Below are 57,671 nucleotides of genomic sequence, written 5' to 3' on the forward strand. Positions count from 1 at the left end.
CGGCGTCCCCGTAGCGACGATTTGATCTGTTATGGCCTGTGGTATGACGCGGCGAGTGCCTGATTGAGGTGCGTGGGTATTGCCGGCAGTTGCGGCAATCTCCGGCTCTCCTTCAGCGTCCAGGACGACGATTGCTCCGTGACGCATCTGCAGAAACGAAGGCAGGATGTTCACGACATTGGCGAGCGTAATCTCCAGCTCGCTGGGGGCGGTCAGCACCTTCGATATCTCGTAGAGTCCCCTGAGCGCGATATCTGCTTGGGGCATGCTTTTGATGGGCGGTTCAGGGCGGGTATCCCGAGGTGCTACCTCGTCGACCCGATCTTGCGGTACGTGAGCCATGGAAACACCTCAGCGGTTGTCGTCCAGAGTGCTCCTCCTTTTGTGTCTGAGTCTGAATTGTGAAAGCACAGTATTCACGAGCTTCTCTTCGTGGCGGGGCAATTCAAGCAAAGATAGACTTGGCATTGGTCGCGACCTCAGGTGTACCAAGATTGACCCTCTTGATACGGTGCGTGCGTCCTCATCCGAATTTGAAGAGGACTCCGAAGCCGCCGCGTGGATAGTTCCACTCGATCTCGCCACTGGTCTCGCACAAAATCCGGCAGGTGCCGCACTCCATGCAGCCGTCGGCAGTGATCTCCACTTGACCTTTGTCGTTCAACTCATAACATTTCGCCGGGCAGACGTGGGTCAGCCCGAGCAAGTTCGCGCTTGGCCTCTCGTGCGGTCGCACTTTGATATGCGGACGGCCGGAATCCACCAAGTAGCGGTTCTGGTAAAGCTTGTCCTCGACACGTGACTTCGTCACTGCGATCGTCATTTCGTCTCCCCTCAGCGCCACGCCAATGCAAGGCGGACCGCGTCGCTGACCAGCCCCCAGCGCGAGCGCGCCTTGATGAAGGCCGCCGTGGTCGCCTTTTCCTTCTCGATCTTCGGCGTGCCGTCGACACGCATGAAGTTCTGCGCGGCTTGCGACATCAACCGCGGATAAGCCGTGAAGTAATTGCAGGAATTGGTGTGGAGCAAGGCCGGCATGTCTTTGTATTTCCTTAGGTCCTTGACCACGAAGGACTTGTCCAGCATGGCTTTGTAAAGGGCGAGATTCCGTTTGGTCATAGGACCGTTGCGGCTCTTGACCTCGATGATTGCCTCAGCCGCGATGCGGCCGGAGGTCATGGCGAGGTTCGAACCCTCGCGGTGAATGGCGTTGTTCAGTTGCGCGGCATCGCCGACCACGACCCAACCGTCGCCAAAGAGCTGCGGAATAGCCTTGTAGCCGCCTTCGGGAATGAGATGCGCGGAATATTCTTTCACTTCCGAGCCGGCGATCAGCGGCCGGATCGAAGGATGGCTTTTTAAGGCGTCGAGGAGGACGTAAGGGCTCTCGGCCATCGCGGCGAAATCGGAGACGAGGCAGCCAATGCCCAGTGAGATCGACTCCTTGTTGGTGTAGAGGAAGCCGAGCCCGGCCATGCTGCGGGAGGTCGTGCCCACCGCCTCGATCACGCAGCCTTCATCGCCTTTGAGGCCGAACCGCTGCTCAATGACCTCTTCGGGCAGGAAATGCATTTCCTTGACGGCGAGCGCCACGGTTTGCGGCTTCGGCATCTCGCGCAGGCCGGCCCGCGTGCCAAGGAGTCCGCAGACACCTTCTGCGAGGACGACCACGTCCGCGTAAATGGCTCCGCCGGCCCGGTCTGTGCGGACGCCGATCACCCTGTCCTTGGCGTCACGGATGAGTTCCGTCACGGTCGTCTCGCACAGAACCGTCGCGCCGGCCTCGCGCACCTTACGCGAAAACCATTTGTCGAACTGGGCACGAATGATCGTGTAGCGGTTGGGCTTCGCCTCATTGAAGTCGTCCGACCGATAGTGAATCCCGGTATGGGATGTGTCGTCCATCACCCAAAGCCGCTGTTCAACCAAATGCCGCTCGAGAGGCGCATCGTCCCGGAAATCCGGGATGATCTTCTCCAGCATGTTCGCGTACATGATGGCACCCTGGACATTCTTGGAGCCCGGATATTCACCCCGCTCCAACTGCAGCACCTTCAGGCCGTGGCTGGCCATGGTGTAAGCAGCTGCGTTTCCGGACATGCCGGCCCCAATAACAATGGCGTCGAATTGTTCCTCAATCATGTCCATCCCTTAGCTCGCAAGCTTATCGCGACTGTGGGGCGACAGCCGCCGGGTGAAGGCTTCCGTCAGTGCGGGCAGGAAGCGGATCGCGTCGGTGACGATCCCGAGGTGAGCGAAATCGAAAATCGGCGCGTTCGGGTCGGTGTTGATGGCCACGATGAGATCCGCCCCCTCGACGCCAACCCGATGCTGGACGGCGCCGGAAATCCCGGCCGCTATGTAAAGCTTCGGCCGGATGGTCTTGCCAGTTTGGCCGATCTGCCGATCAGCTGGCATCCAGCTCTTCTGGACCAACGGGCGCGAACAGCCATGCTCGGCGCCGATTGCCCGCGCGAGATTCTTCACAAGCTGCAGGTTCTCCGCCGCGCCTAGACCGAGGCCTCCCGCAACCACGACGTCGGCATAGGCAAGATTTGCCTTTGCCGACTGACTATCCGGCAGGAAGCCGAGGATTTTGGTAACGATCTCGTCCTCGGCTACCGAGAGCTTGTGCCGGATGACACGCCCGACCGGTTTATCCGCCCGCTGCGGCATGGGCATGACCCTCGGTCGCACTGTCGCCATCTGGGGGCGGAAATTGAGCGTATAGATCGTGCACAACAAGGAACCGCCGAAAGTCGGACGGGTGGCGGCGAGCGAACCGTCGGTATCCACATCGAGTTCGGTGCAGTCGGCCGTGAGCCCTGTCTGCAAGGTCGTCGCCACGGAGCCGGCAAGATCCCTGCCGAGTGTGGTGGCACCGAGAAGAAGGATCTCGGGTTTGTGGGTATCGACCAGATCCGTCATCGCCTTGGTGAAAGGCTCGTTCCTGTAGTCGGCGAGCAGCGGCTCCTCGACGATGTAGACCAGGTCGGCACCATAAGCGAAGGCTTCGGCAACGGCGTTCCCGATGGCCTCTCCCGGCGGTCCAAGCACGACGCCCGCAAGCTGGACCTGAAGCTTGTCTGCTAACTTGCGGCCTTTGCCGAGCAGTTCGAATGATACGGGATGGACCTGACCGCGTTCGAGCTCGATGAAAACCCAAACGTGCCGGTAGTCCTTGAAATGCGCGGGCAGCTCCTTCTTTATGCCGGCACGGCCGGCGGCAGGGCGAGGGGTTTCTCGGTTCGCGTTCGACATCGTCTGATCCTTGCCCTCTCACGCGCCGCCGTTGAAGGCGAGCTCATGTTCCAATGCCGGCTGGCGGGTGAAGATTGCCGTGATGAGTTCGTCAGCGACATCGCGCAAAGCCATCTCGGCGGTGTCGATTTTTGCCGCCTTTTCCGCTCGCGCAGGAGGCGCGAAAACGCGCTTGACGACCGTCGGTGAACCGCGCAGGCCGCATTTGGTGAGATCCTCAATGCCGGCGTCGGCGGCACTCCATTTCAAGACCTGGCTGCGCGCGGCGCACAGGGCGTCCTGGATCGAGCCCCGGCGGATCTCGTTTGTGCCTTCCAGCATAGTGATGAGGCAAGGGAGCCTGCTCTTCAGCATCTGTGTGCCGCCTTCGGAGCGGCGCTCGACCTTGATCTCGCGTGCAGCAAGGTCAATAGAGGCGATCTTCGCGACATAGGTCAGTTGCAGGAGTCCGAGGCGCTTGGCGATGCCGGGCCCGACCTGGGCGGTGTCGCCATCGATCGTCTGCTTGCCGGTGAAGACGAGGTCTGGCGTGCCGAACGTCTCGCCAACTTTTGCGATTGCCTGGGAAAGGGCGAACGAGGTCGCCAGCGTGTCGGAGCCGGCAAAATAGCGGTCGGTCAAGAGCACCGCTCGGTCGGCGCCGTAGCCGAGCGCCTTGCGCAGCGCGTCCTCTGCCATGGGCGGACCCATAGTGAGCACGGTGACTTCGCCACCATAGGCGTCGCGCAGTTTGAGAGCTTCTTCGAGGGCGAACAGGTCGTAAGGGTTGATGATAGTCGGAACACCCTGGCGCATGATCGTGTTCGTCACCGGATGGACCCTTATCTGTGCCGAGTCCGGCACCTGCTTGATGCAGATTACGATGTGCATTGGCGGTTTCTCCAGGCTCCTGTCCGGATGCGGGCTTGGCGGTTTATCTCCTTGGTTTGCATCATTCGTGCCAACTGTTTTGGGCTGCCCCCTATCCCTAGAACTTCGCTTGGTTGCTTCCGAGGGCGCCGTGGTGATGACGGATTTGTCGGCTTCTCGACATTGTCGCGTCGCAACCCGTGTCGCGGTCATTCCTGTCCGAACCGCTTCAGTACGGAGTCGAATGGGACAAAGGTGCGGCCCGGCGTGGCAGGTTTGTTCGGATCGTGGTCTTTGAGCACCTTGAAGACCCGATGCGAGAGCGGCGAGGAAATCGCGAAGTCTTCGTAAGCGCGTTCGAGCGTCGCGCGCACCCGCGCGGCAATCACCTGGTCGGGCAGACCGGAGAAATCTTCTTCGGCAAGGTATTGGCCCACGCGCTTCATGATATGGAGCCGCGAGACATTCAGCACCTTCGGATCATAGGAGACGCCAAGGACTGCGAAGAACTCCTCCGCAGCCGACAGGCGCTTCAGTCGTGCGAGGATGTCGGTGACATCGATAGGGCGGCTGTCAGCGGAACAATTCATTGCATTCTCCCTGGTCGGAAAACTGTGGTGTCGGTGCGCTCGCGCACGGCTGACCTGGACCCGCACAGCTCCGCGAGGGATGCCTCGCTGCACATTCCATCGTAGAGCTCGACCAGTTGAGTTGCAGTGACGGTCGATTTGGTCTCGGTCGCCTCGCGCCGGGCGCGGGCCACCATCGCGGCTGCCAGATCCGGGTCGAGATCGCGGCCGCTTTCGCTCAGCACATGGGCAATCGCAGTGGCGCCGGAATGCTTGCCGATGACGATACGCCGGCAGCGGCCCACGAGAGCCGGATCGAGCCCCTGATAAGTACGCGAGTCCTTCAGCAGCCCTGCGACGTGAATGCCGGATTCGTGCGTGAAAACATCGGCGCCGACGACCGGTTTAATGGCCGCGGTCTGCCGGCGGGCGGCCCAAGCCACCTGGGCGGCGAGGTCGGGCAATGCGGTCAGCTCGATGCCGGTATCCGCGCCGTCGAGGACCGCCATCGCGGCGGCCACCTCTTCCAGCGCGGCATTGCCCGCACGCTCGCCGAGCCCCAGGACGGTGACGGACGCATGGCGCGCGCCTGCGCGGATCGCGGCCAGCGTGTTGGCGGCAGCAAGTCCGAGATCGTTGTGCGCATGAAATTCAAGCTCGATTGGAGACTGCGGCACGAGCTGGGCGACAAGTTCGAAGGTCGAAAACGGGTCGAGAACGCCGACTGTGTCGGCTAGCCTGACGCGGCTTGCGCCGGCGCGTGCAGCCGTCTCGATGACGCGGGCGAGATGATCCCGATTGGCCCGCGAGGCGTCCTCGCAGCCCACCGCGACGAAGAAGCCGGCGGCGGCTGCGCGCCTGACCATACGTTCGATGACCTGGAGCGCTCCCGCCTTATCGAGGCCGAGCTTGGCGGCAAGTTGGATGTCCGACGCAGGCAGCGATAGATTGATGGCGTGGACGCCGCTCTCGATCGCTGCATCGAGATCCAGCGACGTCATCCGGCACCAGGCCATGAGCCGAACCGGGAGACACCGCGCGACCACGGCGCGAATTGTTTCGATCTCGTCGGCGCCCATGACCGGCGTGCCGATCTCGATCTCTGTGACGCCGGCCGCTGCAAGAGACTCGGCGATCTCCAGCTTTTCCGTCGTGGTAAAGGCGACGCCGGGCGCCTGCTCGCCATCGCGCAAGGTCGTATCGTTGAGAAAGACATGACGGGTCATGAACGGTAGCCGGTTCTGCTGCCGCTCAGGCATAGACCGGATTGACCGTCTTCGGAGCTTCGGTTACCCGGCCCAGAACTGGGAAAGCCACGCAGCTTCTCCACGATTGCCGGCATGACCTCGAGCACCCGGTCGACGTCCGCTTCGCCGTTGTCCCGCGCCAAGGAGAAGCGGACTGCCGCGTGTGGCGTTTTCATCGCGCTCAGGACATGGCTCGGTTCCAGAGAGCCGGAGGTGCAGGCAGAGCCGGAGGAACACGCGATGCCCACGCGGCTGAGGAGGAGTGGAATTCCATCACTTTCGACATCTTCGAAGGAGATGTTTGCGGTGTTGGGCAACCGTTCCAGGGGATCACCGGTGACACAGGTGCTTGGGATGCGCTGGAGAATCCCGTCCTCTAAACGGTCGCGGAGCGACTTTACCCGTGTGGTCTCGTCGTCCATGAATTTCAAGGCGAGTTCGGCCGCCATGCCGAGCCCGACTATGCCGGGCGTATTCTCGGTGCCAGCACGCCGGTTGTGTTCTTGGTGGCCCCCCTTGATCAGCGAGTGGAAATTGACGCCACGTTTTACGAAAAGCGCGCCGATCCCTTTCGGCCCGTGCAGCTTGTGGCCGGAGAGCGACAGCATGTCGATTGCGGTCGAGTTCAGGTCCATCGGAAGCTTGCCGACCGTCTGCACAGCATCGGTATGGAAAAGGGCGCCCACTTCCTTGGCCAACTCGGCAAGCCTGGCCACGGGGAAGATCACACCAGTCTCATTGTTCGCCCACATTATCGAGACGATTGCCACCTGTGGGGTGAGGGCGGCCATATAGGCGTCGAGGTCGAGCCGGCCACGGCAATCCACCGGGATCCTGTGCACCTTGACGCGGCGGGTCTTCTCAAGATGCGCGCAGAGCGTCAGCACGGCGGGATGCTCGACCGCGGACGTCACGATTTCGGTTCGGTTGGGCGCCGCCTCGAGCGCCGAAAGAAGCGCTGCATTGTCGCTTTCTGTCCCACCCGAGGTGAAGGTGATCTCATCGTCGAACTCCGCGCCGATCAGAGCTTGCAACTGCCTCCGCGCCTTTCTCACCGCCGCACTGACTGAGGCGCCAAGAGCGTGCGCCGACGAAGGGTTGCCGAATTGATCCCTAAAGAACGGCAACATCGCTTGCACGACCTCAGGATCGACCCGTGTGGTTGCGTTGTTGTCGAGGTAGACAGGTTTCATGTGCGATCCTCAGTTGACCGGAATGACGCGAGCGCGCGACCGCCTCATTGAGCCTCTGGCGTATGCCGTTGATGATGATGGGCCCGAACTGGCAGCCGGCGCGGACGCCCGAGAGTTTGACGTAGACCGGATCGGCGTCGGCATGGCCAAGTCCGCAGTCGCCGCCGTCAGCCCGCAGGTAAGGACGCCCGAACACGACAACGTTATCGATAAGCCGAATTTGGCGCAGCGGCGCGATTTGGCCGCCAGCAGCTTGGGTGCCACCAGGAACCGAACTGTTTCGGGAGGCGACGTTCTTTGCATCCTACCTGAAGCGATTGCCGGTCCCAAGATCGGCTTCGACCTTGCCTTGTTCTTGAGGACAGGGACATCTGTTGTGCCGGCCATATAAGCCTCCTCTGCCGCAAATGAGTCCGTCGGCGGCAATCGCTTCATGGACCCGCACAGGCGCTTCGGGCGATCAACTGAAGGACTTGCCGCAGCCGCACTTCTCGCGCGCGTTGGGGTTATCGAAGACAAAGCCGGAAGATTCGAGCCCGGTGAGGAAGTCGACGGTCATGCCGGCGACATGCGGTTGGGAGCCCGCGTCCACGAACAGCTTGATCCCATCTGTCTCGGTGATCGCGTCGCCCTCGCGCGACACGCTCTCCAGGCCCATTAAGTATTTGAAGCCGGCGCAGCCGCCGGCCTGGACCATGATGCGAAAGCCTTCCGCCGGCTCGCTGGCGCGGGAAAGAGCAGTCTTGATGGCGGCAACAGCGTTGTCGGTGAGCGTAATCATGGCTCCATTCTCCTCAGTCCGGGACCTGCTTGCGCATCACGTTGCATGCACCGTGCCAAAGCGAAAAAATGTTTCAACACAGCGCGGCATCTCTGACCCTGCGGTGGTTCTTGTGAGTCCATTGCTGCGAAGGTGTCGGCCAACCGACACGTACTGTCGGGTTTGTCGGGTCCGCCACGCGGGATGTTGGGCCTGAGTTGTTGGCTGAACTCACATTAAACCAATGACCATTACAGAAGACTCCTTCTGGGCTTGCTTCGGCGCAATTGGCACAGTTTTTGAAGCTCCACTGGCGAGGCGGCAAGAGACTGCCGATCCACAATCGTGTCGTGGGTGCCCTCGCGATCGATGCGGCGAAGCAAGGGAGCAACATGTCAGGACTGGGTCAGACACGCTTTGTTTGGCGAAGCAGCGCCGCCCGTGGCATCCGAATGACCGATTGGCCGATTGCGACAACACCCACAATCGCTCACCACCGCCCGGTGGCCACCGACCGGCTCGATGAGATTCCATCGGCATGTGCCTGCACGTCTCACTCGGGTCTCGCCGCTCCGATAGCACCCCCGGTTTTCGCGCGGGTGCGACGACGTGCGCACGCTGTCCAGCGACACTTTGTTCACGGGCCAGCAGCAGATCAGGGTCGAGCATTTCGGCGCGCCTTATCGGCTGAAGATTCCCGGGCAGTGCAGCTGATCCTCACACGTAGGTGGAAGCAGGGGTAAGACATGGACCAGCGCGAGAAACCATCGCCGGACGAAATCCGGCGGGCGTGCGAAGACAATCCGAAAATCCGGGAGCATGATCTCGCCGCTCGATTGGGCATTTCGGAAGCCGAATTGGTCGCGGCGCATTGTGGTCACGGCGCGGTGCGCATCGAGCCGCGCGTCGATGATCTGCTGACCGGCCTCGAAGCGGTCGGCGAGGTGATGGCGGTCACCCGCAACCAAAGTGCCGTGCACCAAAAGATTGGCGTGTACGACAAAGTGGTCACCGGCAACCCGCATGCCATGGTGCTCGGCGACGAGATCGACCTGCGCATCTTCCCGAAAGCGTGGGCGTATGGCTTCGCCGTCGAGAAGCGCGAGGGAGCCGAGATCCGCCGCAGCCTGCAATTCTTTGATGCCACCGGCGAGGCGATGCACAAAGTACATCTCAGGCCCGCCTCGAACCTGCACGCCTATCAGAATCTGGCGGCAGAGCTCGTATCCTCCGACCAGGAGCCGATCATATCGGTCGAGGCGAGCGGGGCGCGCGATAACGCAGTGAGTCCAGACCAAGCCGCCACGGTCGACGACCTACGCGAGCACTGGAGCCGGCTGAGCGACGTGCATCAGTTCTACCATATGTTGAAAACACTGAAGCTCAGCCGCTGCCAGGCGATGCGTATGGCCGACGAGGATTACGCCTGGCTGCTCGACAATGATGCCGTTGGCGCCCTGTTCCAACAGGCGGCCGAAGACGAGATGCCGATCATGTGCTTTGTCGGCAATCGTGGTTGCATCCAGATCCATTCCGGCCCGATCAAGTCGGTCAAGCAGATCGGGCCGCGGATCAATGTGCTAGACGAGACCTTCCATCTGCATCTTAGGACCCATCACATCCGCGAGGTCTGGGCCGTGCGCAAGCCGACGAGGGACGGTCACGTCACGTCCGTTGAAGCCTATGGCGCCGACGGCAAGATGATCATCCAGTTCTTCGGCACGCGCAAGGAAGGCGAACGCGAGCGCAGCGACTGGCGGTTTCTGGCCGAGAGTCTGCCACGCGTTCCCGGTCCGACCGACAGGGATGTGTAGAGCCGGCAGGCCCGTAGGATTGAACCGGCCGCCATAGGGCTCGGCGCCACGTTCCGACAGCGGCTCGCGAGGAAATATAGGTCCATGTGCGATAGAGCTTGCCGTGTTAGCGCATACGCACGGTCAGGTGTGCACGCCGGAATTGACCGCATCGATACAGTCAAGCTCGTCGTCGGCCGGACCGCTGCACACGAGTGCATCGCCGTCTAACCGGAAATCCTTGCAGCGCCTGCGAGCGATAAAACGCATACGCCATCAGCGCCGAACCGAAGCGCGGCTCGACCTTGTTGATATTTCCGATCATCGCGCGCAAGCGCAGTCGGGTCTTGTCGGACCGCACCCGATCCTTGCGCTGGATCGCGTCGTTGCTCAATCCGGGCCTTGCGAGCGATCTCCTCGCTCGTCGACCGGAAGGCTGTGCAGCAGCAGCCAAGCCGAACAGCCCGATGTCGCGGACTCGACAAAACCGACCACGGATGTCGGTTGTCGGACGTTGTCCTAAGAATAAGGGACAGGTGATCATCAGCGGCGGGCCCAGTGCAGGCTGGCATTGCTTGGTGCAGCGCCATGGGTACGCCTATCCGGCACGCGACTTGCTTCGACAATTTGATCAGCAGGGCATCAGCAGTGCGTCACGGAGCTCAGAGGTGATTGACCAGCCTCTCAACCCTAACGGGGATAAGCGGCGGCTTTGCTTCATGACCGCAGCGCGGCGGAGATGCCCCTTCTGATCGACTTCGCAACCGATCTCATCCGCGCTGGTGCAGGTGGGCTGTATCAGGCGACAGAATCTAGAAGGCGCCCGACAAGAGACGTGCCCATGCTGGAAATCGACTTTATGAACAGCGGTGCAATCTCAATCGAGCCATGAACGCCAATGTAGAGAAAACAAAATGGCGACCAACCCCGTTCCAGATCATGTCCCGCCCGAAATGGTGAGGGACTTCAGCCTGTTTACATCGCCAGGGATGCCACCAACACCCAACGGGGATCCACACGCAGCTGTCGCTTGCGTACATGACGGGCCTCCGATCTTTTACTCCCGCTACAACACGCAAGATGGCCGGGGTACCTGGGTCATCACCCGTGCCGCGGACCAGCGGAAGGTGCTGCAGGACGCAGAGACTTTTTCCAGCCATCGCAGCATCTTCTCCTCCATACTGGGTGAAAACTGGCCGACGATCCCGCTTGAGCTCGATCCACCGGCCCATGGCGTCTTTCGCTCACTGCTCAATCCGCTGCTTTCGCCAAAGCGGGTGTTGGCTTTGGAACCGGCTGTCCGCGAACGGGCGGTCGAGCTGATCGAAAGGATCGCCGCGTCGGGCACAAGCTGCGACGTGATGAAGGATTTTGCCTTTCCTTTCGCGGTGAGCACCTTTCTTCGCTTTCTGGGGTTGCCCGATGACCGACTCGATACATTCGTCGGCTGGGGGAAAGATCTGCTCCACGGCGACGATAAGGAACGACCTGTGGCTGCCCGGACGATCGTGGCATTCATCGACGAACTTGCAGCCATGCGCCGCCAGGAGGCGGTTGACGATTTCATGAGCTTTATCGTGCAGGCACGGGTCGAGGGCCGCCGGCTGACGGACACCCAAGTCCGCGGCATCGGCGTGCTTGTCTTCGTCGCTGGGCTCGACACGGTCGCAGCAGCTATAGGCTTTGACTTGGCGTACCTCGCGCGCAACCTCAAAGATCAGCAATTGCTGCGGAGCGAACCGGACCGCATCCCGCTCGCAACCGAAGAATTGCTGCGGGCCTATCCGCCCATTCAGTTGATCCGCGTGGCTACGAAAGATATCGACTTCGAAGGCGCGCCGATCCGGAAGGGGGACTATGTTTCCTGCGCCACGATGATTGCCAATCGTGACCCGGCGGAATTCGAATGCCCCAACACAATCGATTTGGAGCGGGAGGACAACCGCCACGCAGCGTTTGGCTATGGTCCCCACCGTTGCCTTGGCTCACACCTTGCCCGGCGGGAGATTGTCATTGGCCTGGAGGAGTGGTTGGCGCGCATCCCGGCTTTCAGGATCAAGCAGGGTACGGCACCGATAACTTCTGGCGGCCATGTGTTCGGGATCGAAAATTTGATCCTGGACTGGTCTTAGGCCCGCCCCGACCCGGGGCACAGACAATGGAGGCAGCGCAATGCGCATCATCGTCCAAAAGGCCAAATGCCAGGGTCACGCGCGATGCGCGGCGCAAGCGCCGGACATCTTCAAGCTTGATGACGAGGGCTACATCCTGCCCGGTGACATTGAAGTTGCGGAAGGGGAGGAACTGCCTGCATCGCGGGGCGCGCGATCCTGTCCTGAACGTGCGCTGGAACTCACCCGCTGCGCGCTTTGAGGACTCATTCAACCGAGAGTCTGGCGGGCTTGAACCATGTGGCCGCACTCAGCACGCGACCTCTGTCCCGCACGGTTCACGTCCAACTCTGCAGGGGCATTTCCGGCGCGGAGGTGCTCCCGATGAGGCGCAAACGCGCAAACGGCAGGGCGGGGTTCGCGAAACACCTCTTCCAATCACAGAATTTGCGACAGAGCCGATGGACCAGGCGAAAATTGCCGAACTACTTGACCGTGAGGCGATCCGCGACTGCCTCTATCGGTACTGCCGCGGAATAGACCGCGCGGATGAAGCGGCGCTCCGCAGCGCGTATTGGCCCGATGCGCATGACAATCACCGGGCAAATTGCGGCTCGGCAGAGGGCTTCATCCGGTTTGCGCTCGGCGTCTTCAAGAGCGGACCCCGCAACATCCATAAGATCACAAACGTCCTGATCGAATTCATCGGCGGGGCAGAGGCCGCGGTCGAGAGCTATTTCACCGCGCTGCAACGCGGACCGGGACAACGACGGAGAAGTACGCCAGGCGCTCCTATGCGGCCGATACTGCGATCTGTTTCACAAGAGGGAGGGGGAGTGGCGGATTGCCGAACGGACAGTGGTCTACGATTGGCTCGAGGAGCAGATCCCACCAGCGGTCATTGAAGCAGAACGGTTCGGCCCGCGACAGCTTATTGGAGCACCGCATCCGCACGATCCGGTTTACACGCTTAAGAAGCGTCGCATTCCTTCTCGCCCTGATGCCTTCAGAGGTTTCGAGTGGGAGGCCGCATCGGCAGTGGGGACAACAGAGTATAACAATTTTGCAATGCCACAGCGATCCCGGCGAAAGCCTGCCCGGTGAGGATGCGGCCGATAGGAGTGCCCTTTTCTCCCCGCGACCGCGTCACGGTGACAGCGTTCTTCTCTGTCGCCCCGAGCCCGCCGACGACGCTGGTGTGCATCGATTTGCGGGACCTCCTCAGAGCCGCTCATCGGGGCAAGCGCCTGTCCTCGGCGGATCCCTCACCCGCTTCGGTATCAAATCGAGAGTTGGACCGCTGCCGGAACCCACGAACGCCCATATGGGCCTACAACTGGCCGTTAGCCTAGAACAACGCACTGGGTCGGCTCGGGGCATCAGGTTCTCATCTTTGTTGATACATCTATACAGACGTCACCGGAGTGCAGGCGTCGCGCAGTGCCGCCAGGATAGCAATTGCGTAAAGGCGCCGATGCGGTTTGCCTTCCAAGAAGATCAGTCTCCTGGTCTGTTCCAGCAGTCAACTGGATCCTCGGGTACCCCGCAGCTAGACTATTCTGCGACTTCAGCCAAGGGGTAAGCGCTATCGAGAAGCGGGGCGCATATGTCGTCAGGGACCGAGGATATCCTGGCCGCGGCCGTTCCAGAAGAGGCGCATCAGATCTGATCAAGCAGATCAAGTCCCGCCACTTAAACGCGAGACGATCGGGTCCGTCGTACTCGCGACGCGGCGGAGTGCTTCATTCCGGACGTCCTTGCGAGCGTCGAAGCAGTCGCAGTTCCCCATTGGGACGAGGCCATCTGCAAACGCGATGGTATCGTCCAAAATATTATATTGGCGACCTGAACACCACGTCGCGCATACTTGCAGCTAGCAGGACAAACGCCCATGCGGCCTGTAGAGATATCTTCGAGTGCCTACAATGAGCCAAATACCACACCTTCCTTCGATCTCGATACCACTGGCGTGATCAGGGGGCCTGCTGGTCGGTGGTGAAGAGGACGCGGCGCCTGGACCTTCGGCTGCAGATAGTCCGCTGAGGCACCGGATAAACCTGCTCTGCCTGCCGGGGAAGCCCGTATGAGTGGTTCGAGTGATCTTGCAAATGAACGTCCCGGGGAGGGGCTTTCAAGCTTTCTCATGAAGGAGGTGCCGTGCACCTGGCCAATGCGATGCGGCAACGGTGAAGCATGTATGTCGCCAGTAAATGCGAGCATCGAAGTCGCTGTCGAATGTACAGTTCGTCCAAATGCGCGATACGTTCGATTTGTTCAAGTAACACTTGGAAAAGTGTTGCATAAAAGAAACGCCAAATTATATAAAGCTGGCAAGCTAAACTTTAAACTTGCACAAATGAGCGTCGCGGATAGCGTCCCACTGTGAAGCGTGCACTGCGATGTGCGTCTGTTTCGATCGTGGGGGCAAGGCGGTCGTCCATTGATGTTCTTCCCTTTTTTATTGAGAGACAAAAGTTGAAGCCGCAAGACGGCTGCTAGGTTGCGCGCATACGAAAACGCAACACATCGCCGTCCTCCAAACTTCATGTCTTCAACGCTCTTTCGGAGGCTTGCTGAGGGAATGCTATTGGGAAAGCCAGATATGTCCGCGTCGAGTGATCTTGGGGATGAAAAGCGCCAGACCGAGCTTTCAAGCTTTGTCATGAGGGAGGTGCAGCGCATTCTTGCCCAATGCGATGAGGCGAAGCAGTGTGACAAGGTTGCTGTTGCGCCTTCGGGTTCTCCTTCCAACGAATTGACCGCCGTGGCCGCCGAATTTCTTGGTAGGCTCGAGGCCGAAGCAGCGCGACGGCTCAACGCCCAGGCGGGTGAGATCGCTTCGCGACCCCGGGCAGCCGATCATCCGCTCGGGCATCCGGTTCTGAAAGATTGCCCGAGAGAAGGCGCGCGCATTGCAGAATGGGCCGGTCCAGTTGCGGGGTCGACGCATCTCGAGAGACGTTTTGGAATACCGCGGTCCACTTTGTATTGGTGGCAGCAACACAATGATGTGGTTGCCTTTCGGAGAGGCTCCCGTAAGCATGTATTTCCCCTAGCTCAGTTCATCGACGGCAGGCCTATGCCCGGAATCAGGCAGGTCCTTTCCTCGATCTCCGATCCCAGACTGGCTTGGCTGTGGCTGATCAGCCCCTCGCCTCTTCTCAAGGGTCGCGTCCCTATCGAATTGCTCAGAGAAGGTATGAACACAGAAGTTGTTTCATCGGCCGCCCAGGCTATTTCTCTGATTGGACCTATCTGACGATTGGCCGGATGCCGGTCGCTGCTCGCGCACATTCTATACGTGCGTAAACAGCAACTGTACCAATTGTGCGATTTGTGCAAATGTATAGTTGTCCAATTTGTGCAAGTAATATTGAAGATTTAGTGACATTAATACAACTGATACTTAGATAAGTGGTTGGCAAACGGAATTTGAACTTGCACTTATTCGCCCGGTGAATAGCGTTCGAGCCGGGAAGGATGCATTGCATGCGCATCTTTTTCGATCGTGGGGACAGGGAGCGGTTCGTCCATCGACGTCCTCGCCCCTTTCAAATCATTGAATGGAGATCAAGTATGAACATCAAGAGCCTTCTTCTCGGCTCAGCTGCGGCTCTGATCGCAGCTTCCGGTGCTCGCGCCGCCGACGCGGTGACGGTCGCCGAGCCGGAACCGGCTGAATACGTCAAGATCTGCGACGTATATGGCTCGGGCTACTTCTACATCCCCGGCACCGAAACCTGCCTGCGCATCGGCGGCTATGTCCGTTACGACATCAGCGCTGGCGACGTTGGCTCCTACGACGGGGCGCGGACCCACGACGTCCAAGACGGCAGCGACCAGGGCACCTGGCGCAAGAACGCCCGCTTTGACCTAAGGACTTGGACCGGCCAGGAAACCGAACTCGGTACTTTGAAGACATACACCGAAACCAAATTCAATTTCGGTAACCGCAACGCCTATTCGGGTCCCGACAGTCCCCAGAACTATGCCTTCAACAGGGGCATCACACTGAACTTCGCCTGGATCCAACTCGGTGGCCTTCGCGTCGGCAAGGACGAATCGGCCTTCGATACGTTTATCGGCTATGCCGGCAACGTCCTCAACGATACGCTCGTTCCGTACGGCGATTTCGACACCAACGTCGTGCAGTACTACTTCGACGCCGGCAATGGCTTCTCCGCCGTGGTATCGCTCGAAGAGGGGTCTGGCGTCGTCGGCACGATCGACAGCTACGTTCCGCATCTTGTCGGCGGCGTGAAGTACACGCAGGGCTGGGGCGCCATCACCGGCGTCGTGGCTTACGACAGCAACTACGAAGAGGTAGCCGGCAAGGTCCGCTTGGATGTAAACGCCACCAACGAACTGTCGCTGTTCATTATGGCTGGCTATGGGACCGACGACAACCTAACCGATGGGACCTACGCTATTCCTGCCGGCGGTCGCGGCTTCTACAAGCAGTGGGGTGGCAACTGGGCCGTCTGGGGCGGCGGCACCTACAAGTTCAACGAGAAGACCTCTTTCAACCTTCAGGCGGCGTATGACGAGTGGAAGAACCTCGGCATCGCCGCCAATGTCGCCTACGATATCGTTCCTGGTCTGACGATCACGGCCGAAGTCGACTATCTCCACGCTGGCAAGTTCGGGGATGTGGACTTCTCTAACTGGACCAATGCCGACAAGAAGAACAGCGTCGGCGGTCTCCTCCGCTTCCAGCGCTCGTTCTGAGGATTGAAGAGCCCGTTTGCCGCGTTCGAAGCAGTAACTGTGAGCCTAATTTGCGGCTGAACCATTGTGGTGAGCCTTGTAGAGGTTTTCGGCGAATTGCTTGATCACGGACCTCCAATCCGAGCATTTCGTCGATGAGAAGGGCGCCCTGTTCCCGGGCGCCCTTTTTTAACGGTTATCATCAGACTCTCTCCCGGGGGAACTGTAAGAAACAACGCATCGTCCTGCTGGCAGCTGTTTGGCGTCTGCCTTTGGCTTTTTTTTGCTGATCCTGATCCTGCAGATGGTCAGCTTTTTTGGTTGACTAGGCACGCGCAAGCGGGAGGGATCGCGCAGAGACACGCGGAAGTTTTTTTTGCCAGTGGAACCCAGACGACCTGATGGGGAGTCGCGCCAGCAGGGTGGGCGCCACGTCCAGTGCCACCGACAAGGCCTACGATGCGCAGGACTTCACGAGTTACGCTTGATGAAGGTGACGCCGCACGTGGCGCAGAACACCAACGGGGCGCCGTTCGGCGACCGACAGTCGAACGATGCGGCACAGCGACTATGCGGTCAGCCAGCGCATCCGCAAGCGCATTGAGGAGGCGGTTCGGATGGATCAAGACGTCGCCGGACAGGCGAAGACGAACATTCGATCAGACATGCCTTGCCCCGGTTTCAATCGCTGTTCCTATGGCCTCCGGCCGGAGCGCAGCGTTCACCTTGCTGTCGCACAGTGAGGATGCAGCTTCAGCATGGCGCTGGCATGCGTGCGCTCAGCAGCTGCAATAGCTCGCTTGCGTTGGAGAATTCACGATGACACCCCCTTTCGTCACTTGTGAGGGCTTCAGACTGATGCGCAATATCTGACCGCTATCGATGGCAGGACCTGGATCGGCTGCGCCCGCTCGGTGAAATCCTCAGCGTCTGCGGCGGCGAGGATACGATTTCGACGGCGAGCTCGATCGCATGATCATGGTTCTCGACCATTGCCGACCTTTGCATTGGCTGCGGAGCCTGGCGCCCGCTTCTGCCCGATGCCCGACCCATGTTGCGGCCGCCCGGTCGCTTCATGACTTGATAGGACCAACCAGGAGAACGGCACCATGTTTGCTGAACACTATGCCCGGCTCAGCACTGGCCAATGGCCGCAGATCGAGCTGGAGAGGAGGTTCGACCAGCATGTGCTTGCCTGTGTGCTTTCAAGTGCGCTCGAGGAGATCGAGGCCGGCGAGGCGACGGCGACGGAGGCAACCGGCCTTTCGCGCGCCGAGCTGCGCGATGTCCTGGCCCGCAGTTTCCCTGCTATTCCAATCAACGCGTTTGCCTTGGAAGAGGTGAGCGAGCCCGAGCCGGATCTGGAGGAAGAACTTCTGGGTGGACTGCTGCTGGAGCATGCCCGGCCGGGCGACAAGGCGAGCGCCCGCTTCGCCAAGATCATCGCCCGGCGTGCCATGCGCAATGACCATCTCTGGCAGGACCTCGGCCTTTTTAATCGGACCGAGCTCGGCCGCCTGCTCGCCTCGCATTTTCCGACGCTGGCGGCCGGCAACACCCAAAACATGAAATGGAAGAAGTACTTTTACCGCAAGCTCTGCGAGGCCGAAGGTTTTTCGCTGTGCAGCGCGCCCAGTTGCCGGGAATGCAATGATTTCGAAAGCTGCTTCGGCCCGGAGGAAGGCGAAAGCCGCCTCACACGGATCAAGAACGGCATGGCCTTGGATTAAGAGCCGGTTTCGTCAGTCGTACAAGCGCCAGGGCTCGCGCCGCACCAAATGTCTCTTGTCGAATGTCGAACTTTCGCCTTCGAGGATTTGAATGCTGTGCCTGCTGTCCGGTTGCGCCTATGCTCGCTTCGGCGGTCGCCGTCATCATGGCGGAGCAGGACCCGACCCGCACCATCGCCGCCGAGCAACTGGTGTTCTCCGTGCCGTTGCTGCTCGCCTGCCTGGCCGGGCTCTATTCGGAGCGGACCGGCGTCTTCGAGACCGGGCTCGAGGGCAAGATTGCTGGCCGGCGCCTTTGCGGCGCCTAAGGCGGCTGCGGTTAAAGGCTCGGCCCGGCTCGGCCTGGGCGCCGCCGTAGCCACCGCCGTGGATTTTCGCGCTGGTGCACGGTTTCGCCTGGATCACCCATCGCGGCGGCCAGATTGTGTTCGGCGTGGCCATCAATTTCATTGCTGGCGGCTCCACCATCATTCTCGCCAGGCCTGGTTCCGGGAGGGCGCGCGCCGGCGCTCTCCGAAGACTCGCGCTTCGAGGCGATCATTCTGCCCAGCCCGAAGCGGTGCGCGGCGTGCTGGTGCTCGGGCCCGTCTATTCCGAGCTGATCTCGGGCCATTGGCTGTTGGTCTATGTCGCGACCCTGATGGTGCCATTCACCTGGTTGGTGCTGTTTCGCACCCGCTTCGGCCTAAGGCTTCGCGCCGTCGGCGAAAATCCGGCCGCCGTCGGTACCACCGGCATTTCGGTGACCTGCCTGCGCTACCGCGGGGCATCTTCACCGACGTTCTGGCGGGCATGGCCGGCGCGTACCTGTCGCTCGCCCAGAATGCCGGCTTCGTGAAGGACATGACCGCCAGCAAGGGTTCCGTCGCGCTGGCAGCTCTCATCATCGCCAAATGGATACCGGTGCCGGCGATGTTCGCCTGTCTGGCGGCGAAGGTCGCCATGGCCCGGAGGTGAAGCCGGCGAGGGGCTGGCGCTGGTCCATGCGAGATCGGAGGCCGACACGGAACAGACTGCCGCCGCGGCGATCCAGTCGCGCTCGGCGAAACGAAGCCTGCGACCGCCAAAGTAATCATGCGGAGGATCGCGCCGCGCCGTGCATGCGATTGCATCTCTCGTCCCGCTGCGCTGCTGAGGCCTCTTCTGTCAGTCGGTCTAGGTTTCGCGCTTCGGGCCGAGCAGGAACACTGTCAGGGCGGCGAGGAACGTGGCAACAGCACTGTAGGCAATGGCACTGGTAATCCCGGCATTGTCCACCAATAGTCCGCCGAAAATCGCGCCGGCTGCGATTGCCACTTGGAACGCTACGACCATCAGCACACCGGCGCTTTCGGCCTGCTCGGGAGCGGCGCGCCGCACCATCCACGTCTGCAATCCCACCGGCACCGCGCCGAAAGCAAAGCCCCACGCGGCAACCGCAATCGCCGAGGCCGAGGCCCATGCTCCCGCCGTCAGCAGCGAAACAGCGGCTATCGCTATGAGCAGCGGTGCAAGGGCCGCGACTGCCTTGAGACTGTACTCGGCCAGAAGCCCGCCGGCCAAATTGCCGAAGAATCCGCCGATGCCAAAAGCAAGCAACACAAGCGAGATCGTTTCGACATCCAGCGCGGGAATCTTCTCGAGGAAGGCGCGGATATAGGTGATTCCGGCGAAGTGGCCGGAAGCGACCAGCAGGATGACCAAAAGCGCAATTTTGACCATCGGAATCTTGGCCACATCCAGCAGGCTGCGGAAGCTAGCCACGCCAATCGGAGGCAGTCTCGGAATGGTTATGAGTTGCACGAGCAGTGTAGCGGCGCCGCCGGCTGCGGCGAGCATGAAGGCGCTTCGCCATCCCCAGATATCGCCGACATAAGCGCCGATTGGAGCTGCGCAGACGGTAGCTACGGAAACGCCGGTGAGGATGATCGACATGGCGCGCGGCAGGAGGTGGCTTGGAACGAGCCGCATCGCCAGTGCTGCCGACATCGACCAGAAGCCTCCGAGCGCTATGCCGAGCACGACGCGTGCAGTCAGGAGAGCCGCCAGCGACCACGCGCCGGCCGCCAGAACGTCCGACAGGATCAGCAGCAGCGTCATGGTCCACATGACGGTCCTGCGGTCCAGGCGCTTTGTGATGATGGCCACCGTCGGCGCCGAGATCGCCCCGACGATAGCTGTCGCCGTCATCGCCTGTCCAGCCGCTCCCTCGCTGATACCGAGATCATGCGCGAGGGGCGTGAGCAGGCTGACAGGCAGAAACTCTGCCGTGACCAGCCCGAAGGTGCCCAAGGAAAGCGAAATGACCGCACCCCATGCGGGACCAGACGGTGGGACGGGCTTTTCTGGGTCGTGCAGAACAGCGTCCATGACGCCTGCTGCGGATTGGGTCATGAACGAAGTCTCCACTTTGATGCAATGCAACGTGATGTTGGCTGCCTTGACCCAAATCTAAAAACACAAGCGCATTTCCCGGCGGCGTTGCACGGAGGAGGGGATGTTCATTGCTTCGCGATATTTTGTGACGGTGCGGCGCGCAACATCGATGCCGGTTTCCTTCAGCCGGACAGCGATGTCCTCATCGGAAAGCACGTCGCCGGGAGATTCTGCGGCAATGATCGCTTTGATCCGATGCCGGACAGCTTCGGCGGAGTGCGCATCGCCGCCTTGGCAGGACGCGATCGCGACGGTGAAAAAATACTTCAGTTCAAAGACTCCGCGCGGGGTAAGCATGTACTTGTTCGAGGTCACCCGGCTTACCGTCGACTCGTGCACGCCGATCGCGTCAGCGACGGTTCTGAGATTGAGAGGCCGCAGGTGGGCGACGCCATGTTCCAAAAAGGCATCCTGCTGACGCACGATTTCAGCCGCAACCTTAACAATGGTCTTGGCGCGCTGATCGAGGCTGCGGATCAGCCAGGTCGCGTTTTGCAAGCATTCGTCGAGAAATGCTTTATCTTTCGATTTTTGGGGAGTTTGACGCGAGACTTCGGCATAGTAGCTTTGGTTGATCAGCAGCTTTGGCAGCGTGGCGGGATCAAGTTCGATCTGCCACCCGCCTTGCGGCGAGGGCGTGACCCAGACGTCGGGTATGATTGATTCAGACGCACCGGATTGGAATCGGTTCCCAGGCTTGGGATCGAGCGCCCGAATCTCATGCATCATGTCGAGAAGGTCTTCTTCATCGACGCCGCAATGCTGCTTCAGTGCCTCAAAATCGCGTCGCGCAAGCATTTCAAGATTGGCAACCAAAGCTGCCATTGCCGGGTCGAGCCGATTTCGCTGGCGCAACTGAATCTCGAGGCATTCTCTGAGACTTCGCGCAAAAACTCCCGGTGGATCAAAGTGCTGCAAGGTTCCGAGAACCCGTTCCACATCACCTTCCCGGACATTCAGGCTCTCGGCCAGCTCCAAAAGGTTTGCCCGAAGATAGCCAGTGTCTTCCAGATCGGCGGCAAGCTGGCCAGCGATTAGCCGCTCCTGTGGTGTGAACGCAGTGAGGGCGATCTGACGAGCGACATGGTCGTGCAATGTCTCCGCGAGGCTGGCAAACTCGTCGAGGGAAGGGCCATTACCCGGCGGGTTGTTGGTCGTGTTGCGAAGTGATTTCCATTGCCCGAGCCGTTCAGGCGACCCGGCCCCGGTCGGTCCGTCAACGGCGTTTGCGCGTGGGCCGATAGGCTGATCCGCTCCCGAAATCGAAACATCGCCAAAAGGCCCGCCATCGTTTGACGCAGATTCCAAGAGCGGGTTCTTCTCGACTTCCCGCACCACGAACTGATGCAGTTCAGTATGGGCCAGTTGCAGCAAGCGAATCGACTCAATGAGTTGAGGCGATGCGACCATCGATTGCTTCTGGCGCTGAAGCAGGCTTGCTGAGGATTGCATGGTGAGCGCGATAATCCTGTCGAGGAGCCTCTTGGGGCGGGCAATGGCACCAGTGAGACGTTTTCTAGGTCATGCGGCGGCTTTCAGCGTTTCGAGAACGTTTTGCGGTGATGAGACGCCATAGGGGTCGGCCTCGCAGTTGTCGGAGAAACCTTCCTCCTCGAACCACTGCTCCACCACGCCATTGTTGATCAGGGCGGCGTAGCGCCAGGAGCGCATCCCGAAGCCGAGATTGTCCTTGGCGACCAGCATGCCCATCTTGCGTGTGAACTCGCCTGAGCCATCGGGGATGAGCTCGACCTTCTGCAGGCCCAAGGACTTCCCCCACGCATTCATGACGAAGGCATCGTTGACGGAGACGCAGTAAATCGCGTCAATTCCCTCCTTCTCAAACTCATCATAGAGCTCTTCGAAATTGGGCAGTTGGTAGGTCGAGCAGGTCGGCGTGAAGGCGCCAGGCAGCGAGAACAGGATGACGCGCTTGCCGGCAAAGTAGTCGTCAGATGTCTTTTCTTCCCAGCGATATGGATTTGGGCCCTGGACTGACTCATCGCGAACACGCGTGAGAAAGGTGACGAAGGGAACCTTCTTTTGAACGGTCATCAACTTGCTCCTCAGGAAAAAACTGGCGCGCCGGATTCTGGCAGAGGCTGGCGCAATACCGAGCAAAGGCTCGTATGCCGGGGATGAAATGAGGCCCTCGCGGCTCGCACCCTCCTTTTTCCATCCCGATGTAGGGGAACGTCTTGGCTGCTGGTCTTCGTCACCCGAACGCCATCGATCTGAGCAAGTGGAGGCTGTCGAGCCGCTGGGGCAATCTTTCCACGGCTATGGCGCCGGAAGCGGCATCCATCGCTCGCGCTCGTGCCCGGGACAAAGTGATAGCGGGCCCGAAGTAGCCAATATCGGACGCGTGTGGAGGCCTCAAATGTGACTTCACGCAGGAGACCCGCGTTACTGAGCTGATTCGGCGTATCGTCGATATTTGCCAGTGACCCGCCGACCTTGGCTTCGGTGGCTCTTTGATGGGGCTCTTGGGCACTCACATGCTGATCAGAACCGGTAAACGGCAATTGCGCGAGCGCCATGTGTTGGCGTGCCGGCATCGGACCAGCCATGCGCAAAGCGGCCACCGAGAACGGCCTTCCGGAGGAGACGATGTCCCGATGTTCAGCGGGAACGGGCATCGTCTCCTCAGGCCACTGTCTAGAGCTTCGCGCGTCGGGCATGGTGCAAGTCGCTTTCATCGTGATTTGATGGTGCTCTAACCAGGAGCAGCAAGCGGCGTGCCATTTCAAATAGAGGTGCTGTTGGACCGCCCCCTTCTTCTCGGAGGCCGTGTCTTAGAAGATCGGGCGCGCGCTATACCGCCTCGTCACACAGGCAACAACGATGCTGTATGGTGCGGATATTCGGCGCTTCAGCCCCGGCTGGGCAAAGAAGAACCGGAAGCCGAGCCGATGCACTACCTGAGGCTGGCGGGCACTCCAGTCATTGCGTAGCGTGTGCCGCTAGCGTTCATGGGTGCGCAGGCCCGGCTATCGCGAACACGCGCCTTGTCGCAGCAACATGAGCGCGCGCTCTTGGGCAAGCGCCCTGGCGCCGTGAGGATCGAATTCCCAATCGTGTCTGTTTGCCGCCCTCTTATGTTCGAAACTGGACCAGAATGTCGCAAGCCCGACCTAAAGGTCGCCCGAGGCGTTCTGTCCGACACTGTTCCGTCGCCTTTGTTGGCCCGCGACACCGGCCTATTTCGCCTAGCTCTTCTCTGGCCTCAGGCTAGGCCGCTGAGAAGCTGCCACAATTTTTTTCTGCTGCGGCCAAATTGGCACGAGATTTGAAGCACCTTCGTTGCGGGCCGGGAGCCGCCGACCGACTTTCATTTCGTGGATGACACGAATGGAACGAAGAAAGAAAAGCAAAATGTCAAATCCGCGTCGGATAGCGTCTATGGGCAGGGGGTCCTCGGCGAAACCGCCCTTACCCAACAGCTCGCCGCCCTTGTCGACCCTTGCGCAGGAAATCTTGGCCGGCGGCGGCTCAAAGGCCCACCACACCGACCTTATCCTGAAATCGATGGTCCAGGATAAAGTTCTGCATCTCGCCGCGCGGTGTGCCTAGACAGTTACACGTTGGCCGGTCTTGATAATCAGGCCGGCCGTCGGAGGACGTCATCTGTATGCCGTCTTAGGTCATTCGCTGCCGCAGCGCCCGCCCGTCACCTTCCGCCCTTCCATCGCTATAGAGTGAAGTGCCACCATGCTCGAACAACCTTTGCCGACGCTGCCGATGTGGCGCGTCGATCACATTGAGCCCTCGCCCGAGATGTTGGCACTACGCGCCAACGGTCCGATCCACCACGTGCGCTTCCCGTCCGGGCACGAAGGCTGGTGGGTCACAGGCTATGACGAGGCCAAGGCGGTGTTGTCCGACGCGGCGTTCCGGCCCGCGGGAATGCCGCCGCCGGCATTCACCCCGGATTCGGTGATTCTCGGTTCGCCAGGATGGCTGGTGTCGCACGAGGGGGGCGAGCATACGCGGTTACGCACGATCGTGGCGCCGGCCTTCAGCAACGGCAGGGTGAAGCAGCTCGCGCAGCAGGTCGAGGCGATCGCCGCGCAGTTGTTCGAGACGCTGGCGGCCCAGCCCCAGCCCGCCGATCTGCGGCGCCACCTCTCCTTTCCGCTTCCGGCCATGGTCATTGGCGCGCTGATGGGCGTGCTCTACGAGGATCACGCCTTTTTCGCCGGGCTGTCCGACGAGGTGATGACGCACCAGCATGAAAGCGGCCCGCGAAGCGCGTCGCGCTTGGCCTGGGAAGAACTCCGCGCCTACATTCGCGGCAAGATGCGGGACAAGCGCCAGGATCCGGGCGACAACGTGCTGACGGATCTGCTCGCGGCGGTCGACCAGGGCAAGGCGACCGAGGAAGAGGCGATCGGCCTGGCGGCGGGCATGCTGGTGGCGGGGCACGAGAGCACCGTCGCGCAGATCGAATTCGGCCTGCTGGCCATGTTCCGCCATCCGCAACAGCGCGAACGCCTGGTCGGCGATCCATCCCTGGTGGACAAGGCGGTGGAGGAAATCCTGCGCATGTACCCGCCGGGCGCCGGCTGGGACGGCATCATGCGCTATCCGAGGACCGACGTGACCATCGCGGGCGTGCATGTTCCCGCGGAGAGCAAGGTGCTGGTCGGCCTGCCGGCGACGTCGTTCGATCCGCGCCATTTCGACGACCCGGAAATCTTCGACATCGGACGCGACGAAAACCCGCACCTGGCGTTCTCCTACGGGCCGCACAACTGCATCGGCTTGGCGCTGGCCAGGCTGGAACTCAAGGCGGTGTTCGGTTCGATCTTCCAGCGCTTTCCCGCGCTGCGCCTGGCCGTGGCGCCCGAAGAACTGAAGTTGCGCAACGAGATCATCACTGGCGGGTTCGAGGAGTTCCCGGTGCTCTGGTGATGCGCGGACGCCACCAGGAACGCGATGTTCTCGAATTGCCGGCGCGCCTGCCGCGCGCCGATCAGATCAGCCAGCCAACAGGTGACCAAGATGGACGTGCAAGAAACCACGGCAGCATGCCGGGACGCCTTCGCCGAACTGGCGTCGCCAGCGTGCATTCAGGACCCGTACCCATTCATGCGGTGGTTGCGCGAGCACAATCCGGTACATCGCGCGGCGTCGGGCCTCTTTCTGTTGAGCCGCCACGCTGACATCTACTGGGTGCTCAAGGCCACGGGCGATGCTTTTCGGGGGCCGGCGCCAGGCGAACTGGCGCGCTATTTCCCGCGTGCGGCGACCAGCCTGTCGCTAAGTTTGCTGGCGTCCACTTTAGCGATGAAGGAACCTCCAACGCATACGCGTCTGCGCCGGCTGATCTCGCGCGATTTCACCATCGGCCGGATCGACAACCTGAGGCCGACCATCGCTCGCATTGTCACAGCGCGCCTGGACGGCATGGCGCCCGCACTGGAGCGCGGGGAGGCAGTGGACCTGCATCAGGAATTCGCGCTGGCCTTGCCCATGCTGGTTTTCGGCGAACTGTTCGGCATGCCCCCGGACGACATTCTCGGGCTCGTCACCGGCATCAGCGCCATTCTGGAAGGCCTGAGCCCGCACGCCAGCGATCCCCAACTCGCTGCGGGGGACGCGGCCAGCGCCAGGGTGCAGGCCTACTTCGGCGACCTCATACAGCGCAAGCGCACCGATGCCCGCCACGACATCGTGTCAATGCTGGTTGGCGCACACGACGACGATGCCGACATGCTGTCGGATGCGGAATTGATCAGCATGCTCTGGGGCATGCTGCTGGGCGGCTTCGCCACCACTGCCGCGGCCATCGGCCATGCGGTCCTGGCGATGCTGGCGTATCCCGAACAGCGGCACTGGCTGAAGGGAGATGCCGTGGGGGTGAAGGCATTCGTCGAAGAAGCCTTGCGCTACGACGCGCCCGCCATGTTCAGCTCCATTCCGCGTATCGCCCAGCGCGACATCGAACTGGGCGGCGTGGTGATCCCGAAGAACGCGGACGTGCGCGTGCTGATTGCGGCCGGCAATCGCGACCCGGACGCCTTCGCCGATCCCGACCGCTTCGATCCCGTGCGGTTCTACGGCACCAGTCCTGGCATGTCGATCGACGGGAAGATCATGCTGACCTTCGGCCACGGCATCCACTTCTGCCTGGGTGCGCAACTGGCCCGAGTGCAGTTGGCCGAGAGCCTGCCGCGGATCCAGGCGCGCTTCCCCACGCTGGCATTGGCCGAGCAGCCGACCCGGGAGCCCTCCGCGTTCCTTAGGACGTTCCGCGCGCTGCCGGTGCGGCTGCATGGGCAGGAGGGCTGAGATGCGCGTCCTGGTCGATCAGGATCTGTGCGGAACTACCGGGCAGTGCGTGCTGACGCTGCCGGGCACCTTTCGCCAGCGCGAACCGGACGGCGTGGCCGAAGTGTGCGTGGCGACGGTCCCGCAGGCGCTGCACGCCGCCGTGCGGCTTGCGGCCAACCAGTGCCCGGTCGCCGCCATTCGGGTCATCGAAAGCGACGCTGGCGATGACGAGCGCGCCAGCGCCGACCCTGCGCCTTCTCCGGCGCAGGCCCAGCGGTATGCCGCGAAGGACCAATGCAATTCAGGAGACACGATGGGACGGTTTGAAGGCAAGGTGGCCGTGGTGACCGGCGCCGGCGCCGGCATCGGCAAGGCATGCGCTCTCGCCATCGCGCGCGGAGGCGGCAGAGTGGTGGTGGCCGACATTGATGGCTCGGCGGCCATCGCCTGCACCGCGCAGATCGCGGCCGAAGCAGGCCACGCGCTGCCCATAGCCATGGATATCGCCGATGCGCAGGCGGTGGCAGCGCTGTTCGAGACGGCGGAGCGGCACTTCGGTGGGGTCGACCTGCTGGTGAACAATGCGAGCGCCATGCATCTGACCCCGCGCGACCGCGCGATCCTCGACCTGGAGCTGGCAGTCTGGGACCAGACCATGGCGACCAATCTGCGCGGCACGCTGCTCTGCTGCCGGCAGGCCATCCCAAGGATGATCGCCCGGGGCGGTGGCGCGATCGTCAACATGTCGTCGTGCCAGGGGCTCACCGGGGACACCGCGCAGACGTCCTACGCCGCGTCGAAGGCGGCGATGAACATGCTCTCGGCTTCGCTCGCCACCCAATACGGTCATGCGCAGATCCGCTGCAACGCCGTTGCGCCGGGTCTCGTCATGACCGAGCGTCTCCTCGCCAAGCTGGACGAGTGCATGCAACGGCATCTGCGCCGTCACCAGCTCCTGCAGCGCGTCGGCCGCCCCGAGGACGTGGCCGCGCTCGTGGCGTTCCTGCTCTCCGACGATGCTGCGTTCATCACCGGTCAGGTCGTGTGCATCGATGGCGGCATGCTGGCGCATGTGCCGACATACGCCGACGGTGGCAACAGCTGCGCCGCGCGCCCTGCCGGCCACACCGAATCGGCGGCGGCGGCGCGCTGCTGATGGACATGCTGCTCAACCCGCTCAACCGTCGGCACCGGCTGCGATGCGACATCCAGGTCATGCCTGGCGCTTTCCCCCTGGTCGGGCATCTTCCCGCTATTGTCTGCGACCTGCCGCGCCTGCTGCAGCGCGCAGAACGGACGCTGGGCAGCCACTTCTGGCTGGATTTCGGCCCTGCCGGACACCTGATGACCTGCGTGCATCCGGATGCGTTCGCACTGCTCCGGCACAAGGACGTGTCCTCGGCGCTGATCGAAGAGATCGCGCCCGAATTGCTTGGCGGAACGTTGGTTGCCCAGGACGGCGGCGCGCACCGGCAGGCGCGCGATGCGATTAAGGCGGCGTTCCTGCCCAAGGGGCTGACCCAGGCCGGCATCGGCGACCTGTTCGCGCCCGTCATCTGGGCGCGGGTGCAGGCGTGGCGCGAGCGCGGCGACATAACCATCCTGCGCGAAACCGGCGACCTGATGCTCAAGCTCATCTTCAGCCTCATGGGAATCCCCGCGCAGGACCTGCCGGGATGGCATCGCAAATACCGGCAACTGCTGCAGTTGATCGTCGCGCCCCCGGTCGACCTGCCCGGACTGCCCTTGCGGCGAGGCCGCGCCGCCCGCGACTGGATCGACGCGCAGTTGCGCCAGTTCGTCCGCGACGCGCGCGCGCATGCCGCGCGCACCGGGTTGATCAACGACATGGTGAGCGCCTTCGACCGCAGCGACGATGCGCTTTCCGATGACGTCCTGGTCGCCAATATCCGCTTGCTGCTGCTTGCCGGTCACGACACCACTGCCTCGACGATGGCCTGGATAGTGATCGAGCTGGCGCGGCAGCCTGTGCTGTGGGACGCCCTGGTCGAGGAGGCGCAACGCGTGGGCGCGGTGCCGACCCGGCACGCGGACCTGGCTGAGTGTCCGGTCGCCGAGGCGCTGTTCCGCGAGACGCTGCGCCTGCATCCGGCGACCACGCTCCTGCCGCGTCGCGTCCTGCAGGAATTGCAACTCGGCCAACGGCGCATTCCCGCGGGCACCCATCTGTGCATCCCGCTGCTGCATTTCTCGACCTCGGCGCTGCTGCACGAGGCGCCTGATCAGTTCCGTCTGGCGCGGTGGCTGCAACGCACGGAGCCGATCCGGCCGGTGGACATGCTGCAGTTCGGTACCGGCCCACACGTCTGCATCGGCTACCACCTGGTATGGCTGGAAATGGTGCAGTTCTGCATCGCCTTGGCGCTGACGATGCACCAGGCCGGGGTGCGGCCGCGGTTGCTGAGCGGCGTCGAAAAAGGCCGGCGGTATTACCCGACCGCACATCCGTCCATGGCAATCCGCATAGGCTTCTCATGAGCTGGCATCGCATGCCCCGTGTGGCGAGGCAGCGGCGCCGGCGAGGCGCGGCATTGCTGCACTCAGCGCACGCGCTCGGTGCGACGCCGGCAACACCGCTGCGGCTTGGCGCTCGCTGTGGCCATCTCGTGTCAGGTACAAGGACATGAAAAACATGCAGACCGGTTCCACGCTACACGACGACCGAACTGGCGTTTCCGTGCTCGGCGGATTGGGCGCGCAGGCGCGCGGCGCATCCGGCAGGCTGCTGCCGGAGATCTGGATGCAGGACGGCGCAAAGCGGGTCGAACAGGCGCTGGCGCGTCTTCTCTGCGCCGAAGACGACGGTGAGACCGAGCTGATGGCGGCGATGCGCTACGCCACCTTGCATGGCGGGAAGCGCACCCGCGCCTTGCTCTGTCTGGCTGCCGGCGCACTGGCCGACACGCCGGCGCACATGCTTGACGACGTCGGCGCCGCCATCGAGATGATGCACGCCTGTACCCTGGTCCACGACGACCTGCCCGCGATGGACGACGACGTGCTTCGCCGCGGCCTTCCGACCGTGCACGTCAAGTTCGGCGAAGCCACTGCGATCCTGGCCGGCGATGCGCTGCAGGCGCACGCCTTCCTGACCCTGGCGAGCCTGGATGCGCCGGGCGACAACCGTATCGCGCTCGTGCGCGAACTGGCGCAGGCCGTGTCCGCCGAGGGTGCCGCAGGCGGGCAGGCCATGGATCTGTCGCTGGTCGGAAAGCACGCCGAGCTGGACAGGATTGTGGCGATGCACCGGATGAAGAGCGGAGCGCTAGTGCGCGCGTCCGTTCGCATGGGCGCGCTATGCTCCATCGCGGAGGATGCCGCGCACGCTGCGCTGTACTGTGCGCTCGATCGGTACACCGCCTGTTTCGGCCTGGCGTTGCAGGTGGTCGATGACATTCTCGACGCGACAGCGGATACCGCGACGCTGGGCAAGACCCCCGGCAAGGACGCGGCGGCGCAGAAGCCGACCTGCGCGTCGATCATGGGGCTGCAGGCAGCGCGCCAGTTCGCGCTGGATTTGTTGCGCGACGCCGGGGAAGCCATCGCCCCGCTGGGGCCGCGTGCGGAACGGTTGGCGCAGATACTGCAGCGGGCCAACGGGTATCTGTTCAAGCACGCGCCATGCGCATGAGCACGCCCGTCCACATGGAGTCGCCCCTGTGCCGCTGCGATCGGCCGGCGGCAGCGGTGCATGCTGCACTGTGCCCGAGTCCGCGGCGATGTGCGCGGCGTCTGCCGATCCTGGTTCTCGTCAACCGTCTGCAGAAGGAACATCCCGCGTGAACGCGCTGTCCGAACAGATCCTTTCCGAATTGCGCCACCTGCTGAGCGAGATGAGCGACGGCGGCAGCGTCGGTCCGTCCGTCTACGACACGGCGCGAGCTCTGCAGTTCCACGGCAACGTCACCGGTCGGCAGGACGCATACGCGTGGCTCATCGCGCAGCAACAGGCCGATGGCGGATGGGGAAATGCGGACTTCCCGCTGTTCCGCCATGCGCCCACGTGGGCGGCGTTGCTGGCATTGCAGCGTGCCGATCCTCTTCCCGGCGCTGCCGACGCAGTCCAGGCTGCAACCCGGTTCCTCGAGCGCCAGCCCGATCCCTACGCGCATGCGGTGCCGGAAGACGCGCCGTTCGGCGCGGAGCTGATCCTGCCGCAGTTGTGCGGCGAGGCCGCATCCTTGCTGGGCGGGGTGGCGTTTCCGCGCCACCCGGCGCTGTTGCCGTTGCGGCAAGCGTGCCTGGTCAAGCTGGGGGCGGTGGCAACTTTGCCGAGCGGCCATCCGTTGCTGCACTCCTGGGAGGCCTGGGGGACGTCGCCGACCACCGCATGCCCGGATGACGACGGCAGCATCGGCATCAGTCCGGCGGCCACCTCCGCGTGGCGTGCGCACGCCGTGACACAGGGGAGCACGCCGCAGGTCGGGCGCGCCGACGCGTATTTGGAGGCGGCATCACGGGCGACGCGCAGCGGCATCGAAGGTGTCTTTCCCAACGTCTGGCCGATCAATGTATTCGAGCCATGCTGGTCGCTGTACACCCTGCATCTGGCCGGTCTGTTCGCGCATCCCGCGCTGGCCGAGGCGGTGCAAGTGATCGTCGCGCAGCTCGACGCCCGCCTCGGCGTGCGCGGTCTGGGCCCGGCCTTGCACTTCGCGGCCGATGCGGACGATACCGCCGTTGCGATGTGCGTCCTGCGCCTTGCAGGCCGCGACCCGGCGGTCGATGCGTTGCGCCATTTCGAAATCGGCGAGCTGTTCGTCACCTTCCCCGGCGAGCGCAATGCCTCGGTGTCGACCAACATCCATGCCCTGCATGCGTTGCGGATGTTGGGAAAGCCCGCGGCCGGCACCAGCGCCTACCTCGAGGCCAATCGCAACCCGGACGGTCTATGGGACAACGAAAAATGGCACGTTTCGTGGCTGTATCCCACCGCGCATGCGGTCGCTGCGCTGGCGCAAGGCAAGCCCCAGTGGCGCGACGAGCGCGCGCTGGCGGCGCTCATGCAGGCGCAGCGCGACGACGGCGGCTGGGGCGCCGGTCGCGCGTCCACATTCGAGGAAACCGCCTATGCGCTGTTCGCGTTGCACGTGATGGACGGGAGCGAAGAGCCGACAGGGCGCCCCCGCATCGCGCAGGCGGTGGCGCGTGCGCTGGAGTGGATGCTCGCCCGCCATGCGGCGCATGCATTGCCGCAGACGCCGCTGTGGATCGGCAAGGAACTGTATTGCCCCACCCGGGTGGTGCGCGTGGCCGAACTCGCCGGGTTGTGGCTGGCGCTTCGTTGGGGGCGGCGCGTCCTGGCCGAGGGAGCAGGAGCGGCGCCATGATCCACACCGAACGCGCGCTGCAGCAGGTGCTGGAGTGGGGGCGTTCCCTGACCGGGTTCGCCCACGAGCATGCCGTGGAAGCGGTCAGGGGCGGCCAGTACATCCTGCAGCGCATCCACCCGAGCCTACGCGATACCAGCGCCCGCACCGGCCGCGATCCGCAGGACGAAACGCTGATCGTGGCGTTCTATCGCGAACTGTCGCTGCTGTTCTGGCTCGACGATTGCAATGACCTTGGCCTGATCGCGCCGGAGCAGCTCGCCGCGGTGGAGCAGGCGCTCGGGCAGGGCGGGCCGTGCACGCTCCCCGGATTCGAGGGCTGCGCTGTGCTGCGCGCTTCGCTGGCCGCGCTCGCCTACGATCCTCGCGACTATGCTCAGCTTCTCGACGATACCCGGTGCTACTGCGCGGCGCTGCGCGCCGGACATGCGCAGGCGGCAGGGGCGGAACGCTGGTCCTACGCCGAGTACCTGCACAACGGCATCGATTCGATCGCCTACACGAACGTGTTCTGTTGCCTGTCGTTGCTGTGGGGGCTGGACATGGCGACCTTGCGCGCACGTCCGGCGTTTCGCCACGTCCTGCGGCTCATCTCCGCGATAGGGCGCCTGCAGAACGATCTGCATGGACGCGACAAGGACAGGTCGGCCGGCGAGGCCGACAACGCGGCAATCCTGCTGCTGCAGCGCTATCCGGCTATGCCTGTGGAGGAGTTTCTCAACGACGAGCTGGCCGGCCATATGCGCATGCTGCACCGGATGATGGCGGAAGAACGCTTTCCCGCGCCGTGGAGACCGTTGATCGAGGCCATGGCGGCCATCCGCGCGCAGTACTACCAGACCTCGACCAGCCGCTACCGCAGCGACGCTGCGGGCGGAGGCCAGCGTGCGCCGGCCTGAACGCACGGAGGCGGCGGCGTGCGCGCGCTGCCGTCGGTCCGATCCGACGCAACGCCGTCGCCCGATGCGACGGATGGAGCGAGCATGAGCGACACCGCCCTGAGCCGGCGCAAGGACGACCATCTGGACATCGTGCTGGATCGGCGAACGGCGTCGGCCACGGTCGCCGCCGGCTGGGAGTACATCCGTTTCGAACACTGCGCATTGCCCGAGTTGGACCTGACGCAGATCGACCTGCGCGCCTCGCTGCTGGGCAAGACCATGCGCGCGCCGCTGCTAATCAGCTCAATGACCGGCGGCATGCCACGCGCCGAGGCCATCAACCGGCATCTGAGCGAGGCAGCGCAAGCCTTGGGGATCGCGATGTGCGTCGGTTCGCAGCGCGTGAGCCTGCAATCCCGCAACTCCCAGGGGCTGACGCGCGCGCTGCGCCGCCTGGCCCCAGACATTCCCTTGCTGGCCAATATCGGCGCCGCGCAACTGCGCGAGGCCGACGGCCTGGACCTGGCGCGCCGGGCGGTGGAAGCGCTGGAGGCCGATGGACTCATCCTCCATCTCAATCCGCTGCAGGAAGCGGTACAGCCGGAGGGCGACCGCGACTGGCGCGGTGTCCTGGCGCAGATCGCTCGCGCCGCGCGCGGCGTGGGCGTGCCGATCGTGGCCAAGGAAGTGGGGTCGGGCCTGTCCGCCTCGGTGGCCTGTGCGCTCGTCGAGGCGGGCGTGGCGGTGATCGATGTCGCCGGCGCCGGCGGCACCAGTTGGGCCGCGGTGGAGGGCGAGCGCGCCCGCGATGCCGCCGACCGTGCAGTGGCGATGGCGTTCGCCGATTGGGGGATTCCGACCCCGGCCAGCGTGCAGGCGATACGTCGGGCGCTGCCAACGGTGAAGCTGATCGCGTCGGGCGGGATCCGCGACGGCGTCGACGTGGCCAAGGCCATCCGCCTGGGCGCGGACATCGCCGGGCAGGCGGCCGGCGTGCTGCGCGCGGCTACGGTATCCACCGAGGCGGTTGTCGCGCATTTCGAGATCGTCATCCGTCAGTTGGCCGTCGCCTGCTTCTGCACCGGCTCGGCTGATCTGGCGGCGTTGCGTCAGGCGCGCTTGTTGCCCTCGGCGCATCTGCCCGCCGGTTGATGCCGGCGTCGCCCGCACGTGGCGGCGGGCACCTAGTCTTACTGAGTCAGAAAGTCGCGGATGCGGGGGATTTGCGCTGGTCGCGGATTTGTTCGGGTGCTGCTTCATGATCAGGGAGGCGCCCCGCCATGCCCGACTGGACAGCCGAGAATGAAGCCGCGTTCGACGCCTATGTCGATGCTTTGACGGGGTGATCGGTCACGCCGACCGAGCTGAGCCCCTGAAGGGTCGGAACAAGGTGCGCCGGGAGACCGGCAAGGAGTAGATGGTGCAAATCCATTGCAATGAAGGAGTAGCGATCCACATTGACTCCGAGTCATGCGCGGTCGGTCGCGAGGAGACCGGTAACTTCTCTGGGGTCAAACACGGGTTGTTAGGCTCGAGCAGTCCATCAGCATCGTTTTGAGACAAAGCGATGGCGGTGGAATGGACGGTTACGATCGAGGGCCGGAACGAATTCGTGACATGCCGGAAGGAGGTCCGCATAGACAAGAGCTGGGAGAGCCTGTTCCACGGCGATATCGGCCTGTCGATCGGCGATAGCAAGAAGATCATGGCAGCACTGCAGAACGCAGTCGTGAATCATGAGGCGGCTTAGGGGCACCAAATCGAACCGCCGAGAAAGTCCCATTATCGTTTTGATTACCGTGACTTAGGCTGGTGCCTCGCAGAGACCAAATTCCGATGTTGTGGACCTTATGCGATCCCAATGTGGACCGCGCGTCGATCATACAGGCCGAAACGCCTTAGGCAATCGATATTACCGCCCACGGGCAGCGGATCATTTCTGGTTGATGAACCGTAAGGCACCAGTCAAAACTCTTGCCCCCGCCGGTTGCACTGGTCATAACTTCGCTCGCGGAGCGATAGGGGGAAGTCATGGAAAAAATCCAAGTAAACGTCAGCCAACTTCTGTTGGACCTTGAAAATCCCCGAATTGTGAGCGCCGACACGCAGCCTGATGCATTGCGCTCCATGATCGAGTTCGATCCGCGCCACTTCAAAACCATGATGGAGAGTATCAAGGACCACGGCCTGGATCCGGGAGATGCGTTCTGCGTTATCGCAAGTGAGATCGATCCGGACGAATTTATTGTCGTGGACGGAAACCGGAGGCTCGCGGCCCTTACCTGTCCGCGACGCCGCCAAGCTAGGCGGACTATAATGTCGTAGGCGCGATTTGCAGCCGGTTGAAGAGGAGCCCGGCTATCGCAGAAATCGCGACACTCGGAACAACCGCGATCACGAGCACGCCAGATAGGTCGGTATAATGTTCCCACAGATCAGGGGTTCGGGGCGAAGGAATAAGGGCCAGAGCGCCCCACAATGTAATGTTCAACAAGGCACAACCGACGAACAGGAGCAACCAGAAGTGTTTAGTGCGAGGTTGTGAGGAATAGAATGAAACGACCAAGCCTAAAATGAACAGCCCCAGACAATGGCTAACCGCGAAAGCTTGCCCAAAAAACGACAGGGGGATTTTTCCATTCCAAGGGCGGACTAGCATAACTAGTTGAAGACAACTCGGAATCGCGACCATCAAGATGCTGAGAAGTGCGTCATCGACGCCTTTGACGCGACCCAGGACGAAGTTTAGTCCAAAAATACCGACTAGAACGGCAGTTCTGCACCTGAGAAGCTATATCCGAGACCCTTTCACCTACCGCTGCTCTGCGCCAAGTGCGATACATAATGCTATGCTGTTCTAATATTTCTCCAATTTTCCTTTTATGTTTTTCCATGAATTTGGCGATACTTACTTTCAGGTCGGCCCTTTCTTTGTCCGTAACCATCTCGTCCCTCCATTGGCCGCCTGACAATTTCTGACACATAACTGACAGTGAAAGGAATATCCGGCGGCCGGGCTTCAGGCAACAATGCGGTCACCCTGCTAAAGGGAAATCGCAAGAAGATGAAAATGCTGAAGTCTACCTCGACGTCGTTCTTCCTGTTACTGGCTGCCACGAGCACCGGCCACGGCACGGACGCCTACACAGCTACCAACCCCCACGACAATAGCTACGTCGAAAGGCCCGTTGCTCCCGCCGTCACTCCGCCGAGCCACCTTTTCGTGGTTCCGCTCCCGGATGGCAACGCCGTCGGCGGCGGCTCCTACACCACGCAGGGCGGTGTCACCTTTCAGGGCTATGGCGGCACCGCTGGTGGCGGTAGCGGTGGCGGCTCGGTGACCTTCCCGATGCCGGGCGGCTAAGCTGCCTGGACGGAAAGGAGCGCCTCTAAGTTCATTCCGGAGGCGCTCCTCAGAATTCACGTCAAGGAGATCAAGATATGCAAAAGCTTTTAAACGCAATCTATGTAGCAATGCTGCTCACCATGGCTTCACCAGCCGAGTCGGCCGAACCCGGTAATCTTTTGCCGGAACCGACCGACTATTCTAAGCTCAAACCGCCGCCTGAGCCGCCGACTGGCCCGACTATCGGGCCGCGCCAAGATCCGATCATCCCGCCGGGATGCGGGATGAACTGCCCCGGACCGTTCGACAACTATCCGGGACAGGATCTGCCGTCCCGCCTTCCAATGCCGCTTCCTGTGCCCTGGATCCGCTGAACGAACCTCGTGATGCAAGAATGCAACGGCGCTTCTGTGCGCAGTAACCCAAATGCGTGGTGGGTCGACGGTTTGCATTGCGTGCCCCTGAGGTTTTCGACACCTGCACGGGAGCTTCGACAACAGGAGGACTCGGTGCTGTCCGCTTCGTCGGCGCGCCGGTCAAACTCCATGGCAATACCGATCAACTCATCAGTCGTAGACGGTGTGGCCGTGGGTGGTCGGCGGAGCCATCATATCTCCGGCGCAGTCGCACGCGCCGTCAGCTTCTTGTAAATGGCAAGCCGAATTATACGGTCCGCAAAGCGCGCTGACCTCATCAGAGTATGCCCTGATGCGCCTACCATCACCAAGCGCGTGACTTCGTTTCGACTTAAACTCCATAACACTGAGCGCTTGTCGAATGAGATGATAGCTGTCCGGCCAACGGACCGGTTTCTTTATTGTGTTAGGTGGAACCTTGAATATTCTGACCACATGACAATAGAGAATGAAGCCGCCAGTGAAGCCGTGGCACGGCTTGGCCTACTGAAGCCCGAGGCGGCGAAAACAATCTCCAGACTACTGCTAGCAGAGATGGGGGACCATCCTCGCGCGATCTGCACAGCCTATCGGAAGAACGGCGTTCAAATCTCCCGTGAAGAAAAGAAGGCGCTCGGCATCCGCGTCAACGCATTCCTTAGCTACGCTGCTTTCAACGAGTTGTCGGAAGCCGGAAAGGGCGCCCCACTCAGCGCCCATGAGACGACGCTTCTAAGAGCGACATTCAGCGTTCTGCGATATAGGGCTGTCGAGAAGGAAACAGACTTTCGTAAGCAACTTGGTGCGTGCTTTCTGGGATTCGAGTACGACGTTCTGGCGGCGAACTGTCCGACCTGTATTGGCTTGAACGGGACGATCGCAAGAAGCGCTAAAGAGGCCATATTTCCGAATCCCAGTTGCACTTGCGTGACCGCGAACTACGGCCTTCGCCCAAAAGTTGATTGGCTTGCTGATGTCAGTTAGGTGATGTGTCAAAGCCCGGCCCGGTTCACCCGACGGCAGACCTACAGTGAGACTAGAAAGCTTTGCACTGGAGATCCTGTAAGCGTGCTGGCCAAGCCGCCAACGCCTCGTTGGTAAAAATAGCCGACGAAGCGGCGGTATCGATCTCTATCTACAAAGTCGCACCGAGGGGCGAGGATGCGGACAGGCACGCGTTAACGGCGTTGGCTGCCTTGAAATACCAAGCTGCGAGGACACGAGCAGGCAGATGGCTGCAGATAACAGAATGTTCTGCATTCGACATACCGAGGAAAAAAGAAGAATCAGTACAGGCTGGAAAAACCAGTGGCATTGTCTGTTCGAAATGTGGTCCCTGTTCAAAAAAACGATTCTCTGTGCGCTCAATGGAGTCATGAATCCTTAATGCGACGCTCTGACAGTAAGCCTCCAATGTTGAAAGCGCGGGCCAGGAATGGGGCGCACGTATTCCAAGCGCTTCAGCGCATAGCGGACGTCACGTCTCGCAATGTAGTGCGAGGCATCATTTCCCGTAACGACGATGCGCAAGCCTCATTGCCAAATGTCAACCTCCTACGAAAAAACGTTCCCACGGAAGCCTTAGCCAGCGCTACCGATGTGTTGATGGGAAAACAGGGAGCTTATCCATTCACGAACGTAGGACATACTTATCGATCACAATTACGCCTACATAATCTAGAAGCAATTAGCTCGCAGCGCGAAATAGCATTCATGTCTGGTCGATTAAACAGCTGGCACGACGAGACCCTTGAAGTACTCGGAGCCATGAAGACTCTCGCTCCACTAACGCGCTCAGACGATGTCGATGCCCTAAATGCACTCGCTTTGTTCGCTGAACGTTGGGGCTCCTCAAATTTCGTGACGAAAAAAGTCGCATACATCGTTGCGACATCAGCAAACGAACCAGAGTTGCAGGAAGCTTTCGCGGAATTTTCTAAAGTACTCGATCACCACAAATACCCGTCGCCTCATTATATATCCATGGAGGCTTTGGATATGAATTTCCCATATTTCGACACGTTGACTTCCAGGATCAGAGTTGCGCTTCGGTTTTTGGACGATGATTTCAGAAAGATTCTTCCGCTCTTCAATGTCTGTCCTACGCCGATCAGCGAAGCTGACATAGGGGCATTCCTCCGAAAATGTCACTCGATGTCTTTCGTGGATGAAGTTTTGGGGATGCTAGTTGTTCGCCGACTAGGCAGTGAGTGGCCAACGATCGGTTCATATGTGGAAAAATGGTTGAATCCGAAAATAAGCGGCACGATGGAGGAGGTTGGCGGTACACCATTTGAAACAGAGGAACTCGTGTCAGACGTGGCCCCGCGGTCCGCTGATCTGGCATACTACAGACGCTCCATGGCGTTTCTTGAATTCGACGAGCCAGCAACTTTCAGAAACTACGCGGACAGGATCATCGGTCCGAGGCTCCTACCAATAGCTGGCGCTGCCCCAATCTCGGAACCTGATCCGCCTTCCAAACGCGACTTGACTAAACGCCTTTTCGGATTCCGGAAGCACGAGGATTATCGAAAACCGCAGAACAAGGGTTCGTTTCTAAGAACTTTAGATTTTTTAAGGTTCATATCGTCGTCATCTTACGAGCCTCTGAATCATTACGAGATAAGGTATATATTTGATAATACTACTTCGTTAGACATATTATTGAACGAACCTGAGATCGAAAAGCTATACTCTTCAGCAGATGAGAAATCACGCCACGTGATAGCGGTCTTGTCGTTGGCACTACACAAAGCGAAAGCGCATGACGAAGATGTAGATTTTAAGTTTCGTTTCGAGATGGCCCAAACCGTCCTCTCAAGCTTCTCAGGCTCAATAGAGGCGTTTATCGACTGGTTGTTGGAAGATACTCCAGAAATAGCCAATTTCTTGCTGCACACGCTGGATAGAACGACGCTCCAAAAAATTTATTGGATAGTAAAGTCGCCCGATCAGGCTGATACAACTCGTCAGTACCTACTTCGGGCTGTAGGAAAACGGAAGCAGAAGCTGGAATACTTTGTAGAGGCTGATGCAATAGAGGCCCAGCGCGGTGTGGCAAAATTGAGAAAATACTTTGATGATAGTCGGATATACGTCGATGGTATTGCGATGAAGCGGTGGCTTGTAGATAATCCGAGCGCATATGCACAGCAATACGAGCGTATTATTGGACACAGCGTGGATCTTAATAAAACCAGATCGGAAAAGGCAAAGATATCTTTCGAGGACGTCGTTATAGATATAACCGTCGCGGCGGCGTACGACTATATCCTATTTGAGTTCGCTAGAATTGCGTTTGCAGAGTTTTGTCTTAATAACACGTTCGGCATAGAGTCATATTTAGGGAGGCGAATTAGGCATAATACGTTGAGTGGCATGATGAGAGACGGTGTAGAAACTCTCAAAGATGCGCTGCATTTCCATCTTTTGATGACTGATGATCATTTCATGCTCGCTTATGATCTTTGGGTAAATGACTATCGGGCATTGATAGATAAACTAAGGCGCGAGAACTTGCAGTTCAAGGCGCAGCAACGCCCGCATGGGTGGTTCTCCGCAGAAGTTACGTTAGAAGATCCGACGACGCATGCAAATCTCATAAGCCTACGACAGCTTGCGGTCGCGGGGGGAAGCATTGATGTTTTCTACGATTTGATGGTGCGGTTTTGTTGGCAACAGATCGAGCCGCAGCTAAAGACCGTCGCGAAGAACATCACAGAAGACGTTTTGAATTCGGCACTCGCCGATATTGATAATCGGTTCCACGGGTTCAGCAGTGCGCTGCATAGGCAATTCAGGGCCGAAATTACAGATGCCATCCATGATAGGTTTGCGCGGCTAGGTAGCTGGTTCAGAGAACCTGAGAGCGGCTTTGTCAGTGCTACACCGAGGCAATTAGGTGACTTAGTCCAAATGGAAGCTGTGGGGGTAGGGGGCCATCCTGCGTTGGCATGGTCGGGCGACGCGGAAGATTTAGAACTCGATGGCTTGTCGGTCCATCGCGTTTACGACTGCTTGTCGGTGCTCATCCGGAACGGAGTTCACTACGGAGACGAAGATCGGTCAATATCGATCGCGGTGGAACGAAAAGGAATGCCAGTTCCGCATCTTGAAAGACTGCGCTTCTGCGTAGCGTCCGTAATCTCAGACGGCGATAAGCGATCAGAGCACGTTGATCGTATCAGGGCCAGCCTTGATGCCGAGGATCTTGCTCAGGCTATGGTGCGCGAAGGCTACACAGGAATTAAAAAGCTGCGGTTCATCACCAAGCATAGTGAGGGGACATGCAGCGTCCAATTGAGGAGTCACGAAGAGGTAATTGAGATCGAGTTTACCCTGACGGTCGAGCTTGCCGGAGCGAGTGCGTCCTGATGCGAAAGCTATACAATCTTCTTTTGGTCGAAGATGAAGAGCACAAAACTAACGATTTGCTTCGGAGACTAGAGGTTGCAGGATTTGGCAAACCGACAGTCGCAACAGGGGTTAGAGACGCGGTCTTGGCAGTGATGCAAAGGCCGTTCGACCTCATCGTTTTAGATATGGCGCTTCCCACATTTGCAAAAGGTGAGGTGGCGAGTGCCGGAGGTGTAGCTCAATCAATGGGGGGTATCGAAATTCTACGCGCATTAAAATCTAGTGGCGCGAAAGCGAATTTGATTATCGTCACTCAGTACCCGGAAATTCTCATTAATGGGGAGAAGATAAGGCTATCAGCTTTGCCTCGGCTTTTGACGGCGCGCTACGGGCAAAATGTATTGGGATCAATATTGTATTCATTCAAAACACCGGAATGGGAAAAAAGCTTTGATGCGGCGCTTTGGAGATTGACGTGAGAACAGTCGTATTTGAGGATGACAACGATAAATACGCTTCTATAGCAAAGGTGTTGATCGCAAAAGGAGTGAAGGAAAACGCAATAAAGCGGATAGATAATATAGCGAAGTTCGTCGCTATAGCTAAAGAGGATTTCGATCTTTGTGTTATAGATTTGCTTATGCCTACCATTCCGAAGGGCGGCGCAACGAGCTCTGGAATGGAGATCCTCCATATGCTGGACTATGCTGGCAAAAAACGTGTCCCACTCTTAGCAATCACATCGTTTGTCGATGAAGCCGAGAAGTATCGGGATGCGTTCGCGGCTCGCGGATGCATAATTTACGATTTCAACCGGACAGAAACATGGACGGCCGCGTTGGATGTCTTTCTTGCTCAGGCCCGCGATCGCGGTCGATATGATTTTGTGATCTTCACTTCTATCTCTGAGGAGCGCACGGCCTACCTTAGATTGCCGGGTTTCAAGCACGAAAGCTTGCTTCGGTATGGCGTCGATCATTGGGACCTAACTTTGGGTTCCGCCGATGGAACAGTCATATTGTTGCAGCGCATGGGACTTGTGAACGCATCTGTGGAGATTGCGCGTGTCTTGGAGCTGTATGCGCCTCGAATTGTCGCGATGAGCGGCATTTGCGGCGGTGTGGCTGGTAATTCTGTCCTCGGACAACTGCTCGTGGCCGAGCGCTGCTGGGAGTATCAGTCCGGCAAGTGGTACGATGATGCATTCAAGGCGGAGCCTTACCATTCAGTCATGCCGGGACGGACCGGGACAGTTTTAGCAAAAATGATCGAAGGCCCTGACGTTGTTACTCAGTTTGAGGCTGGCTTTCCTGGAACAGTACGCCCCCGAACTATCACGCAGCCTCGTATTGCACCATTTGCTTCGGGTTCGGCAGTTATCGCTAGCGAAAAGCGGCTCCGCAGTGTTTCCGATCAACACAGGAAAGTCGCTGCGATCGATATGGAAACGTTCGGGCTGTACCGAGCGGTCGAAATGTCGGGTAGAGATGTCCATTCGTTTTGTGCGAAAACCGTTGTTGATATGGCTAACGTAGCAAAAGACGATGAATTGCATTTTTACGGAAGTTACCTGTCGGCAAAATTCACACTGGCGGCTGTTGAGAATTTGGTCACGGAAAAAAGGCATTAGTCATTTAATTAGACACTGCCTTTTATGGCAGCCTGTTGCGCGAACAATTGGCAGCATACCCCAAATGGCCCCAGAACAGGTTTTTCGTCAACTTGCCGAGCCATCTAGTCCGGTCTGGTGCATGCCACCAGCCGAAAAATCGAAATTAGGTTACAACCGAATAGCGAGGCAATTTCGCAATCTCCGCCGCCATGGTCTTTAGCGTGACCTCGCCGTAGGTATCGGCAACCGTACTAGCTGCCTGAACATCCAGAATACGGGGAGGGTGACCTTGCCCCTCTTATCTAATCCGGTTTGAAGTTCGTTCTGGCCCATCGAGAGGACCAGGACATGAAACGTAGCCGCTTCTCTGAAGAGCAGATCATCGGAATTTTGAAGAACATGAGGCCGGGGTATCGGTTGCCGATCTGTGCCGCAAGCACGGGGTCAGCGACGCCTCGATTTACAACTGGAAGGCCCGCTTCGGCGGGATGGATGTCTCCGAGGCTCGGCGACTGAAGGCTCTGGAGGACGAGAACACGCGGCTGAAGCGGCTTCTGGCCGACGCCATGCTCGACAATGCCGCGTTGAAGGATCTTGTGGGAAAGAAATGGTGACGCCCGCGGCCAAGCGGAAAGCTGTCGCTCGCCTGAAGGAAGGCTTCGGGATGAGCGAACGGCGGGCGTGTAAAGCCATCGGCTGTTGCCGCATGACGGTTCGCTACGAGACCAGCAGGCCGGACGACCGCGAGCTTCGCGAGCGGATGAAGGCGATCGCGCAGGAGCGTCGCCGGTTCGGCTAGCGGCGTCTTCTCGTGATGCTGAGGCGGGAGGGCCTGGTCGTGAACCACAAGAAGCTGTTCCGGCTCTATCGGGAGGAGAAGCTCGCCGTTCGCCGCCGTGGCGGCCGCAAACGGGCGATCGGGACCAGGGCGCCGATGGTGGTGCCGCTGAGGCCCGACGAGCGCTGGTCGCTCGACTTCGTATCGGACCAGCTCACAGACGGGCGCCGCTTCCGCATCCTGGCCGTCGTCGACGACTGCACGAGAGAGTGCCTGGCACTCATCATTGATACGTCTCTCTCGGGCATGCGGGTTGCCCGCGAATTGGACCGGCTCATCACCGAGCGCGGCCGGCCGAGAATGATCGTCAGCGACAATGGCAGCGAGTTCACCTCGAACGCCATCCTCTCCTGGGCGGATCAGAACCGCGTCGAATGGCATTACATTGCGCCCGGCAAGCCGATGCAGACGGATGTTGTAGAATAGCCCGTTCTTCTCATTCGGCGGCTTTTTCCACAGCCTTCTGCCTTTCCGGCCTCGTTCGCCATCGGGAAGTCGCTGCTGCATAGGCAGCTTCCGCCTTCTCGACGCGGGATCGTTCTTCGGCGCGCTTGGCCGGGATGTTGTAGTCGAAGGCGGTGCCGCGTCTGGCATGGCTGGTCGGAAGGCCGGCATCGTCTTGCCCGCTTTCTTCGCGAACCTCCTGCCGGAGGAGAAATTGCGCGAGGCGATGGAAAAGCACCACGAAGGCAATGTGCGGCCAGGCAATGATTTCGATCTTTTAGCTGCGCTGGGCGCCGATCTGCCGGGAGCCGTACGGGCGTTGCCCAGTGACAGCGCGATAGCAGTTTCGCAGGATGCTTCAAAGGATAAGCCCAAGGCGCGGTTCTCACTTGCTGGCGTGCAGATGAAGCTGTCGGTCATGAAGAACACTGGAAAAGGCGGCGGCCTGACCTTGCCGATGGACGACGAGCAAGGCCGATACATCGCCAAGTTCCCTTCGACGGCGTTTCCAGGCGTTTCCGAAAATGAATTCGCCAACCTCGCGCTGGCCGCAGCGATCGGCATGGAGGTGCCTGAACGCGAACTTATCGAGAAGTCCGATTTCGAGGATATTCCCGAGGAATTCAACACGCTGGCAGAGGGCAAGGGCCTTCTCGTCAAACGCTTCGATCGCGGCGCCGATGGCGAGAGGATTCACATCGAGGATTTCGCTCAGGTCTTCGGTGTCTATCCCTCGCGCAAATATGAGGGCGCCGCTTATCACGACATAGCCTGGGCCCTTGGCGTGGCCGTCTCACTTACGGCGGCTCTCGAATTCGTCCGCCGCCTGGCGCTGACGGTCATCACTGGCGATGGCGACATGCACCTGAAGAACTGGTCTTTGATTTATCCCGGCAACGGCGACAAGCCGGTGCTTGCACCAATCTACGACGTCCTGTCGACCGTGCCATATATTCCCGCCGACGCCATGGCGCTGTCGCTTGGAGGGGAGCGCTCATTCAAGGCGCTAGCAGCACCGCAATGGAAAGCATTTGCGAACCGTGCAAGGCTTCCGGAGCCGGCAGTCCTGAAGGCAGTGGTCGAGACCGTCGAACTCGTCAACGAGCACTGGTGGCATCTGCCTGAGCGCGAGGTTGTCGCAGCGAAAGTGCTCGAGCGGATCGACGAACATGTGAAGGCGATGACGCCGATACTGAACTCCTGCGCCGATAAGTGAGCCGAGTCCCCTTGGGTTGGTGATATGGCGGAATTATCGCCCGCGGCCCGTATGGATGGCCGTGGATCGAAGGTATGCCAGCGTGGCGCAAGATTCGGCGCAGTGTCCACGAGGACACGCGTGAGCAAGCACGTCAGCTCGCCGACAGAAGAGTTCGCAGCATCCCGCAATTACAAGAGGGTCGAGATGCTGTTCGCCACCTCAACACAACGATGCGGTTCGAACGAATGCGGTGACTGAGGATCGCTATCCGACGTTTTTGTCGCCAATGTCGGGTCCGCTACACGGCTTGTTCCGACGATCCTTTCTTTGGCCTCAAGCTAAATCCCTGAAAAGCAAACATGAAATTATTCTTCGATTCGATCAGCCAAATTGGCACGAGTCTTGAGATCCTTGGGTGCGAGGCGGCGACAGCTGCCCGACCGGCATTCATGTCGCGGCAGCCGCGATGAATGGAACGAAGGAAGGAAAGCTACATGTCAGGTTTGCGTCAGATCGCCTTTTACGGCAAGGGCGGCATCGGCAAGTCCACCACCTCCCAAAATACGCTCGCCGCCCTTGTCGACCTCGGGCAGAGAATCCTCATCGTCGGCTGCGACCCCAAAGCCGACTCCACCCGCCTGATCCTGAACGCGAAGGCTCAGGATACGGTCCTGCACCTCGCGGCAGAGGAAGGTTCGGTGGAAGACCTGGAACTCGCGGACGTGCTCAAGGTCGGCTACAAAGGCATAAAATGCGTGGAGTCGGGCGGCCCTGAGCCGGGTGTCGGCTGCGCCGGCCGCGGCGTGATCACCTCGATCAACTTCCTCGAGGAGAACGGTGCCTACGACGATGTCGACTATGTCTCCTACGACGTGCTCGGGGATGTGGTGTGCGGCGGTTTCGCGATGCCGATCCGCGAGAACAAGGCCCAGGAAATCTATATCGTCATGTCCGGCGAGATGATGGCGCTCTATGCCGCCAACAACATCGCCAAGGGCATCCTGAAATACGCCCATTCGGGCGGCGTGCGGCTCGGCGGCCTGATCTGCAACGAGCGCCAAACTGATCGCGAGCTCGACCTCGCCGAAGCGCTGGCTTCCAGGCTCAATTCCAAGCTCATCCACTTCGTGCCGCGCGACAACATCGTCCAGCACGCCGAGCTCAGGAAGATGTCTGTGATCCAGTATGCGCCGGACTCCAAGCAGGCCGGGGAATACAGGGCGCTGGCCGAGAAGATCCATGCCAATTCGGGCCAGGGCACCATCCCCACCCCTATCACCATGGAGGAGCTCGAGGACATGCTGCTCGACTTCGGCATCATGAAGACCGACGAGCAGATGCTTGCCGAGCTTCAGGTCAAGGAAGCGGCCAAGGCGGCCGTACAGTAACGACCGCTACTGACTGGGGGCGCGGCCTGACCTGGCGCGCCTTTCGAAGAACGGCGCCTCGTCGGTGAGGCGTCACCCTGAACCTTGAAAGGGGTCCCATGAGCCTGGAATACGAGAATGACGGCGCCCTCCATGCGAAGCTTATCGAGGAGGTGCTGTCGCAATATCCTGACAAGGCGGCGAAGCGCCGCAAGAAGCACCTCAGCGTCGCAAAGAGCGGCGACGAGGCTGGCGAGGAAAACGAAGTCCTTTCCGAATGCGAGGTCAAATCGAACATCAAGTCCATCCCCGGGGTGATGACGATTCGCGGCTGCGCCTATGCCGGCTCGAAAGGCGTGGTGTGGGGTCCGGTCAAGGATATGGTCCATATCTCGCACGGCCCGGTCGGCTGCGGGCAATATTCCTGGTCGCAACGCCGCAACTACTACGTCGGCACGACCGGCATCGACACGTTCGTGACGATGCAGTTCACCTCCGATTTCCAGGAGAAGGACATTGTTTTCGGCGGCGACAAGAAGCTGGAACGGATCATCGACGAGATCGAGGAACTGTTTCCGCTGAACAAGGGCATGAGCGTGCAATCCGAATGTCCGATCGGCCTGATTGGCGACGACACAGAAGCGGTGTCCCGCAACAAGGCCAAGGAGCACGAAAAGACGATCGTGCCGGTGCGCTGCGAGGGCTTTCGCGGCGTCTCGCAATCACTCGGCCACCACATCGCCAACGATGCGATCCGCGACTGGGTTTTCGAGAAGAAGGAGGTCGAGTTCGAGACCGGCCCGTACGATGTCAATGTGATCGGCGACTATAATATCGGCGGCGACGCCTGGGCTTCGCGCATCCTGCTCGAGGAGATGGGCCTGCGCGTGGTCGGCAACTGGTCGGGCGACGCAACGCTGGCCGAAATAGAGCGCGCGCCGAAGGCCAAGCTCAATCTCATCCATTGCTACAGGTCGATGAACTACATCTGCCGGCACATGGAGGAAAAGTATGGCATCGACTGGATGGAGTATAATTTCTTCGGCCCCTCCCAAACCGAAGCCTCTCTGCGCAAGATAGCCAAGCATTTCGGGCCGGAAATCGAGGCCAAGGCCGAGGCGGTCATCGCCAAATACCGGCCGTTGGTCGATGCCGTCATTGCCAAGTACCGGCCGCGCCTCGAAGGCAGGACGGTGATGCTCTATGTCGGCGGGCTGCGCCCACGTCACGTCGTCACGGCATATGAGGATCTGGGCATGGTGATCGTCGGCACTGGCTATGAATTTGGCCATAACGACGACTATCAGCGTACCGGCCATTACGTGAAGAAGGGCACGCTGATCTATGACGACGTGACTGGTTACGAGCTGGAGAAGTTCATCGAGGGGATCCGTCCTGATCTCGTTGGTTCCGGCATCAAAGAAAAGTACCCGGTCCAGAAGATGGGCATACCGTTCCGTCAAATGCATTCCTGGGATTATTCCGGCCCGTATCACGGCTACGATGGCTTCGCCATCTTCGCCCGCGACATGGATCTGGCCATCAACAACCCGGTCTGGAACCTCTACGACGCCCCTTGGAAGAAAAAAGCCGAGCCGTCGGCGGCGATCGCAGCCGAATGAAACCCTGGCCTCCCGGAAGCCGGGAGGCCGTTGAACGCCTGCGGTCCTTTATCCGCGGGAGACCTGAAACGTTTCGACGTCCCTGTGCCCCGTATGGCGGGCCAGATGGAAAGAGGTAACCACCCATGCCGCAGTCGGCTGAAAAAGTTCTCGACCACGCTCCCCTGTTCCGCGAGCCGGAATACAGGCAGATGCTCGCCGAGAAGAGGCTGAATTTCGAATGTCCTCACCCGGACCAGATCGTTACCGACCAACGCGAATTCACCAAGACGTGGGAATACCGCGAAAAGAACCTCGGTCGCGAAGCGCTTGTCGTGAACCCCGCCAAGGCCTGCCAGCCGCTCGGCGCGGTGTTCGCGGCCGCAGGCTTTGAGCGAACCATGTCCTTCGTCCACGGCAGCCAGGGCTGCGTGGCCTATTACCGCTCGCACCTGTCGCGCCATTTCAAGGAGCCTGCTTCGGCAGTTTCCTCCTCGATGACCGAGGACGCGGCAGTGTTCGGTGGCCTGAAGAACATGGTCGACGGGCTCGCCAACACGTACAAACTCTACGACCCGAAGATGATCGCCGTCTCGACCACTTGTATGGCGGAGGTCATTGGCGACGACCTGCACAGCTTCATCGAGAACGCCAAGGACCAAGGCTCGGTTCCGCGCGACTTCGACGTGCCCTTCGCCCACACGCCGGCCTTCGTCGGTAGCCATGTCGACGGCTATGACGTTACGGTCAAGGGCATTTTGGAGCATTTCTGGAAAGGCGAGGAGCGCACGGAAGCCGAGGGAACCATCAACATCATTCCGGGTTTCGACGGCTTCTGTGTTGGCAACAACCGGGAACTCAAGCGCCTGCTCGATCTGATAGGCGTGTCCTATACCTTCATCCAAGACGCCTCTGACCAGTTCGACACGCCGTCGGACGGCGAATACCGCATGTACGACGGCGGCACGAAGATCGAGGACGCGAGAAAGGCACTCAACGCCGAGGCGACACTTTCGCTACAACATTACAACACCCGAAAAACACTGGAGTATTGCGAGGGGGTAGGGCAGGCGACTGCCTCGTTTCATTACCCGCTCGGAGTCCAGGCGACCGACGACTTCCTGATGGAGGTCTCCGCGATTTCCGGCAAGCAAATCCCCGAGACAATCCGCCTGGAGCGCGGCCGACTTGTTGACGCCATGGCGGACAGCCAATCCTGGCTGCACGGTAAGAAATACGCCATCTACGGCGATCCGGACTTTGTCTACGGCATGGCCCGCTTCATCATGGAGACGGGCGGCGAGCCGACCCATTGCCTCGCCACCAACGGCACCTCGGCATGGGAAACGGAGTTAAAGGAACTGCTTGCATCATCGCCCTTCGGCAAGGATGCTCAAGTCTGGGCGGGCAAGGACCTCTGGGCGATGCGCTCGCTGCTCTTCACCGAGCCGGTGGACCTGCTGATCGGCAACTCCTATGGCAAGTATCTGGAGCGCGACACCGGCACGCCGCTGATCCGGCTGACGTTTCCGATCTTCGACCGCCACCATCATCATCGCTTTGCGCTCATGGGCTACCAAGGCGGGTTGCGCGTACTGACGACGATCCTCGACAAGATCTTCGACAAGCTCGATCGCGAGACAAGCGAGACGGGCGTGACCGACTATTCGTATGACCTCACCCGCTAAGAGTGGCGGCCGGCTTTTGGCCGGTCTTCTTCTTGATGGACTTTGGAGACCGACGCAATGCCCTCGCTCAGTGCCAAAATCCAGGATGTCTTCAACGAGCCTGCCTGCGAGAAGAACCGCGGCAAGGATGCCAAGGCGCGCAAGGAGGGCTGTTCCAAGCCGCTGCCCCCCGGGGCAGCCGCCGGCGGCTGTGCGTTCGATGGCGCCAAGATCGTGCTGCAGCCGATCACCGACGTTGCGCATTTGATCCATGCGCCGCTCGCCTGCGAGGGTAATTCCTGGGACAACCGCGGTGCGGCTTCGTCCGGGCCAACGCTGTGGCGCACGAGCTTCACGACCGACCTCACCGAACTCGACGTGGTAATGGGGCAGGGCGAGCGGAAGCTTTTCAAAGCGATCCGCGAGATCAAGGAAGCGCATAGGCCGCCGGCTATCTTCGTCTATGCGACCTGTGTGACGGCGCTGATCGGCGACGATATCGAGGCCGTCTGCAAGCGCGCGGCGGAAAAGTTCGGCCTCCCGGTGGTGCCGGTCAATGCGCCGGGCTTCGTCGGCTCCAAGAATTTTGGCAACAAGCTTGCCGGCGAGGCGTTGCTCGATCATGTCATCGGCACGGTGGAGCCCGACGATGCCGGCCCTTACGACATCAATATTCTTGGCGAATTCAACCTCTCGGGCGAATTTTGGCTGGTGAAGCCGCTGCTGGATCGGCTCGGCATCCGGGTGCGCGCCTGCATTCCGGGCGACGCGCGTTACTTCGACGTTGCCTGCGCGCACCGCGCCCGGGCGGCTATGATGGTGTGCTCGACCGCGCTCATCAATCTCGCCCGCAAGATGGAGCAGCGCTGGGACATCCCGTTTTTCGAGGGCTCCTTCTACGGCATCACCGACACCTCGGAAGCGCTCCAACAGATCTCTCAGCTGCTCGTGAAGAAGGGTGCCGATCCGGAGATCCTCGGCCGCACCGAGGCATTGATTGCAGAGGAGGAGGCGATCGCTTGGAAGAAGCTCGCGGCCTACCGGCCGAGGCTCGAAGGCAAGCGCGTGCTGCTCAACACCGGCGGCGTGAAGTCCTGGTCGGTCGTCCATGCGCTGATGGAGATCGGCATCGAGATCGTCGGCACCTCTGTCAAGAAGTCGACCGTCGAAGACAAGGAGCGCATCAAGCAGATCCTCAAGGACGACAACCACATGTTCGAGCAGATGGCGCCGCGCGAGCTTTACGCCATGCTCTCGGAACACAAGGCCGATATCATGCTGTCGGGCGGGCGCACGCAGTTCATCGCGCTGAAGGCCAAGACACCCTGGCTCGATATCAACCAGGAGCGCCAACATCCTTACGCCGGCTATGACGGCATGGTGGAACTCGTACGCCAGATCGACCTCGCCATTCATAACCCGATCTGGCGCCAGGTGCGGGAACCGGCGCCATGGGATTGCCAGCCTGCGGTGAGGGAGGAACTGCCCAGCACGAAAAGCGAGACCGCGACCTTACATGCTGTCCAGGAATTCGCCGGCACGACGGCCGACGATTTCGGCGAGTGTTGAGGAAAGCCGATGGTCCGCATCCTTCCCCAGACGAAAGCGGCGGCGGTCAATCCGCTGAAGTCATCGCAGCCGCTGGGTGCCGCCTTGGCCTTTCTTGGCGTCGACGGTGCGATGCCGTTGTTCCACGGCAGCCAAGGGTGCACCAGCTTCGCCCTCGTGCTCTTCGTGCGGCATTTCAAGGAAGCCATCCCCTTGCAGACGACGGCGATGGACGAGGTGGCGACGATCCTCGGCGGGGCAGACCATCTGGAAGAGGCGATCCTCAATCTCAAGGCCCGCACAAAGCCAACGCTGATCGGGGTCTGCACGACGGCGCTGGTGGAAACCCGGGGCGAAGACTGCGCAGGAGATATCGCCAATATCAGGCTGAAGCGCAGGCAAGAACTCGCGGGTACGGAGGTGGTGCTAGCCAACACACCGGATTTCGATGGCGCGATCGAAGAGGGCTGGGCCAAGGCTGTCACCGCGATGATCGAAAGGATTACGCGGCCCGGCGAGCAGGCGCGGCAGTCGAAGAAGATCGTGATCCTGCCTGGCTGGAACCTCACTGTGGCTGATATCGAGCATTTGCGTGAGATGGTTGAAAGCTTTGGAGTCAAGCCGGTGATTCTGCCGGACGTCTCCGGGTCGCTCGACGGTACGGTGCCCGACCGCTGGGTCACGACCACCCATGGCGGCACCAGCGTCGAGGATATCCGCGAGCTTGGCACGGCCGAGCAATGCATCGTCATCGGTGAGCATATGCGCCGCCCGGCCGAGCTGCTGCAGAGGCTGACTGGCGTGCCTTACGTGCTGTTCCGGTCGCTGACTGGATTGAAGGACGCCGACCGGTTCGTCTCGCTGCTGTCCGCGGTTTCGGGCGCGGCGGCGCCGGCTGGGGTGCGCCGTCGCCGAGCGCAGTTGCAGGACGCGTTGCTCGACGGACATTTCCACTTTGGAGGCAAGAAAATTGCGATCGCTGCTGAGCCAGACCAACTCTACCAACTCGCGAGCTTCTTTATCGGCATGGGCTCCGAAATCGCGGCGGCGGTCGCCACGACCGATATGTCGAAAATTTTGGAGGAAGTACCGGCGCAGTCGGTTCAAATCGGCGATCTCGGCGATTTGGAAGCTCTTGGCGCCGGCGCTGATCTTCTCGTCACCCATTCCCACGGCCGCCAGGCGGCGCAGCGCCTCGGCATTCCGCTCATGCGGGTCGGCTTCCCGATCTTCGACCGGCTCGGGAGCCAGCACAAGCTTACAATCCTCTACCAGGGGACCCGCGACCTGATCTTCGAGGTTGCCAACATTTTTGAAGCCAACCGGCACGCGCCGACGCCTGAGGCGCTTGATCCACTCCGTAAGCGAGAAATGCCAGATGAGCTCCGTTCGTCGCCTCTCGCTCGTCACTGACGAGGTTCACGCACCGAGGCCGGAACGCCAAGCCGGCGCATTGCGCGTGGCGATCGCCACGCAGGATATGAAGAACCTCAACGCCCATTTCGGTTCGGCCAGGCGCTTTGCTGTCTACGACGTGATGCGCGAGGAGTGGAAGCTCGTCGAGGCCGTGGCCTTCGATGACGTTTCGGACGAGAGCGGGAAGCACCCAACTGAGGGCGATGACCGCATCACCCCGAAGGTGGAGGCGCTGAAGGGATGTCATCTCCTGTTTTGTCTGGCGATCGGCGGACCTTCGGCAGCCAAGATTGTTTCGGCAAAAATTCATCCGATCAAAGTGCCGCAGCCCCAAACCATCCAAGAGGTGCTGTTGCGCACGCAGTTGATGCTCAGGACGTGTCCTCCCCCTTGGCTGCGCAAGGTGCTCGCGCAGGCAGGTGTCGCCGTACACAAACCGTCCTTCGAGGACGAGGACTGAAATGAGGAGTAGGCGAAATGTCTGACGCCGTGGTTAGCCCTGCTGTCGCCGAAGACGAGGCGGCCCTTGCCACCCCGTTCGCAAAATGCCTCGTGCGGCTGGTCCGGGCTCATGATTCCCACGGGTCTTGGGAAGGCAAATCGGACGCCGAGCTGCTGGGCGACTTCATCATCACCAGGGAACAGCGTCGTGCGATCCCGATCATCGGCGATCCCGATCCGGACGTGCTGTGGAGGCTCGAGATGTTTTACACCGCCGTCGGGCTTGCGATCGAGGAGCGTTCCGGCCTGATGGCATCGCCGATGATGGAGATAAGCCATGAGGGCTTTGGGCGCGTGCTTCTCACGGCCGGGCGGTTGGTCGTTCTGTCGAAGACCCTGCGCGACATCCACCGGTTCGGCTTCGAGACGTTCTGGAAACTCGCCACGGCCGGTACGGAACTGGCCGGCGATGCGACCGCAGCTATTGAGGCTCATCCCGAGGTGGCGCGGGCGTGATGGAACCGATTTTCGATCAACGGGATCGTGTCAGGCCTTGAGGACATGCGATGGCCAGCCCTCTCAACCGAGGCGATCGAGGCCGATGTGGTTCTTGGGGCAGCGCTGATGAAGCCACTGGTCCTGATCTGTTCGCAGGATCCGGAGTTCTATCTGGTCCACAGCCACATTCTGGAGGTGGATGGCTTCACGATTCAACTGGCCGGCAGCGTGGAGGAGGCGCTTGCATTGGCCAGTGAACGGGAGCCGAAGGCCGTGGTGCTGGACTGCCAGCCAACAAGCGCGACAGGCTCCATAATCTGCGCCCGGTTCAAGGGGGAGCCCCGGACCGGCGGCCTGCCCGTAATTGCGCTGATCGCGCCCGGCGCCGAGAACCAGCACCTCGATCTCTTGAAGGCTGGTATTGACGAGAGCTTTGTGCGGCCCTTCGCGCCGGCCAAGCTGCTTGACTGTCTACGGATGAAGCTGGCGCTGCCAAAGCCGGGTTCGAACGGGATTGAAAACGGCGGCTGGATCTCCTGTGGCGACCTTGAGATAAGGCTCGATGCCCACCGCGTTCGGGGTAATGGCCACGAAGTCCACCTTGGGCCGATCGAGTTCAACCTGCTGCGGCTTTTGCTTGAGACTCCCGGCAAGGTCTTCACCAGAGACGAGCTGATCAGCGCGGCCTGGCCGGCCAATATCCATGTCGGTGTACGCACCGTGGATGTCCATATCAGCCGGCTCAGAAGGGCGCTGAAGGCGGCCTCCCCCTCCAGCGTCATTCGTACCGTCAGGTCGGCCGGCTACTCGCTCGAGTGGCCGGACGGCTGAATAGATAACCGATGTGGTGCCACTCCGCATTTCGCTGTGCTGAGGGCAAGTCTTGCGGCTTCGAAACGCGCCGGCAGGTACGACATATTCAAAAAGAAGCAGTCAAATGGCTTTCAGAAGCGTACTCAGTGTGACGGGAGCTGCCCACTCCGATCAGGATGTCAGAACAGCTGCCAGCTTGTGTGCCGAAGTCGGCGCGCATCTTTCCGTACTGGTGATGTCGCCTCCGCCGCTCATTATGCCGTCTCCGCTGCTCGGCGATGGCCTCCCCGAGTGGCCCGGACAACGCGCACAGGCCATCGCCAGACTGGACAAACGGTTTAGGCAGATCCAGAGATTTTCACAGGACATGGCCAACCTGGAAAAGACATCCAGGGAAATTCACAAACTGCTGAGAGCCACGTGGCGGTGCTATGATGTCGATGTTGTCAACTGCGATCAGGCCAGCGTCGGTGACGCAGTGCGAGCGCGGGCGCTCTGCAACGACCTGACAATCGTCGGCCCTGCACTTCTCAACGACGTTAACGTCGGTCCCCTTGTTATCAACGGCAGCCTGTTCGACACCGGAAAGCCGGTGCTTGTCGTGCCGGAGGGCGCTGAGGCGACTCTGTCTCCACGGCGGGTGCTGGTCGGCTGGGATTCGCGAGTCGAGGCGTCCCGTTCGGTTCGGGAAGCGCTGCATCTGCTAGCCGGTGCTGAGGAAGTTCGTGTCGCACTAGTCGATCCGGAGGCGACGTGCAACAGAAACGGCGCCGATCCCGGAGCCGACATGGCTGCCTATCTCACTCGGCACGGTGCTCGGGTGTCGGTTGACCTGCTGCCGAGTGCCGGCAAACCGGTGGCCACGGTGCTCGCGCAGCACGCAATCGACACGTCTGCCAACATGATTGTCATGGGTGCCTATGGCAGCCGCCGGCTGCGCGAGCGGCTCTTCGGTGGCGTGACAAGATGGATAATTGGCAAGCCGCCATCGCCGCTGTTTTTGGCTCGCTGACGGGTTTGAAGTAGCACCGATGCTGTTCGAGGCTGTACTCCCCTGGTCACCTACCCTATGCGAAGTCGGAGAAAGGTCGCGGCAAACGCGCCCAGTTTCGCGCAGCTCCTCGGAGCCAATCTGCAGTCGCCGTCGCTGAGAACATCGCGGACGTCTCGCGTTCGGGGTTCTGCTCGCCCGAGATAATCCGTAACGCGGAGACCAACACTGGGCCGAGATATGGGCAGTCCTCAATGCAGTCAAAACCACGGCTTAGCAGCTCGGCGTCAGGTCGAGAAACAGAGTCGGTTCAGCGCGCCAGGCCGCGTCCGGACCGTAGCCGCATCGTATTGGCGTTATCACGATTTCCCTCACCACTGGCCAGGGAGCTGAACACCGCAATGACCGTGCAGCGGCCAAGGCAACCGACCTTCGAGTCGGACGGTCGGGCTCTTGCCGGCCTCGGCGCGAGGGATGGCATTAATCACCTTGTCATTGCCTGGGATGGTAGCCGGGTCAGCGGCGAGGGCGGCCGCATCTTCAGCGTTTTCAGTCGGTCCGGGCCAACCCGCGTGTCGACCGAGTGGTCTTTGGCCGGTCAATTCCGACAACGCTCACATTCTCCCTGTAGGGCCTGTGCACAGGGTCACAGAACGACAAAAGCAGGAATACGGGAGAGTTCACCGGGCCGGCACATGCCGGCACTCATCCTGGCCCTCTTCGCCACGATCATCATCCTCAATCTGGCGATGACGGTACTTGCGACCCGCAGCCGGACATGACCGGCTTCGTCAAAGAACTCCGGCGTTGCGAGCCAGGAATTCAATCGCAAAGCGGAAGAGGTAGGGCAGAGGCGATGCTCGGATGGAGCGGCCCCTGCACTCGCAATGGCGTTCCGCTACCACCTGAGCGACCGAAACGGCAAGAAGCTCAAGCAAGGCTTGAGGCGGACGATGATGACGAGCCTGGCGGTAGCCAACGCAGTCATGATGTCCATCTGCTCGTCCATCAGCCCGAATATATGTCGAGTCGTCCGTGGCCACGCTTCTGTGCCGACGCGAAGCGGGTGATGCGTGTTCAAGACCTGACAATGGCAGAAAACATGCCGCGTCCAATACAACCGGCTATCTTGGGCACCCCGGAACTTTTTTAAAGTGTAATCAAGCGTTTACCGCGCGCTGAGCGCTTTGGCACGGCCTTTGCAAATTGAGATTCAGCAACACTGAGTGAAGGCTGACTGCACGCAGATGCGCAAGACGAGCGGTGCTCTCCCTTCGTTGAACCCTCGTGCCCCGTCTCAAAGGGGGAACAAGCTTGCGCATAAGGTGACGCAACCTTTGGCAACAGCTTTGGAGAGCAAAATGATGTTGGGGATGGGGTCACTGGCTCCTTCGATCAAAGTGGAGGACTGGCTGCGTGGCGAGCCCCTTGCGAACTTCCAGCCCGGCAAAGTCTATATCGTCGAATTTTGGGCAACTTGGTGCGAACTATGTGCGGCGGAGATGCTCAATCTGATGCGGCTACAGGAGAAATACAGGGACAGCGGACTTGAGGTCGTCGCAGTCGCGGCTAATGAAGACGCTCCAGCGGCCGTTGAGGCTCGCACCAACTTAAACGGTTGGTTGACCGCAAAGTGCTCGCATCTGAACTATCGGATCGCGTTCGACCACACAGGCGAAATGAACAAGCTTTGGATGGAACCCAGCTTTTCTGTCGGGATTCCGACCTCGTTCGTGGTCGACCGAGATGGTTGCATCGCCTTTATCGGTCATCCGAGCCAACTCGATGAGGTTTTGCCGAAAGTGCTCAACGGCAGCTGGCGTACCAGCAACAAAGCAAAAGCCGCCGATCAGGAGCGGATCGCCACAAGCGAACCCCTGCCGCGCGAACAAGCGTTGAAGAAGCCGATCGATGACCGGTTCTGGGCGGCGGTGAAGTTGGAAGATTGGAAGACGGCGCTCTGGGCGATCGAAGAGGGCATTGCCTTGATGCCG

The 57,671-nt window shown here is 60.6% G+C and carries 50 protein-coding genes and 4 pseudogenes (2 of these 54 cut by a window edge); 40 read left to right on the plus strand and 14 right to left on the minus strand.

Annotated elements, in window-relative coordinates; translation table 11 throughout:
• The 10 genes from nifA to NKI08_RS20335 all read right to left on the minus strand — a co-directional run.
• Window positions 1-342: the beginning of a nif-specific transcriptional activator NifA gene (gene nifA, locus NKI08_RS20290; protein WP_352771722.1), read on the minus strand. Its footprint begins 1,422 nt before the window's first position; only the first 342 of its 1,764 coding nucleotides appear in the window; it begins with the start codon at window positions 340-342; its stop codon lies off the left edge, out of view.
• Window positions 343-523: 181 nt separating this feature from the next.
• On the minus strand, window positions 524-823 hold the full coding sequence (locus NKI08_RS20295) for a ferredoxin family protein (protein WP_352771724.1): 300 nt from the start codon (window positions 821-823) through the stop codon (window positions 524-526).
• Between the two features lie 11 nt (window positions 824-834).
• Window positions 835-2,142 carry an FAD-binding protein gene (locus tag NKI08_RS20300; RefSeq protein ID WP_352495016.1) on the minus strand — a complete coding sequence of 436 codons (1,308 nt, stop codon included), beginning with the start codon at window positions 2,140-2,142 and terminating at the stop codon, window positions 835-837.
• 9 nt (window positions 2,143-2,151) lie between these two features.
• Window positions 2,152-3,261 (minus strand): electron transfer flavoprotein subunit alpha/FixB family protein, encoded by a 1,110-nt coding sequence (locus tag NKI08_RS20305; protein WP_352480509.1) that lies wholly within the window; start codon window positions 3,259-3,261, stop codon window positions 2,152-2,154.
• A gap of 18 nt (window positions 3,262-3,279) precedes the next feature.
• On the minus strand, window positions 3,280-4,131 hold the full coding sequence (locus NKI08_RS20310) for an electron transfer flavoprotein subunit beta/FixA family protein (RefSeq protein WP_352480508.1): 852 nt from the start codon (window positions 4,129-4,131) through the stop codon (window positions 3,280-3,282).
• 188 nt (window positions 4,132-4,319) lie between these two features.
• A complete protein-coding gene (gene nifW, locus NKI08_RS20315) occupies window positions 4,320-4,700 on the minus strand; it encodes a nitrogenase stabilizing/protective protein NifW (RefSeq protein ID WP_352480507.1) in 381 nt (126 codons plus the stop codon).
• Entirely contained in the window at window positions 4,697-5,905 is a 1,209-nt protein-coding gene (nifV, locus tag NKI08_RS20320; protein WP_352516051.1) for a homocitrate synthase, read from the minus strand. The genes nifW and nifV overlap by 4 nt, the downstream gene beginning before the upstream one ends.
• Complete coding sequence (nifS, locus tag NKI08_RS20325; RefSeq protein WP_352771726.1) at window positions 5,902-7,119, minus strand: cysteine desulfurase NifS; 1,218 nt, start codon at window positions 7,117-7,119, stop codon at window positions 5,902-5,904. Before nifS ends, nifV begins: the two co-directional genes overlap by 4 nt.
• Window positions 7,070-7,315 carry a NifU family protein gene (locus tag NKI08_RS20330; protein ID WP_352480504.1) on the minus strand — a complete coding sequence of 82 codons (246 nt, stop codon included), beginning with the start codon at window positions 7,313-7,315 and terminating at the stop codon, window positions 7,070-7,072. The genes nifS and NKI08_RS20330 overlap by 50 nt, the downstream gene beginning before the upstream one ends.
• Before the next feature lie 264 nt (window positions 7,316-7,579).
• The gene (locus NKI08_RS20335; RefSeq protein ID WP_023678237.1) at window positions 7,580-7,900 is read right to left on the minus strand and encodes a HesB/IscA family protein; all 321 of its coding nucleotides are present in this window, start codon (window positions 7,898-7,900) and stop codon (window positions 7,580-7,582) included.
• A gap of 588 nt (window positions 7,901-8,488) precedes the next feature.
• Here NKI08_RS20335 and hemP point away from each other — a divergent pair.
• Both hemP and NKI08_RS20345 read left to right on the plus strand, forming a co-directional pair.
• Entirely contained in the window at window positions 8,489-8,593 is a 105-nt protein-coding gene (hemP, locus tag NKI08_RS20340; protein ID WP_352480503.1) for a hemin uptake protein HemP, read from the plus strand.
• A 32-nt stretch (window positions 8,594-8,625) separates the two neighbouring features.
• Complete coding sequence (locus tag NKI08_RS20345; protein WP_352480502.1) at window positions 8,626-9,693, plus strand: hemin-degrading factor; 1,068 nt, start codon at window positions 8,626-8,628, stop codon at window positions 9,691-9,693.
• A gap of 160 nt (window positions 9,694-9,853) precedes the next feature.
• On the opposite strand, the gene NKI08_RS20350 is transcribed toward NKI08_RS20345, so the two are convergent.
• Window positions 9,854-10,066: a hypothetical protein gene (locus NKI08_RS20350; protein ID WP_352771728.1), complete on the minus strand. Its 213-nt coding sequence runs from the start codon at window positions 10,064-10,066 to the stop codon at window positions 9,854-9,856.
• A 520-nt stretch (window positions 10,067-10,586) separates the two neighbouring features.
• Between NKI08_RS20350 and NKI08_RS20355 the strand changes: the two genes are divergently transcribed.
• From NKI08_RS20355 to NKI08_RS20395, 9 genes and pseudogenes are all read left to right on the plus strand, one after another.
• Window positions 10,587-11,804: a cytochrome P450 gene (locus NKI08_RS20355; protein WP_352480501.1), complete on the plus strand. Its 1,218-nt coding sequence runs from the start codon at window positions 10,587-10,589 to the stop codon at window positions 11,802-11,804.
• A 40-nt stretch (window positions 11,805-11,844) separates the two neighbouring features.
• Window positions 11,845-12,045 carry a ferredoxin gene (locus tag NKI08_RS20360; protein ID WP_352491466.1) on the plus strand — a complete coding sequence of 67 codons (201 nt, stop codon included), beginning with the start codon at window positions 11,845-11,847 and terminating at the stop codon, window positions 12,043-12,045.
• A 199-nt stretch (window positions 12,046-12,244) separates the two neighbouring features.
• Window positions 12,245-12,887: pseudogene (locus tag NKI08_RS20365) on the plus strand (nuclear transport factor 2 family protein).
• Window positions 12,888-14,370: 1,483 nt separating this feature from the next.
• On the plus strand, window positions 14,371-15,042 hold the full coding sequence (locus tag NKI08_RS20370; RefSeq protein ID WP_352771730.1) for an antitoxin Xre/MbcA/ParS-like domain-containing protein: 672 nt from the start codon (window positions 14,371-14,373) through the stop codon (window positions 15,040-15,042).
• A 317-nt stretch (window positions 15,043-15,359) separates the two neighbouring features.
• Entirely contained in the window at window positions 15,360-16,511 is a 1,152-nt protein-coding gene (locus NKI08_RS20375) for a porin (RefSeq protein WP_352492857.1), read from the plus strand.
• A 389-nt stretch (window positions 16,512-16,900) separates the two neighbouring features.
• A pseudogene (locus NKI08_RS20380) lies at window positions 16,901-17,233 on the plus strand (hypothetical protein); the annotation flags it as partial.
• 366 nt (window positions 17,234-17,599) lie between these two features.
• Window positions 17,600-18,220 (plus strand): nitrogen fixation protein NifQ, encoded by a 621-nt coding sequence (locus tag NKI08_RS20385; protein WP_352771732.1) that lies wholly within the window; start codon window positions 17,600-17,602, stop codon window positions 18,218-18,220.
• A 119-nt stretch (window positions 18,221-18,339) separates the two neighbouring features.
• Entirely contained in the window at window positions 18,340-18,528 is a 189-nt protein-coding gene (locus tag NKI08_RS20390; protein ID WP_352771734.1) for a hypothetical protein, read from the plus strand.
• 74 nt (window positions 18,529-18,602) lie between these two features.
• Window positions 18,603-19,058, plus strand: a complete 456-nt coding sequence (locus NKI08_RS20395) for an ABC transporter permease subunit (RefSeq protein WP_352771736.1) — start codon at window positions 18,603-18,605, stop codon at window positions 19,056-19,058.
• A 317-nt stretch (window positions 19,059-19,375) separates the two neighbouring features.
• On the opposite strand, the gene NKI08_RS20400 is transcribed toward NKI08_RS20395, so the two are convergent.
• The 3 genes from NKI08_RS20400 to NKI08_RS20410 form a co-directional block, all read right to left on the minus strand.
• Window positions 19,376-20,593, minus strand: a complete 1,218-nt coding sequence (locus NKI08_RS20400; protein ID WP_352771738.1) for an MFS transporter — start codon at window positions 20,591-20,593, stop codon at window positions 19,376-19,378.
• A gap of 57 nt (window positions 20,594-20,650) precedes the next feature.
• Window positions 20,651-22,087 (minus strand): RNA polymerase factor sigma-54, encoded by a 1,437-nt coding sequence (gene rpoN, locus NKI08_RS20405; protein ID WP_352771739.1) that lies wholly within the window; start codon window positions 22,085-22,087, stop codon window positions 20,651-20,653.
• Between the two features lie 69 nt (window positions 22,088-22,156).
• Window positions 22,157-22,690 (minus strand): peroxiredoxin, encoded by a 534-nt coding sequence (locus NKI08_RS20410; protein ID WP_352466644.1) that lies wholly within the window; start codon window positions 22,688-22,690, stop codon window positions 22,157-22,159.
• Between the two features lie 1,656 nt (window positions 22,691-24,346).
• Here NKI08_RS20410 and NKI08_RS20415 point away from each other — a divergent pair.
• From NKI08_RS20415 to NKI08_RS20555, 29 genes and pseudogenes are all read left to right on the plus strand, one after another.
• Window positions 24,347-25,549 (plus strand): cytochrome P450, encoded by a 1,203-nt coding sequence (locus tag NKI08_RS20415; protein ID WP_352771741.1) that lies wholly within the window; start codon window positions 24,347-24,349, stop codon window positions 25,547-25,549.
• A gap of 90 nt (window positions 25,550-25,639) precedes the next feature.
• The gene (locus NKI08_RS20420; RefSeq protein WP_352771743.1) at window positions 25,640-26,929 is read left to right on the plus strand and encodes a cytochrome P450; all 1,290 of its coding nucleotides are present in this window, start codon (window positions 25,640-25,642) and stop codon (window positions 26,927-26,929) included.
• Window position 26,930: 1 nt separating this feature from the next.
• Window positions 26,931-27,056 (plus strand): annotated as a pseudogene (locus NKI08_RS20425) (ferredoxin); the annotation flags it as partial.
• A 168-nt stretch (window positions 27,057-27,224) separates the two neighbouring features.
• Window positions 27,225-28,067, plus strand: a complete 843-nt coding sequence (locus NKI08_RS20430) for an SDR family oxidoreductase (RefSeq protein WP_352771824.1) — start codon at window positions 27,225-27,227, stop codon at window positions 28,065-28,067.
• A complete protein-coding gene (locus tag NKI08_RS20435) occupies window positions 28,067-29,410 on the plus strand; it encodes a cytochrome P450 (RefSeq protein WP_352771745.1) in 1,344 nt (447 codons plus the stop codon). The genes NKI08_RS20430 and NKI08_RS20435 overlap by 1 nt, the downstream gene beginning before the upstream one ends.
• A 154-nt stretch (window positions 29,411-29,564) precedes the next feature.
• Window positions 29,565-30,563 (plus strand): polyprenyl synthetase family protein, encoded by a 999-nt coding sequence (locus NKI08_RS20440; RefSeq protein ID WP_352720435.1) that lies wholly within the window; start codon window positions 29,565-29,567, stop codon window positions 30,561-30,563.
• A 148-nt stretch (window positions 30,564-30,711) separates the two neighbouring features.
• Window positions 30,712-32,262 (plus strand): hypothetical protein, encoded by a 1,551-nt coding sequence (locus NKI08_RS20445; protein WP_352771746.1) that lies wholly within the window; start codon window positions 30,712-30,714, stop codon window positions 32,260-32,262.
• The gene (locus NKI08_RS20450; RefSeq protein ID WP_352771748.1) at window positions 32,259-33,161 is read left to right on the plus strand and encodes a terpene synthase family protein; all 903 of its coding nucleotides are present in this window, start codon (window positions 32,259-32,261) and stop codon (window positions 33,159-33,161) included. The genes NKI08_RS20445 and NKI08_RS20450 overlap by 4 nt, the downstream gene beginning before the upstream one ends.
• Window positions 33,162-33,245: 84 nt before the next feature.
• Window positions 33,246-34,295 (plus strand): type 2 isopentenyl-diphosphate Delta-isomerase, encoded by a 1,050-nt coding sequence (gene fni / locus NKI08_RS20455; RefSeq protein WP_352771750.1) that lies wholly within the window; start codon window positions 33,246-33,248, stop codon window positions 34,293-34,295.
• Between the two features lie 415 nt (window positions 34,296-34,710).
• On the plus strand, window positions 34,711-34,893 hold the full coding sequence (locus tag NKI08_RS20460; protein WP_352771752.1) for a hypothetical protein: 183 nt from the start codon (window positions 34,711-34,713) through the stop codon (window positions 34,891-34,893).
• Window positions 34,894-35,174: 281 nt separating this feature from the next.
• Entirely contained in the window at window positions 35,175-35,468 is a 294-nt protein-coding gene (locus NKI08_RS20465) for a ParB N-terminal domain-containing protein (RefSeq protein ID WP_352771754.1), read from the plus strand.
• A gap of 739 nt (window positions 35,469-36,207) precedes the next feature.
• Window positions 36,208-36,507: a hypothetical protein gene (locus tag NKI08_RS20470; RefSeq protein WP_352771756.1), complete on the plus strand. Its 300-nt coding sequence runs from the start codon at window positions 36,208-36,210 to the stop codon at window positions 36,505-36,507.
• A 77-nt stretch (window positions 36,508-36,584) separates the two neighbouring features.
• Window positions 36,585-36,863, plus strand: a complete 279-nt coding sequence (locus tag NKI08_RS20475) for a hypothetical protein (protein ID WP_352771758.1) — start codon at window positions 36,585-36,587, stop codon at window positions 36,861-36,863.
• 477 nt (window positions 36,864-37,340) lie between these two features.
• Entirely contained in the window at window positions 37,341-37,868 is a 528-nt protein-coding gene (locus NKI08_RS20480) for a hypothetical protein (RefSeq protein ID WP_352771760.1), read from the plus strand.
• 324 nt (window positions 37,869-38,192) lie between these two features.
• The gene (locus NKI08_RS20485; RefSeq protein ID WP_352771762.1) at window positions 38,193-41,261 is read left to right on the plus strand and encodes a hypothetical protein; all 3,069 of its coding nucleotides are present in this window, start codon (window positions 38,193-38,195) and stop codon (window positions 41,259-41,261) included.
• Window positions 41,261-41,722 (plus strand): hypothetical protein, encoded by a 462-nt coding sequence (locus NKI08_RS20490; RefSeq protein ID WP_352771764.1) that lies wholly within the window; start codon window positions 41,261-41,263, stop codon window positions 41,720-41,722. Before NKI08_RS20485 ends, NKI08_RS20490 begins: the two co-directional genes overlap by 1 nt.
• Complete coding sequence (locus NKI08_RS20495; protein WP_352771765.1) at window positions 41,719-42,873, plus strand: phosphorylase family protein; 1,155 nt, start codon at window positions 41,719-41,721, stop codon at window positions 42,871-42,873. Before NKI08_RS20490 ends, NKI08_RS20495 begins: the two co-directional genes overlap by 4 nt.
• A gap of 330 nt (window positions 42,874-43,203) precedes the next feature.
• A pseudogene (locus NKI08_RS20500) lies at window positions 43,204-44,116 on the plus strand (IS3 family transposase); the annotation flags it as partial.
• A 169-nt stretch (window positions 44,117-44,285) separates the two neighbouring features.
• Complete coding sequence (locus NKI08_RS20505; RefSeq protein WP_352771767.1) at window positions 44,286-45,353, plus strand: type II toxin-antitoxin system HipA family toxin; 1,068 nt, start codon at window positions 44,286-44,288, stop codon at window positions 45,351-45,353.
• A gap of 476 nt (window positions 45,354-45,829) precedes the next feature.
• Entirely contained in the window at window positions 45,830-46,723 is an 894-nt protein-coding gene (nifH, locus tag NKI08_RS20510; protein WP_352771769.1) for a nitrogenase iron protein, read from the plus strand.
• Between the two features lie 98 nt (window positions 46,724-46,821).
• On the plus strand, window positions 46,822-48,324 hold the full coding sequence (gene nifD / locus NKI08_RS20515) for a nitrogenase molybdenum-iron protein alpha chain (protein ID WP_352771771.1): 1,503 nt from the start codon (window positions 46,822-46,824) through the stop codon (window positions 48,322-48,324).
• Window positions 48,325-48,449: 125 nt separating this feature from the next.
• A complete protein-coding gene (gene nifK, locus NKI08_RS20520) occupies window positions 48,450-49,991 on the plus strand; it encodes a nitrogenase molybdenum-iron protein subunit beta (RefSeq protein ID WP_352771773.1) in 1,542 nt (513 codons plus the stop codon).
• 57 nt (window positions 49,992-50,048) lie between these two features.
• Window positions 50,049-51,539 (plus strand): nitrogenase iron-molybdenum cofactor biosynthesis protein NifE, encoded by a 1,491-nt coding sequence (nifE, locus tag NKI08_RS20525; RefSeq protein WP_352771775.1) that lies wholly within the window; start codon window positions 50,049-50,051, stop codon window positions 51,537-51,539.
• Window positions 51,540-51,548: 9 nt separating this feature from the next.
• Window positions 51,549-52,931, plus strand: coding sequence for a nitrogenase iron-molybdenum cofactor biosynthesis protein NifN (nifN, locus tag NKI08_RS20530; protein WP_352771777.1), 1,383 nt, complete (start codon window positions 51,549-51,551; stop codon window positions 52,929-52,931).
• Window positions 52,897-53,394 carry a nitrogen fixation protein NifX gene (gene nifX, locus NKI08_RS20535; RefSeq protein WP_352771779.1) on the plus strand — a complete coding sequence of 166 codons (498 nt, stop codon included), beginning with the start codon at window positions 52,897-52,899 and terminating at the stop codon, window positions 53,392-53,394. Before nifN ends, nifX begins: the two co-directional genes overlap by 35 nt.
• Before the next feature lie 17 nt (window positions 53,395-53,411).
• Complete coding sequence (locus tag NKI08_RS20540; RefSeq protein ID WP_352771781.1) at window positions 53,412-53,891, plus strand: NifX-associated nitrogen fixation protein; 480 nt, start codon at window positions 53,412-53,414, stop codon at window positions 53,889-53,891.
• 27 nt (window positions 53,892-53,918) lie between these two features.
• The gene (locus tag NKI08_RS20545) at window positions 53,919-54,704 is read left to right on the plus strand and encodes a response regulator transcription factor (RefSeq protein ID WP_352725488.1); all 786 of its coding nucleotides are present in this window, start codon (window positions 53,919-53,921) and stop codon (window positions 54,702-54,704) included.
• A 106-nt stretch (window positions 54,705-54,810) separates the two neighbouring features.
• The gene (locus NKI08_RS20550) at window positions 54,811-55,698 is read left to right on the plus strand and encodes a universal stress protein (protein WP_352771782.1); all 888 of its coding nucleotides are present in this window, start codon (window positions 54,811-54,813) and stop codon (window positions 55,696-55,698) included.
• 1,343 nt (window positions 55,699-57,041) lie between these two features.
• Window positions 57,042-57,671, plus strand: the 5' portion of a protein-coding gene (locus NKI08_RS20555; protein ID WP_502899653.1) for a TlpA disulfide reductase family protein. Its footprint extends 537 nt past the window's final position; 630 of the gene's 1,167 nt are visible here — the first part of the coding sequence; the start codon lies at window positions 57,042-57,044; its stop codon lies off the right edge, out of view.

This window comes from Mesorhizobium sp. M0768, assembly GCF_040320195.1.
Lineage (GTDB): Bacteria > Pseudomonadota > Alphaproteobacteria > Rhizobiales > Rhizobiaceae > Mesorhizobium.

Bases quoted from the DNA above. Each gene is read 5' to 3' on its own strand.
- NKI08_RS20295 (WP_352771724.1), bottom strand. From the start codon at position 823: ATGACGATCGCAGTGACGAAGTCACGTGTCGAGGACAAGCTTTACCAG.
- NKI08_RS20300 (WP_352495016.1), bottom strand. From the start codon at position 2,142: ATGATTGAGGAACAATTCGACGCCATTGTTATTGGGGCCGGCATGTCC.
- NKI08_RS20305 (WP_352480509.1), bottom strand. From the start codon at position 3,261: ATGTCGAACGCGAACCGAGAAACCCCTCGCCCTGCCGCCGGCCGTGCC.
- NKI08_RS20310 (WP_352480508.1), bottom strand. From the start codon at position 4,131: ATGCACATCGTAATCTGCATCAAGCAGGTGCCGGACTCGGCACAGATA.
- nifW (WP_352480507.1), bottom strand. From the start codon at position 4,700: ATGAATTGTTCCGCTGACAGCCGCCCTATCGATGTCACCGACATCCTC.
- nifV (WP_352516051.1), bottom strand. From the start codon at position 5,905: ATGACCCGTCATGTCTTTCTCAACGATACGACCTTGCGCGATGGCGAG.
- nifS (WP_352771726.1), bottom strand. From the start codon at position 7,119: ATGAAACCTGTCTACCTCGACAACAACGCAACCACACGGGTCGATCCT.
- NKI08_RS20335 (WP_023678237.1), bottom strand. From the start codon at position 7,900: ATGATTACGCTCACCGACAACGCTGTTGCCGCCATCAAGACTGCTCTT.
- NKI08_RS20345 (WP_352480502.1), top strand. From the start codon at position 8,626: ATGGACCAGCGCGAGAAACCATCGCCGGACGAAATCCGGCGGGCGTGC.
- NKI08_RS20355 (WP_352480501.1), top strand. From the start codon at position 10,587: ATGGCGACCAACCCCGTTCCAGATCATGTCCCGCCCGAAATGGTGAGG.
- NKI08_RS20360 (WP_352491466.1), top strand. From the start codon at position 11,845: ATGCGCATCATCGTCCAAAAGGCCAAATGCCAGGGTCACGCGCGATGC.
- NKI08_RS20375 (WP_352492857.1), top strand. From the start codon at position 15,360: ATGAACATCAAGAGCCTTCTTCTCGGCTCAGCTGCGGCTCTGATCGCA.
- NKI08_RS20385 (WP_352771732.1), top strand. From the start codon at position 17,600: ATGTTTGCTGAACACTATGCCCGGCTCAGCACTGGCCAATGGCCGCAG.
- NKI08_RS20390 (WP_352771734.1), top strand. From the start codon at position 18,340: ATGCTCGCTTCGGCGGTCGCCGTCATCATGGCGGAGCAGGACCCGACC.
- NKI08_RS20400 (WP_352771738.1), bottom strand. From the start codon at position 20,593: ATGACCCAATCCGCAGCAGGCGTCATGGACGCTGTTCTGCACGACCCA.
- rpoN (WP_352771739.1), bottom strand. From the start codon at position 22,087: ATGCAATCCTCAGCAAGCCTGCTTCAGCGCCAGAAGCAATCGATGGTC.
- NKI08_RS20410 (WP_352466644.1), bottom strand. From the start codon at position 22,690: ATGACCGTTCAAAAGAAGGTTCCCTTCGTCACCTTTCTCACGCGTGTT.
- NKI08_RS20415 (WP_352771741.1), top strand. From the start codon at position 24,347: ATGCTCGAACAACCTTTGCCGACGCTGCCGATGTGGCGCGTCGATCAC.
- NKI08_RS20420 (WP_352771743.1), top strand. From the start codon at position 25,640: ATGGACGTGCAAGAAACCACGGCAGCATGCCGGGACGCCTTCGCCGAA.
- NKI08_RS20430 (WP_352771824.1), top strand. From the start codon at position 27,225: ATGGGACGGTTTGAAGGCAAGGTGGCCGTGGTGACCGGCGCCGGCGCC.
- NKI08_RS20435 (WP_352771745.1), top strand. From the start codon at position 28,067: ATGGACATGCTGCTCAACCCGCTCAACCGTCGGCACCGGCTGCGATGC.
- NKI08_RS20440 (WP_352720435.1), top strand. From the start codon at position 29,565: ATGCAGACCGGTTCCACGCTACACGACGACCGAACTGGCGTTTCCGTG.
- NKI08_RS20450 (WP_352771748.1), top strand. From the start codon at position 32,259: ATGATCCACACCGAACGCGCGCTGCAGCAGGTGCTGGAGTGGGGGCGT.
- fni (WP_352771750.1), top strand. From the start codon at position 33,246: ATGAGCGACACCGCCCTGAGCCGGCGCAAGGACGACCATCTGGACATC.
- NKI08_RS20460 (WP_352771752.1), top strand. From the start codon at position 34,711: ATGGCGGTGGAATGGACGGTTACGATCGAGGGCCGGAACGAATTCGTG.
- NKI08_RS20465 (WP_352771754.1), top strand. From the start codon at position 35,175: ATGGAAAAAATCCAAGTAAACGTCAGCCAACTTCTGTTGGACCTTGAA.
- NKI08_RS20470 (WP_352771756.1), top strand. From the start codon at position 36,208: ATGAAAATGCTGAAGTCTACCTCGACGTCGTTCTTCCTGTTACTGGCT.
- NKI08_RS20475 (WP_352771758.1), top strand. From the start codon at position 36,585: ATGCAAAAGCTTTTAAACGCAATCTATGTAGCAATGCTGCTCACCATG.
- NKI08_RS20480 (WP_352771760.1), top strand. From the start codon at position 37,341: ATGACAATAGAGAATGAAGCCGCCAGTGAAGCCGTGGCACGGCTTGGC.
- NKI08_RS20490 (WP_352771764.1), top strand. From the start codon at position 41,261: ATGCGAAAGCTATACAATCTTCTTTTGGTCGAAGATGAAGAGCACAAA.
- NKI08_RS20505 (WP_352771767.1), top strand. From the start codon at position 44,286: ATGGCTGGTCGGAAGGCCGGCATCGTCTTGCCCGCTTTCTTCGCGAAC.
- nifH (WP_352771769.1), top strand. From the start codon at position 45,830: ATGTCAGGTTTGCGTCAGATCGCCTTTTACGGCAAGGGCGGCATCGGC.
- nifD (WP_352771771.1), top strand. From the start codon at position 46,822: ATGAGCCTGGAATACGAGAATGACGGCGCCCTCCATGCGAAGCTTATC.
- nifK (WP_352771773.1), top strand. From the start codon at position 48,450: ATGCCGCAGTCGGCTGAAAAAGTTCTCGACCACGCTCCCCTGTTCCGC.
- nifE (WP_352771775.1), top strand. From the start codon at position 50,049: ATGCCCTCGCTCAGTGCCAAAATCCAGGATGTCTTCAACGAGCCTGCC.
- nifN (WP_352771777.1), top strand. From the start codon at position 51,549: ATGGTCCGCATCCTTCCCCAGACGAAAGCGGCGGCGGTCAATCCGCTG.
- nifX (WP_352771779.1), top strand. From the start codon at position 52,897: ATGAGCTCCGTTCGTCGCCTCTCGCTCGTCACTGACGAGGTTCACGCA.
- NKI08_RS20540 (WP_352771781.1), top strand. From the start codon at position 53,412: ATGTCTGACGCCGTGGTTAGCCCTGCTGTCGCCGAAGACGAGGCGGCC.
- NKI08_RS20550 (WP_352771782.1), top strand. From the start codon at position 54,811: ATGGCTTTCAGAAGCGTACTCAGTGTGACGGGAGCTGCCCACTCCGAT.